The following is a 52,691-nucleotide window of genomic DNA, read 5'->3' as shown; positions in this document are numbered from 1 at the left end:
GACGAGGCGGCGGAGATCGTGCTGGAGAACGACGCGACCGGCGCGCAGACCGAGGCGCACCAGAAGCGGATGATGGGCGAGGTCGCCAAGCTGATCGGCAGCCCGGCGGAGGGCGTGGGCTATCTCGATCCGGCTGCCTATGAGCGTACCGTGAAGGTGCTGCTCTCGGGCGGCTCCGACCCGGTGATCAGCAAGGCGCCGAGCGGGGCCTGGACCCACGACGTCTTCGAGGCGTCGCAGAAGTAGCCTCCGCCTTCAGGACGGAGGTCGCCGGGCCGCTGTGTGGCGACGCGCAGCGGCCCCGTCTGCATGTTGCCCCCATAGATGGCCGCTGGATGACGGCAGGATTGCCGTTACGTACGGATACCATTCGTCACAAATGTCTACGTGCATCAAAGTTGCGGTGATGCCATAGATGGGAGTGTCGATGTTGCATCATTGCCGGCACCGGCTGGCACTGTCGCCCATGGTTTCCGGATCAACAATGTTACAAGCTTCAGTGCTTCCATGCAGATATCATTTGCGCCACGTGTCGAGATGAACAACAAGCCCTCCCTTCCGCGGCGACAGCCCCCCAAGCAGGCGATATCGCTGCGTGTCGACGTCGATGTGCTCGAATGGTTCAAGGCCGGCGGGCCCGGCTACCAGACCAGGATGCTGCAGGTCCTGCGCGAGCACATGCGCGCGGAGCGGGCCAAGGCAGCCCAGCACTCCGCCGCCTGAGAGGCATCCGCCCTCGCCTTTGTGGCAAAAAGCGACCAAATCCCTCTGGTGACGTGCCGGCTGCCACAGGCGCTGCCGGCCTGTGGCTGGAAGGAGGTCCGTCTTGGCCAAGGAGATCTTCTGCGCGTTCGGCGTGGATGTGGACGCGGTGGCCGGCTGGCTCGGCTCGTATGGGGGCGAGGACAGCCCGTGCGACATCAGCCGCGGCCTGTTCGCCGGCGAGGTGGGCGTGCCGCGCCTGGTGGAACTGTTCCGCCGGTTCGGGATCGACACGACCTGGTTCGTGCCCGGCCATTCGATCGAGACCTTTCCCCGCCAGATCGAGGCGGTCGCCAAGGCCGGCCACGAGATCGGCATGCACGGCTACAGCCACGAGAACCCAATCGCTTTGACACCTGCCCAGGAGGAGGAGGTGTTCGAGAAGTGCATCGAGGTGATCGAGAAGGTCGCGGGGCGCAAGCCGGTCGGCTACGTGGCGCCCTGGTGGGAGTTCGGGCCCAAGACCAACGAGCTCCTGCTCAAGAAGGGCATCAAGTACGACCACAGCCTGATGCACGACGACTTCACGCCGTATTATGTCCGGGTCGGCGACAGCTGGACCAAGATCGATTACGGGCGCAAGGCGGCAGACTGGATGAAGCCGCTGGTGCGCGGTCAGGTGACCGACCTGATCGAGATCCCGGCGTCGTGGTATCTCGACGACCTGCCGCCGATGATGTTCATCAAGGCCTCGCCCAACAGCCACGGCTTCGTCAATCCGCGCCATCTGGAAGAGATCTGGCGGGACCAGTTCGACTGGGTCTATCGCGAGATGGACTATGCGGTCTTCACCATCACCATTCACCCCGACGTTTCCGGCAAGCCGCAGGTGCTGCTGATGCTGGAGCGGATCTTCCAGCACATCTCGAAGCACCCGGGCGTGACCTGGACCACCTTCGAGAAGATCGCGGACGATTTCGCCAGGCGCTCGCCGCGCCACGAACTGAAGCCCGCCGACCCGGCGGCCGGGATCTAGCGCCATGTGCGGCCTGTGCGGCGTTCTGCAGGCGGAGCACTGGAGCGATGCCGCCGGGACCGCTGACGGCGCCGTGCCGCGCCAGGCGCGGCTGCGCCGGGCAGCGCTGGTCTCGGCGGTGCTGGCGCCCCGCCGCGCCCGGGCGGCGGACTGGGAGGGCGCCAAGCTGCGCCTGACCACCGCCACCGGGCGGGTGGAACTCGCGGACACGCTGGCCGATCTCTGGCACCGGGCCGACCGACTGGTCGGCCCCCTCGACCCGCTCGACCCGGAACTGCTGGACCGGCTGGACGACGCCGCTTGAGCGGCACTGTCCAGAAGGTGCCGGTGGACCTGCTGACCGGCTTCCTCGGCAGCGGCAAGACCACGCTGCTGCGCCGGCTCCTGACCGATCCGGCACTCGCGGATACGGCCGTCCTGATCAACGAGTTCGGCGCGGTCGGGCTCGATCATCTGCTGGTCGAGACGGTCGATCCCGACACCTATCTCCTGTCCTCGGGCTGCATCTGCTGCTCGATCCGTGACGACCTCGCCGCCGCATTGCGCGAGCTTTGGGACAAGCGCGAGCGCGGGCTCCTGCCCCCGTTTCGCCGGGTGGTGATCGAGACCACCGGCCTGGCCGACCCGACCCCGGTCCTGGCCATCCTGACCAGCGAGCCGATGCTGCGCTGGCATCTGCGGATCGGCCGGGTGGTCGCGACCATCGATGCGCTGGCCGGTGCCGCCACGCTGGCCGCCCATGACGAGAGCCGGCGGCAGGTGGCGGTGGCCGATCGGCTGGTGGTCACCAAGGCCGACCTGGTCGAATCGGCAGCGCTCGCCGCCCTGGAAGCGGAGCTGCGCGGGATCAACCCGAGCGCCGACATCCTGCATGCGCGCCATGGCGAGCTGGCCGATGCCCCTGCCCTGCTGACATCCCCGAACGACACGCGCGAGGTCCGCCGCTGGCTGGCCTACGAACCGGCCCCGGCACGCCACGGCGCCATCGGCAGCTTCCTGCTCGAGGCGGACCAGCCGATCGAGTGGGCGGCGTTCGGGGTGTGGCTCAGCCTGCTGCTTCATCGCCACGGCAGCCGGATCCTGCGGGTGAAGGGCCTCGTGCACATCCAGGGCCGCGATCTGCCGGTGGTGATCCAAGGCGTGCAGCATGTCGTACATCCGCCGGAGCATCTGCCGGCCTGGCCAGAGGGCGGCCAGGGCACCCGCCTGGTCTTCATCGGCGTCGAGCTCGACCCGCCAGCGATCCGGCGCTCGTTCTCGACCTTTCAGCTTCTGGGTGATCGGGTCCTGGGCGGCTGAGCCAGCCACATCATCGTTGAAGAACGAACGTTCGTTCGCTATTTTCTGATCATGCCACGACTGACCGACGAGCAGCAGAACGAGCGGCGCAGCCAGATCCTGCAGGCGGCTGGCCGCTGTTTCACCCGCGACGGCTTCCACCGCACCTCCATGCAGCGGATCTGCAAGGAGGCGGGCATGAGCCCGGGCGCGCTCTATCTCTATTTCGAGAGCAAGGAGGCGCTGATCGCGGCGATGATCGAGGTCGACCGCGCGGAGCTCGCCGCGGCGTTCTCGGCCGCGGCCGCCGCCGACGACGTGCTGGCGGCGATGACCGCGGTCGGCCGCCGCTATTTCGTCGAGGAGCCGCGCGAGCGCGCCATGCTCACCCTGCAGATCTGGGCAGAGAGCGCCAGAGATCCGGCAATCTGCGCCCTGTGCGACGGAATCGAGCGCGAGGTACGCGCCAACCTCCTGTTCCTGTGCAGGACCATGCAGGAGCAGGGCAAGGCGGCACCGGATGTCGACATCGAGGCCCTGGTCGACATCCTGATCCTGATCAGCGACGGGATCTTCAAGAACCGGGCCCTGGACGAGAACTTCGACGGCGAGCAGGCGATGGCTGGGCTGCTCGCCGTGCTGCGGGCCGGCCTGGCCGGCCAGCTTGCCCTGCCTGCGTCATCCCCGAGGCTGGAGCAGCCAGCATGACCCGCAGCGCCACGTACCTCGCCAGTGCTGCGCTCGCGGCCCTGCTGCTGGCGGGCCCTTCGGTGCTGTCCGCCCAGGAGCCGGCGGCCCCTGCGCCCATGGCAGCACCGATGGTGAGCGTGGTGCGCGCCGCCGAGCAGGAGCTGGTGGCGCAGCTCGTGGTCACCGGCTCGCTCGCCGCGCGCGACGAGGTGCTGGTCGGCCCGGAGATCGAGGGTTCGCGGATCGTCGAGCTGCTGGTCGAGGAAGGCGATCTGGTCGAGCGCGGCCAGGTGCTGGCACGGCTCTCCCGCGAGCTCTGGGATGCGCAGCTCGCCTCGATCGATGCCGCCCTGGAGCGGGCCAAGGTGAGCGTGCTGGTGGCTCAGAGCCAGATTGACGAGGCGGAGGCGGCGCGCACCCAGGCGCTGGCCGACTTCCATCGCGCCCAGGCGCTGATCCGGCGGGGCAATACCTCGGCCGCGACCCTGGACGAGCGCCAGGCTGCCGCCCGGGCCGCCGAGGCCAGGGTGGAGACGGCCGAGCAGAGCGTGCGCCTGGCCGAGGCGCAGGTCGCCGAGGCGGAGGCCAAGCGCCGGGAGATCATGGTCCAGATCGGCATGACCGAGATCAAGGCGCCGGCCGCCGGGCGGATCAGCGAGCGCAATGCGCGGCTGGGCGCGCTCGCAGCGATGAACGGCGAGCCCTTGTTCCGGATCGTCCAGGACGACGAGGTCGAGCTGCACGCCCAGGTCGCCGAGGTGATGCTGGCGAGCCTGGCGCCCGGCCAGGCGGTCCAGGTTACCCCGGCCGGCCGGGGGGAGCCGATCGTGGGCGAGATCCGCCTGGTCACGCCGAGGATCGACCCGCAGACCAGGCTGGGCAAGGTCAAGATCCGGCTGGAGGATGCAAGGGGCCTGACGCTCGGCACCTTCGCCCGTGCGCGCATCGAGATCGACCGCCAGCACGGCGTGACCGTGCCGGTCACGGCGATCCAGTTCGTCGACGGCCACCAGGAGATCCAGGTGGTGCGGGATGACACGGTCGAGACCCGCCGGATCGCCGTCGGCCTGCGCACCAGCGAGGCGGTGATCGTCACCGCGGGCCTGGAGCCCGGCGAGCAGGTGGTGGCGGTGTCCGGCACCTTCCTGCGCGACGGCGACCGGGTGCGGCCGGTGGACGGCGACAGTCTGGCGCCGGTGGCCGATTCCCCGCAGGCAAACGCGAAGAGCTAGCGGACGGCCCCCATGCGCCTGAACGTTTCCGCCTGGTCGATCCGCCACCCGATACCGGCCCTCGTGCTGTTCGCGGTCCTGACCCTGCTGGGCCTCTACACCTTCCAGAACCTGTCGATCACCCGCTTTCCCAACATCGACGTGCCGGTGATCTCGGTCACCGTCACCCAGGCGGGCGCTTCGCCGAGCGAACTGGAGCAGCAGGTCGCCAAGCGGGTCGAGGACGCGGTCGCCAACCTGACGGGCGTGAAGCACGTCGTCTCGACGATCACCGACGGCAGCTCGGTGACGGCCATCGAGTTCCGGCTGGAAATCGATACCGACCGGGCGCTGAACGACACCAAGGACGCGGTCGCCAAGATCCGCCAGGACCTGCCGCTCGGCATCGACGAGCCGATCACCCAGCGGATCGACGTGGTCGGCCAGTCGATCCTGACCTATGCCGCCGCCGCCCCGGCCATGACGCTGGAGCAGCTCTCCTGGTACACGGACGACGTCACCCGCAAGCGGCTGCAGGGCCTGCCGGGCGTGGGCAAGGTCGAGCGGCTGGGTGGCGTCGACCGCCAGTTCGTGGTGGCGCTCGATCCCGACCGGCTGAACGCGCTGGGTATCACACCCGCCGAGGTCAACCGCCAGCTCAAGGCCACGGTGGTCGACATGGGCAGTGGGCGGGCCGAGCTGGCCGGCCAGGAGCAGTCGATCCGCACCCTGGCCCAGGCCCGCTCGATGACGGAGCTGGCTGCCAGCACCATCGCCCTGCCGGGCGGGCGCACCGCGCGGCTGGACGAACTCGGCACCATCACGGACAGTTTCGAGGAGCCGCGCAGCTTCGCCCGGCTGAACGCCGACACGCCGGTGGTGGCGCTCTCCGTCTACCGCTCCAAGGGTGCTTCGGACCTGGACGTGCGCAACGTCGTCACGGCGGCGATCCAGGAGATGGAAGCTCAGGACCCGCGCGTCTCCTATGAGCTGATCGACGATTCGGTCCGCTACACGGTCGGCAATTACGAGAGCGCCATGTCGACCCTGATCGAGGGTGCGGCCCTCGCGGTGGTCGTGGTGTTCGTGTTCCTGCGCGACTGGCGGGCCACCCTGATCGCCGCGATCACCCTGCCGCTCTCGGTGATCCCGACCTTCTTCGCGATGGAGGCGATGGGCTTCTCGCTCAACCTCGTCTCGCTGCTCGCCATCACTCTGGTCACCGGCATCCTGGTCGACGATGCGATCGTCGAGATCGAGAACATCGCGCGGCACATCGCCATGGGCAAGCCGCCCTACCAGGCGGCGATGGAGGCGGCGGACGAGATCGGCCTCGCCGTGATCGCGATCACCTTCACGATCGTCGCGGTGTTCGCGCCGGTCAGCTTCATGGGCGGGGTCGCCGGCCAGTATTTCAAGCAGTTCGGCCTGACCGTCGCGGTGGCAGTCCTGTTCTCGCTCCTGGTGGCACGGCTGATCACGCCGATGCTGGCGGCCTACTTCATGAAGGGCCGTGGCCACGTGGAGCCGAAGGACGGCCGCCTGATGCGCGGCTACACCCGCCTCCTGGGCACCATGATCCGGCATCGCTGGCTGACGATGTTGACCGGCATCGCGCTGTTCGCGCTCTCCATCTGGAGCGCCGGGCTCCTGCCCACCGGCTTCATCCCGGACGAGGACAGCGGGCGCACCGTGGTGAGCCTGGAGCTGCCGCCCGGCGCCACGCTGGAGCAGACCCGCCTGCGCACCGACGAAGCGGTCCGGACGGTGCAGGCGATCCCGGAAGTGCGCCGGGCATTGGTGATCGGCGGCAGCTCGCCCACCGGGGCGCTGGAGGTCCGCAAGGCGGCGCTGTTCGTCGAGCTCACGCCCAAGGGCGAGCGGGAGCGGAGCCAGAAGGACATCGAGCTGGAGATCGGGCGGCGCCTTGGCGACATTCCGGACCTGCGCGCCTGGTACGTGAACGAGCGGGGCGAACGACAGCTCTCGATCAGCGTGCTGAGCGACGATCCGGCCGCACTGCGCCAGGGGGTCGGCGGGCTCGAGGCCGCCATGCGCCGGGTCCCGGAGTTCACCAACGTCGCGGCCAATGCCGGGGTGGAGCGGCCCGAGATCCGGGTGGTGCCCAGACTGGACGAGGCGGCGCGCTTCGGCGTGTCGACCGACGCCATCGCCCAGGCGGTGCGCGTCGCCACGATCGGCGACACCGAGGCCAACATGGCCAAGCTCGCGACTGACGACCGGCAGGTGCCGATCCGGGTGCAGCTGGACACGGCAGCGCGTGGCGACCTGGAGATCCTGCAGGTGACCACGGTCACCGGTACTGCCGGCGTCCCGGTCCCGCTGCTGGCGGTGGCGGACGTGGTGCCGGGCCAGGGCCCGTCCTCCATCGACCGCTACGACCGGGAACGACGGGTGGTGGTCGGAGCCGACCTCGTGCGCGGCGTGGCGCTGGGGCAGGCGACCGAGCTGGTGGCGGCATTGCCCTACCTGCAGGAGCTGCCGCCGGGCGTGCGCCAGCAGGCGACCGGCGATGCCGAGATCATGGCCGAGGTGTTCGGTGGGTTCGCCGCGGCGATGGGGGCCGGCCTCTTGATGATGCTGGGCGTGCTGATCCTCCTGTTCGGCAGCATCTTCCACCCGATCACCATCCTCCTTTCCCTGCCGCTCTCGATCGGCGGCGTGATCCTGGCCCTGGTGGCGACCGGCAACCCGATCAGCATGCCGGTGGTGATCGGCATCCTGATGCTGATGGGCATCGTCACCAAGAACGCGATCATGCTGGTCGACTTCGCGGTGGAGGAGCAGGCGCGCGGCACGCCCAAGAACCAGGCGATCATCGAGGCCGGGCGCAAGCGGGCGCGGCCTATCATCATGACCACGATCGCGATGGTGGCCGGCATGTTGCCGTCCGCCTACGGGGTCGGCGACGGCGGCGAGTTCCGCTCGCCCATGGCGATCGGCGTGATCGGCGGCCTGATCGTCTCCACCCTGCTCTCGCTTGTGTTCGTGCCGAGCTTCTACTCGGTGATGGGCACGATCGAGGCGTTCATCGGCCGGGTTCTCCGCCGGGTGCTGGTGCTCAACGAGCCGACGGAAACGACGCAGCGCCGCTCACATCTGCCGGCGGAGTAGGACCGCCGCATAGCCCTTCCGGCAGCTTACCTGTAGAGCCTGCCGACCGGACCTTGCGTGGAGGACGCCATTGCTGCGTCGGACCTATGACCGACTGATGCGCGAAGCGAACCGCCCCGGTGCGGAGCGGGCACTCGCGGCGGTGAGCTTTGCCGAAAGCTCGTTCTTTCCGATTCCCCCGGACGTGATGATCGTGCCGATGGTGCTGGCCAACCCGGACCGGGCCTGGCGGATCGCGACGATCGCCACGGTGGCGAGCGTGATCGGCGGCCTGTTCGGCTATGCGATCGGCTACTTCCTGTTCGAGACGCTCGGCAACCTCCTGTTCGACCTGTACGGGCTGCAGGACAAGGCCCAGGCCTTCCAGCACTCGTACCAGGAGTGGGGCCTGTGGATCATCCTGATCAAGGGCCTGACGCCGATCCCCTACAAGCTGGTCACCATCGCCTCGGGCGCCGCCCATTTCGCGCTGCCCGTGTTCATCGCCGCCTCGGTAGTCACCCGGGGTGCCCGCTTCTTCTTGCTGGCGGTTCTGCTGCGCCGGTTCGGGCCGCCGATCCGTGACTTCATCGAACGGCGGCTGACCCTGGTCACCTCGGCCTTCGCTGCAGCGATCGTACTCGGTTTTGTCGCCTTGCGCTGGATCTGATGCGTCGGCTGGTTCAGTCTGCCACGCATGTTCATCCAGGTCCCGGCACGCTCCACCCCCGTGCCGGTCCAGCCAATGGTCGGGGCACTGCCTGCAATGACGGATCACGCCCTCTCGACTAGGCCCTGGCTGCACCGGGCGCGGACCGCCTGCCTCTGGCTGGCGCTGCTGGCCGCCTGGAGCCTGGCCTTCGCCTACCTGCTCGAGTACGGCTTCGGCTACCATCCTTGCGCCCTGTGCACGCTGGAGCGCTACGGCTTCATGGCGCTGTTCCTGGTGGGCCTGGCCGGCTTCCTGTTCGACCATGGTCGGACCGGGCTGGTCGGCTGCCTGGCGATCCTGGCGGGCCTGTGCGGGCTGACCTTCTACCACGTAGGCGTGGAGCTGGGCTGGTTCCAGCTCTCGGCCGCCTGCACCGGCGCCGGCAGGGCCGCCGACATCGATCAGCTGCGCGCCATGCTCCAGGACGCCCCGCCGTCCTGTGACCGCCCGGCCTGGATCCTGCCGAACCTCGTCTCCTTGGCCCAGTTCACCTTCGGCTGGGTGCTGCTCCTGACCGTCCTGACTGCGGCGATGATCGCCGGCCCCGCGTTCAGGCGCTGAACAGCACCGGAAGCCGCGCATCGCGGACGATGGTGATGGTGGCACCGCCCATGATCAGCTCGCGGAAGCGGGAATGGCCATAGGCACCCATCACCAGCGCCGTGCATCCCTTGGTCTCGGCAACCGTGAGGATGAGTTCGCCCACCGAGCCTTCCGGCTCGGCCAGCTTCTCCAGCAGCACCTTCACGCCGTGTCCTGCGAGCCGTGCCGCCGCGGCCTCGGCCGAGGCATGGTATTCCTCGCCAGCGGCCAGCAGCACCACGCTCTCCGCCTGCTGGAGGAACGGCAGGGCGAAGGCCAGGGCACGTGCCGCCTCCTTGCCGCCGTCCCAGGCGACCAGCCAGCGGCGGGCGAAGTCGGCGGCCGGCGGCCGGCTGCGCGGCAGAACCAGCACCGGCCCGCCGGCACCCACCACGATCTGCTCGGCGTGCTCCATCGCGACCGCTTCGAGCCCTTCCCCATGGCTCTGCCCGACGATCGTGAGATCGGCGGTGCGGGCATGGGCGGACACGCTGTCCCCGGGAGCGCCCTCGTCCACGATGAAGTGACGTGAAACGCCTTCGGGAACCGGCAGGGCCTCGAACGCCGCCCGGATGCGGGCGGTGCGCGCGGCGTTGGCCTGTTCCTGGGCCTCCATGATCTCCGGGCCGGCATAAGCGGCACCTTCGCCCAGCGAGGTCGGCATGAACGGGAACGGATTGGCCAAAAGGCCGATCAGCCGCGCCTGCCAATGCCCCGCCAGGGCCAGCGCGAATGCGGCGCGCCCGGCCATTCCGTCCGAATCGTCGAGGCCCACCAGGATGGTGCGATACGCCATGTTCCGTTCTCCCGATCCGGTGGGTCCTCCTGCGGCCAAAAGCGTGCGCCAGGAAGCCCACCGGGCGCAAGATCGGGATCACCGGCTGCGACGTCCGGAACCGGCGTCAGCGCGGCTGGCGGCGCTGCATGTCGACCACGTGGTCGTCCTCCTGCGTCGGCGCGATTTCCTCGGCCGGCTGGACATGGCCGTCACGGCTTTGAAAGCGGCGCGCCGCAGCGATGCTGAACGGGATGGTCAGCACGTAGATCAGGCAGGCGCCGGCGATGGTAGCCCAGGGCATCGCGAAGAACAGGGCGGCGACGGCAGCGCCCGCCACCAGCGCCGGCAATTGCCAGCCAGGCGGCACCCGGAACTTCTTGATCGAGAAGGTCGGCACCCGGCTCACCATCATCAGCGCGGTGAAGACAGTGACCACGCCCACGAACGACCAGTGGCGGAACAGCGCCGCGTCCACCACGAAGCTCGCCATCATCGGACTCAGCGCCAGTGCCGCCCCGCCCGGTGCGGGGATGCCCTGGAAGAAGAACAGCGTCCAGCGCGGCCGCTCGGGATCGTCGAGCTGGGTGTTGAAGCGGGCGAGCCGCAGCGCACAGCAGACGGCCAGCAGCAGGGCGATGGCGAGGCCGAAGCCCTGCACGTTGTGCAGCGACCACCAATAGAGGATCATCGCCGGGGCGATGCCGAAGCTCAGCGAATCGGCCAGGCTGTCCAGCTCGGCGCCGAGCTTGGAGGTGACGTTGAGCATCCGCGCGGCCCGGCCGTCCAGCCCGTCCAGCACCACCGCCGCGGCGATCAGCGTGACCGCCAGCTCCCAGCGCTGGTCGGCCGCGTAGCGGATCGCGGTGAACCCGGCGCACAGGGACAGGATGGTGATCAGGTTCGGCACGAAGGTGTAAATCGGGCGGGCGCCCAGGGGGCGGCGCGCGCGCCGGATCCGGCGGTTCTTGAACATCAGCTCATCCTTCCGCTCCGGGCGGGATAAGACGCGGCGCCGTCGGCCAGCACCGTCTCGCCGGCGATGCAGCGCTGGCCCACCAGCACCCGCGGGATCAGGTCCGGCGGCAGGTAGACGTCGCAGCGGCTACCGAACCGGATCAGGCCGACCCGCTCGCCCGGCGCCACGTCGGCGCCGACCGGGACGAACGGCACGATCCGGCGGGCCACCAGTCCGGCGATCTGCACCAGGAACACCTCCTCCACATAGCCCTGCGGCCGGATCGCCCAGGACATCCGCTCGTTCTCGTCCGACGCCTTGTCAAAGCTCGCATTGAGGAACTTGCCGGCATGATACACCCGGCGGGTGACCGTGCCTGCGATCGGCGTGCGGTTCACATGGACGTCGAACACGTTCATGAAGATGCCGATGCAGCAGCGCGGTTCCAGATCGGCACCCAGCTCGGGCGGCGGCTTGCGCATCCCGACCTGGACGACGACGCCGTCGGCCGGGCTGGTGACCAGCCACTCGTCGACCGGCGTCACCCGCTCCGGGTCACGGAAGAAATAGGCGCACCACAGCGTCAGGACCATGCCGAGCCAGAACAGCGGCATCCAGAGAAAGCCGAGCATCACCGAGATCACGAAGAACCCGGCGATGAAGGGCCAGCCTTTCGGGTGGATCGAGGGGTATTTCAATGCTGTTCATCCGATTGGTCGGCCAATGCTCAGGCCCCTTGCCGCCTTGCCCGCTGCCGGGCTCTCCGTGCCGGGTTCAACCCGGCACCCGCTCCCGGAAGGCGACCATGTCGACCTGGAGCTGGCGGCCCAGCTTGCGCTCATAGTAGCCGGGGATGAGCAGGTGCAAGTCGAAGCCGAGATCCTCCAGCCGTTCCAGAGCGGAACGGAAGCCGTGCTCTCCCACATAGAGCGGGACCAGCGCGGTCTCCAGCTGGATGCCGACAATCCGGCCGAGCAGCCCCTTTGCCCCCTCCAGCACGTCGAACTCGCTGCCCTGCACGTCGATCTTGAGCAGCATGCGGGCAAAGCGGCCATCCTGGAGCTGGGACAGCCCATCCAGGCGCCTGAGCGGCACCTCGACCCGGTCGACGATGGCCGAGCTCGGCGACAGCTTCTGCAGGGTCGGGTTCTGCGGCAGGAGCGAGCTCATGTCGCTTTCCGCCGAGCGCTCGAGCGTGGCCATGCCGTCCTCCGCACCCAGCGCCATCGGCGGCGCCACGATCCAGGACCGGTCGGGCCGGGCCTGGCGGAGCAGCCGGGCGTGCACATCCGCCTGCGGCTCGAAGCTGATGATCGGCCCCTGCCAGCCATGCCGGCGCAGGCGGCGGCCGTACTGGCCGGAATTGGCCCCTACGTCCAGGACCGCATCGACCTCGTGGCGATGGAGGGCCGCCACGAGCTGGTCGTGGACGTCGCGCGACTTGCCGCGCCGGACCAGGTCATAGCCCAGGCCGCGGATCAGACGACGTAGGACCACGGGTTTCCTTCTTCCTCGGGCAGTCCGAACAGCTCGATCGGCAGCTCGCGGCCGCGCAGCTGATGCTGGCCCAGCGGGATCAGCTCCTCGCCCTTGGCCGCGGCGGCGAAGACGTCGGAGATCACCACATGGCGCCCCAGCGTGCGCGACAGCCGCTCCATGCGCGCCGCCTCGTTGACCGCCGGGCCGATCACGGTGAAGTCCAGCCGGTTCTCCGTGCCGATATTGCCGTAGATGACCTGCCCCAGATGCAGCCCCAGCCCATAGCCCAGCGGCTCGGAACCCCCGGCGCGCCGCATCGCGCCGATCTCCTCCAGGTTCCGGTAGGCTTCCCGCGCCGCCGCCAGTGCCCGCGGCACCGCGTCCGGCCGGTCCAGGCGGAACACGCTCATCACCGCGTCGCCCATGAACTTCAGGATCTCGCCACCATGGCGCTGGATCGGCTGGCCCATGGCGTCGAAGAAGGTGTCCAGCACCCCCAGCACCTCGTCGCGCGGCGCATGGTCGGCCAGCTCGGAGAAATGGGCGAGGTCGGCGACCCAGACGGCCGCGTCGATCACCTCGTGCGCCCCGCGGCGGATGTTGCCGGCCAGGATCTGCAGGCCGGCTTCCTTGCCGACATAGGTCTCCAAGATCGTCTTAGTGATCCGCCGGCCGATCCTGGCCTCCGCAGCCATGGCCAGGAGCGGGAGCAGGTCGTCGAAGATGATCAGGTCGTCGGTGGCGAAGCCGCCCGGGCGGCGGGTCGCGAAGGTCACCGCATGGCGACGACCGTCGCTGCCGACCAGCGGCATGGCGACATAGTCGGTAAATCCGTCTGCGCGCAGATCGGCATAGATACCGAACTCCTGGCCGACGGGCGGCAGGTCCAGCCGCTGTCGCACCCCGCCTGCTCCCTCGTAGAGGGCCTTGATCGGGCTGTTGTGGAACTGGGCGCTCTCGATGTCGGCGCGGGTGATCATCCGCATCTCGATCGGCCGGCCGCCGTCGCGCCAGACCATGGCAGCGCCGATGAACTGCGGGTGGAGGCCACGGGCGTGCAGGGTGGCACGCGCGATCGGCAGGCCGTCCTCCGCGAGCCGGTGGCAGAGATCGGCGAACAGGTCGTCCAGATAGGGATAGTCGAAGCTCGACCGGACGAACCAGTCCAGGGCGGGACTGCGCCGCAGCGGCCAGAGCAGGGTCGAGGCGTTGCTCAAGCCGGTCCGCTTCCCTGCTCGAGCTGGCGCAGGCGGGCGGATGCCTCGGTCAGGTGCATGGTCGTCTGGTGCAGGCGGTGGGCCAGCTCGGACATGATGCCCAGCCCCACCTGCGGGAACTGCGTCACCAGGTTGAAGAAGGCGTCCTTGCCGACCCGCAGCGTCGCCAGCCCGCTGCCGGCGACCACCGTCGCGGTGCGGGGGACATCGCACAGGATGGCGATCTCGCCGACCACGTCGTTGCGGGCCAGATGGGCCACGGTCACCGGGCCGGTCGGGGAGTCCACCACGATGTCGGCGGTGCCACGCAGGATGATGTAGGCCGCGTCGCCCGGCTCGCCCTGCCGGAACAGGACCTCGTCCTGCTCGAACTCCAGATGCTCGCTGGTGAACGCCAGCAGCTTCAGCTTGGCCGGCTCGATCTTGCTGAACAGGGGGATGGCGCGCAGCACTTCCACGTCGTCTTGCAGGCTCAACGTCTCCTCCTACCGCTGGCTCGCCTCGTCATGCGTCGGCCTCCTGGGGAGCGGCTTCGGCGGCCTGCCCGCCCCCGTCGACGATCCTGCCCTTGTCCATCATGATGGCCTGCTGGAACTTGTCGGCAAGGTCCGCGCGGGCCAGCGACCAGATCACGGTGCGACCGGCCATGGCCTCCAGCACCCGATCGGCCATGGCCGGCTGCTCGGCTGCGTCGATCGCGGTGAGCGCCTCGTGGAGGATCAGGACGGCCGGGCGGCGGATCAGGGCACGTGCCATCGCCAGCTTCTGCCGCTGCGCCATGCTCAGGCGCGCCCCGCCCGGGCCGCAGCGGAAGGACAGGCCCACCTCGATGATCCGCTCGCGCAGGCCGGCTTCCTCCAGGAGCTGGCGGATCAGGGTCGCCACGCGCACCGGGGCCTGGGCAACGCCGTAGGCGATCTTGCCGAACAGGACGTTGTCCTGCACCGACGCGGCGTCGTTGAATACGTCGGGCTCGAAGAAGGCGACGCTCGCGGCATATTCCGGCGGCAGGTTCTCCCGGAACACCTTGCGCGCCTCCAGCAGCTTCTCCTCCAGCTCCCGGGTGATCAGGCCCAGCCGGTGGCGGCTGTTGATCAGCCGGAACGGCAGTGCCAGCAGGCGCTGGCGGTCCTCCTGGTCCAGCCGGTCTAGCGCCTCGGGGTCGGCGCGGGCGACCAGCGACTGGTAGTCCGGCAGGTCCTCCGCCCGGATGAAGCTGAACTGCTGATAGTATTCGTGGTCAGGCGGCAGGTCGGCGAACAGCTCGACCATGGTGCGCGCCAGGGCCAGCCCGACCCGGCGCAGCTCGTCGGTGATGCCGACCTGATCCAGCACCCGGCGGACATAGGGGTGCTCGGCCAGGCGGTCGATCTGGAACTGGTCGTCGCGTGGCGCCCCGAACAGGAGGTTCTCGGCCAGGGTCGCGTTGGAGTTGTAGCGCTCGGGATCGAACCGCTCGACCAGGCGCGCCAGCGATTCGTCGGTTTCCAGCCGCTCGTGCATGGCGGCACGCACCTCGAGCAGCCGCTCGCGCAGGTCGTCGAACCGGTCCTGGCGGATCGTGCCGCGCAGGCCCAGCATGTAGACGTCGGCGTCGAGCTGGATGAGCTCGAGGATGCCCACGATCACGGGCAGCCGCTCCCGCTCCTCCGTCACCCCGGCCAGGGTCCAGTCTACCCAGTCGGCCCGGAAGTCGAAGGGACTGTTGCCGGCCCGCTCCGTGTCGCGCAGCTGCCGCCGGTAGAGCTTCTCCTCCTCCGGCGGCGGCTGGTAGGCCCGCACCGGGCGATGGCGCAGCCCCATCAGCAGGTTGTCCTCGATCGTGTCGGAGCCGATGAAAGGCGGGAAGCCGACGAAGGCCATCTTGCGCCCCAGCACCGAGTCGGGAAGCTGGGTCAGGTCATGGCCGCCGATCGTGACCCGGCCGGAATCGGGCGGAATCAGCCCGGCCAGCACCATGGTCAGTTCCTCCCGGCCACCGCCGCCGGGACCGAGAATGGCCAGGGTCGAGGGGATGGGCACGGCCAGCGTGACATTGTCCAGGAGCGCGTCGCCATCGTCGTCGCGCACCACCACCCCGCGCGCCTCGATGCTGCCCTCGAAGCTCAGCTCGGCGGTGGGCTCGTCGAGCTGTCGGCGCTCGTCGATCTGGCCACGCGGCTGGAACTGCGAGACGACCTGGTCGTACTTGATCCGGACATCCTGCATCAGCTGGTAATAGTCGAGCAGCTCCCGCCAGGGGCTGGACAGGTCCTTGTGCGCCGACAGCACAGCGACGATAGCGCCCAGCGAGATATTGCCGGTCAGGACCAGATATCCGCCAATGGAGAAGAAGAAGAACGGCGCGATCTGCGCAAAGAAATTATTGATGAATTTGATCATAAACTTGAGAATGTATATCCGATAGCGGATATAATAGACGACGCTCAGCTCGGTGCTCATCCGGGCGCGTTCATACTGGGTCGCGTCGTTGGCGCGCAGGTCGCGCACTCCGCTGACCGTCTCGGAGATCCGGTCGGCGAGGCGGCGGACCTGGCGGATCCGCTGCTTGCCGAGCTGGTTCACCCGGCGCTGCAGCTTGGGGATGAGGTAAGCCTGGATCGGGTAGAGTGCTATTGCCGCAAGCCCCAGCACCGGATCCTGGACGAAGATGAAGACCAGGATGACCAGCAGGGTGCCGCCCTGGTAGGCGGGGATCTGCAGTGCCGTGCCGATATAGCCGCCGAGCGCCTCGGTCTCCGCGTTGATCATCTGCACGACCTCGCCCGAGCTGACCCGCTTCATGTGGGGGAGCGGGAAGCGCAGGATCTGCGAGTAGAGGTCGTAGCGCAGCCGGCGCAGCATCCGCTCCGCGACCAGGCCGGCATAGACGTTGATGATGTATTTGAAGATGCCGTTGATCAGCACCAGCACCAGGAACAGGCCGCACAGCGCGAACAGGTAGCCGAACTTGTCGACCTCGAAGCCATAGAAATCGTGTACTTGATCAGCGCGGCCCAGCGCGTCGTTGACGATGGTCTTGGGCAGGTCGAGCGACCAGTACAGGAACGGGAACGAAGCCAGGGTCAGCCCCAGCACGATCATCTGCTCTTTCCAGCTATGCCGCCGGATATAGCCGAAGATCGTTGGTTCCATCGCGCTCTGTTCCGTTTCGCCCCGCTCGGAACGTAGCGGTCTCGCCGGGAGGACGCCAGCGGCAGGAACGGCCTGCATGCAGTCCGGCGGCCTCAGGCGACGGAACGGAACGCACGACGGACGACCGCCGCAGCCTCGAGGGTCACGGCGGTCGAACCGAAAGCATTGCGATGGGTGTCGGGGGCACCTTTCCCGACCGGACAGGCCGGGCTTGGCTCACCCCGCTAGCGCTTAGTAGTTTCCGCCATCATCGTGATTGTTGTCGTGATTATCGTGGTTGTTATTGTCGTGGTTGTTGTCGTGATTATTGTTGTTGTCGCGCATCCTGGGGATCTCGAACAGACATTCCAGGTGGACCTTGGCTACCACGTGCTTCGGCCGGCTCTTGTATTCACCCTTTCGACCCCACTTCCGATCGAAATCGACAACAACCTTACTCTGGTTGGTAGTCAGGTCATAGCCATTCTTAAAATTGCACTTGAAGCCGGTCTTCTTTATCTCGTTGTAATAATAGAAATCCACTTTGTCCTTAAAATTACAGCTCACATAAAGATATTTCCTATAGTTGTGCCGGTTAACAAATATCCTGGTATTAATGTCGACGTCGCGCTCATCAGCGAAGAGAACGATTTTTTCACCCTTAATCTTGATTGGCACCTTGCAAAAGTCGTCCTTCCGGCCCTTTCCGTCGTAGATGACAGCCGGCTTCCGGACGTCATACTCGGCCCTCGCATTCTCGTCCGCAGAGACGGCCGTCGCGCCGAGGCCAACCGCTGCCGACACCAGCAACCCCACCATGATCTTGCTCGACATCTTACTCTCCAGTTGGATCGATATTTTCGGGTGATCACGAGAGATCCACCGTTCTGCTGCGAGCAACAGCCTCTGCATGCTCTGCCGCAGCGAAGGTCAGTTACGAAGAGTAGCGGTCAGTTGGACATCACGTCTGCATTGTCTGCAGCCCGATTCGAGGTCCAGCCAGAAGAAGCTCGGCAGTTACAAATGAATGCGGTGCACAAGAGGCCACAGCCAGTTCGGCTGTTTTCCGTCGCATACGTTCAAAGTCGACAACGGCTTCATGATGCCAACCCGGCCATGACTCCACGTCTGCACCGTACATCACAGTTCAAAGCATGCAAACGCAACTTCCAGCCTTAGCTTCTACACCCGAAGGACAACCTTTGATTAGCACATAGTACATCTAGACACAAGACCCGTTCTATGGCATGCAAAGTAGAACAAATATTGATATAATACTTATAAACATCTGCAAATTTATGAATATTATTTATCAGATATTTTCCATGATCTGCATGGACGCCATACCCTCCATCACGTGCACAGCCTCATTTGCGGTCCTACCATTCCGCCATTGCAGGGCGGACCCATAGTCGCTGCCATGCCTGCCACCCCGTTGCCGCCATTCATGGCACCGGAGGACTGTGCCGTTCCTCTTGCCCGCCCACGAGATCGTGAGTCCGAGCGACGGATTGTTCACGGGTTCCGGAAGGCTCGCGAGCATTTCCAGAAAATACCGCCGCCAATACCGCGAGTGCCGCACCTCCACCGGCATGCCTTGGCAATCAAGACCGGCACCGGCTATCAATCCTCAGGAGCTATGGTGGGGAAATTCGGTCATGCGTGACGGCAGCGGCGGTAAGCGCCTTGCCCTGGTTTGCTTGCTCGGCTCCCTCCTGCTCACTGCTTGCGATGACGGCCAGTCGACAGAGGAGACCGCCGCAGCTCCGCCACCACCGGGTGTGGTGGTGGCCCCGGTGGGCAAGGCACCGCTGACCGAGCAGGCGAGCTTCACCGGCCGCATCCAGGCGACTTCGAAGGTCGAGATCATCCCGCGGATCGAGGGCTTCCTGGAGCGCCGCGCCTTCACCGAGGGCGCTGTGGTGGCCGAGGGCGACGTCCTGTTCGAGATCGAGCGGGACAGCTACGAGGCGGCAGTCAAGTCCGCCCAGGGCAGCCTGCAGCGCGCGGAGGCGGCGGCCAAGCTAGCCGACCTCGAGGTGCAGCGTCAGACCACGCTGGTGCGCAGCCAGAGTGCTGCCCAGGCCCGGCTGGATGAGGCCACCGCGAAGAAGGGCGACGCGGACGGTTCGGTCCTGCAGGCGCAGGCGGCGCTGACACAGGCCCAGCTCAATCTCGGCTACACCACCATCACCGCCCCGATCGCCGGCCGGATCAGTCAGGCTGCGCTGGACCCCGGCGCGCTGGTGACGCCGGCCAGCGGCGCGCTCGCGACCATCGTCGCAGTCGATCCGGTCTATGCGGTCTTCCCGGTCTCCAACCGCCAGCTGCTGCAGATCCGCAAGGAGATGGAGGCGCACAAGATCGATGCGTCCGGCCTCGTGGCCGGGCTGATCCTGGCGGATGGGAGCGATTATCCGCATCCCGGCAAGATCGACTTCGTCAACGTGACGGCGGAACAGGGGACCGACACCGTGACGGTGCGCGCGGTGTTCCCCAATCCCGAGCATTTCCTGGTGGACGGCCAGATCGCCAAGGTGACCGTGCGATCCGGTACACCGGAACAGGTGCTGGTGGTGGCCCAGGGGGCGGTGCTGGCCGACCAGCAGGGTCCCTATGTGCTGACCGTGGCTGCGGACGATACGGCCGAGATGCGCCGGGTCCAGCTCGGCGCCTCGGTCGGCGCCTCGGTCGCAGTCACCTCCGGCCTCGCCGAGGGCGACCAGGTGATCGTCGACGGCGTGCAGAAGGTCCGCCCCGGCCAGAAGGTGGCGCCCACCCAGGCCGCCGCCACCGCGCAGCCCTGATCCCGGAAGGGCCGGACGATGATCTCGGACGTCTTCATCAAGCGGCCCCGGCTGGCCATGATCGTCTCGATCGTGATCACCCTGGCGGGTGCCCTCTCGATCATGGCCATCCCGCAGGCCCAGTTCCCGGACATCGTGCCGCCGATGGTGTCGGTGACCGCGACCTATCCCGGTGCCTCGGCCGACGTGGTCGAGCAGACCGTGGCGCAGCCGATCGAGCAGCAGGTCACCGGCGTCGACAACATGCTCTACATGAAGTCGACCTCGGGTGCCGATGGCAGCTACACGCTGAACGTCACCTTCGCGCTCGGCACCGACCCCGACATCAACACGGTCAACGTGCAGAACCGGGCGAACCTGGCGCTCTCGCAGCTGCCGGAGGAAGTCAGCCGCACCGGCCTCAGCATCAAGAAGAAGTCGTCCGCCCTCCTGCAGGTCGTGAACTTCTCCTCGCCGGACGGGCGCTACGACGCCCTGTTCCTGTCGAACTACGTCACCATCAACGTGCTGGACGCGGTCAAGCGCGTGCCGGGCGTGGGCGACGCGATGCTGTTCGGCCCGCTCAACTACGCGATGCGCGTCTGGCTCGACCCGCAGCGCCTGGCCAATTACGGCCTGACCCCCTCCGACGTCGCCCAGGCGATCTCCTCGCAGAACGTCCAGGCGGCGGTCGGGCGGATCGGTGCCCAGCCGGTGGCCACCGACCAGCAGCTCCAGCTCAACATCGTGACGCTCGGCCGGCTCAGCACGGTCGAGGAATTCGAGCGGCTGATCCTGCGGGCATTGCCCGACGGCTCGGTGGTGCGGGTGCAGGACGTCGCCAGGGTCGAGCTCGGCGCGCAGTCCGCCGACCGGCACTCGACCTACCAGGGTCAGCCGGCCGCCTCGATCGCCGTCTACCAGGCGCCCGGCAGCAATGCGGTCGCCACCGGCGATGCCGTACGCGCGACCCTGGAACAGCTCGCCAGCCGCTTCCCCGAAGGCATGAGCCATTCGGTCGACTACGACACGACCCTGTTCGTGCGCGCCTCGATCGACGACGTGGTCAAGACCCTCATGGAGGCCTTCGTCCTGGTCGCCGTGGTGGTGTTCCTGTTCCTCGGCAACTGGCGCACCACCCTCATCCCGATCATCGCGGTGCCGGTGGCGCTGGTCGGCACCTTCGCCGTCCTCCTGGCGATCGGCTACTCGGCCAACACCATCTCGCTCCTGGCCCTGGTGCTGGCCATCGGCATCGTGGTCGACGACGCGATCGTGGTGGTCGAGAATGTCGAGCGGGTGATGCACGAGGAGCCGCATCTGTCGGTGGCCGAGGCCACCAGCAAGGCGATGCGCGAGATCACCGGCCCGGTGATCGGCATCACCCTGGTGCTCCTGTCCGTGTTCGTGCCGACCGCCTTCATCCCGGGCCTGGTGGGCGAGCTCTACCGGCAGTTCGCGGTGACGGTCTCGGTCGCCATGCTGCTCTCGGCGATCAACGCGCTGACCCTCTCCCCGGCCCTGTGCGCTGTCCTGCTGCGCCAGGGGCATCGCCCGCCCCAGCGCGGCCCGCTCGCCTGGGTGCTGCGCGGCATCGACCGGGTACGCGACGCCTATGGCGCGCTGGTCGCCCGGCTGGTGCGCCTGGCGGTGCTGGCGGTGCCGCTGCTGGCGGTCATCGGCTTCGGCATCTGGAGCAGCTTCGTCGCCACCCCGAAGGGCTTCCTGCCTGCTGAGGACCAGGGCGCCTTCTTCGTGATCGTCACCCTGCCCGAAGGGGCCGCGGTCGGCCGGACCGAGGCGGTGGCCCGCAGGGCCGAGCAGATCATCCAGGAGAAGCCCGGCGTGCAGGCGGTCACCGGGATCATCGGCTTCGACTTCCTGAACAGCCTGGCCAAGCCGAACAGCGCCTTCCTGATCGGCACGATGAAGCCGTTCGAGGAACGCACCGCGCCCGAGGAGAGCGTGTTCAGTGTCCTCACGGCGCTGCGCGGCGAGCTGGCGGCGATCCCCGAGGCGCAGGTGGTGCCCTTGAACGTGCCGCCGATCACCGGCCTGGGCTCGACCGGCGGCTTCGAGTTCCAACTCCAGGACCTGCAGGGCGGCAGCATGGCGACGCTTGCCCAGGTGATCCGCTCGGCGGTCGTGGAGGCCAACCAGCAGCCGGAGCTGGCCGGCGTCTTCACCACCTTCAACGCCGACACGCCGCAGATCTATCTCGACCTGGACCGCGACAAGACCCAGACCCTGGGCGTGGCAGTCTCGGACGTGTTCTCCGCCCTGCAGGCGACGCTCGGCGGCTATTACGTCAACGACTTCAACGTGTTCGGCCGGACCTGGCAGGTGCAGATCCAGGCCGAGGCCGACTACCGGCGCCGGGTCGACGACATCTTCCGGATCAATGTCCGCAACTCCCAGGGCGAGATGGTGCCGATGAACGCCATCGCCTCGGTCCGGCTGGAGCTCGGCCCCTCGGTGATCAGCCGCTACAACGGCTTTCGCAGCGTCACCCTGAACGGTGGCCCGGCACCGGGCGCCAGCTCCGGCGACGCGATCGCGGCGATGGAACGGGTGGGCGCGCGCCTGCCGGCCGGCTACGGCTATGAGTGGACCGGCACGGCGCTCCAGGAGAAGGAGGCCGCCGGCAAGACCTCGATCGTGCTCGTGATGGCCGTGCTGTTCGCCTACCTGTTCCTGGTCGGGCTCTACGAGAGCTGGAACATCCCGATCCCGGTGCTGCTCTCGGTCTCGGTGGGCATATTGGGTGCCATCGGTGGCCTGTATTTGGCCGGGCTGCCGTTCGACGTGTACGCGCAGATCGGGCTGGTGGTGCTGATCGGGCTGGCCGCCAAGAACGCCATCCTGATCAACGAGTTCAGCCTGGAGATGCGCGCCAAGGGGATGGGCCTGCGCGAGAGCGCGGTGGAAGGTGCCAAGCTGCGCTTCCGTCCGGTGATGATGACCAGCTTCGCCTTCATCCTGGGGCTGGTGCCGCTGATCCTGGCGACCGGGCCGGGCTCGGCCAGCCGGATCGCGGTTGGCTCGCCGGTCTTCTACGGCATGCTGGCGGCGGCTTCCGTTGGGATCCTGCTGATTCCGATGCTCTACGTGGTGTTCCAGCATCTGCGCGAGCGGACCGGTTGGCGGCCGGCCCCGCCGCACCCGGGTGACCAGACCCACGCGATTCCGCCACCCGCGGAGTGAACCGAGCTGGCAGGGACGCTCGTACCGACATAGTTTGTTACGCAACGGCCGCTGCACCTGTCGCCACGGGGGCCTAAGCTTGCGTCGTCGGTCGGCAACCGGGCTTTACTCATGAATCTACCCACGCAGCCGCGGTCGCATGAAGGTGCGGCCTCTTCGGAGGATCCGGCAGATGGCCTGCAGGCGCCGCGTCGCCGCGGCCGGCAGGGCCGCTGGCTGCTAATGGGCGTAGCAGTTCTGGCGCTTGGCCTCGCCTGGTTGCGGTTCGGCGATCCGGTGCCCTGGCTGGACGGGGCGCCCGCCTGGGTCCGGGAGACGGCCCTCTTGGTCCGCGGCGAAACCGCGGCCGAGCCGGAGGCGGCACGGGCACCGGCCCCGGTGCCGGTCCAGGTGGCACAGGTGGCGATCCGCAGCGTGCCCGTCGAGTTCCGCTCGGTCGGCACGGTGGAGGCGGTCGAGACCGTGGCCATCCGCTCGCGGGTGGACGGCGTGGTGGAGAAGATCCTGGTCGCCGACGGCGCGCTGGTGAAGGCCGGCGACCTCCTGGTCGAGCTGGACGCCCGGCCGATCGATGCGCAGATCGACGAGCAGGAAGCCAATATCCGGCGCGACCGTGCCCAGATGGAGAACGCCAAAGTCATCCTGGGTCGGGCCCAGGACCTGGCGCAGCGTGGTGCGACCGCTCGGCAGTCGCTGGACGATGCCAGCACCCAGGTGGCCTCCCTGACCGCGGGCCTGGCTGCCAGCGAGGCACAGCTGCGCGCCTTGCAGCTGGAGCGCTCCTTCCACCGGGTCACTGCGCCATTCGACGGCCGGATCGGCCGGCTGGCGGTGAGCCCGGGTGCCATCGTACGCGGCTCGGACACAGGCGGGACCATCGCCACCCTGAACCAGGTCGACCCGATCTACGTGGCGATCGGCATCCCGCAGAACCTGCTGGGCGAACTGTCCCAGGCACTGCTCGCCGGCACCGCGCGGATCGAGGTGCCCCTTCCGGGCAGCACGGAGACCCGTACCGGCCCGGTCACCATGGTCGAGAACCAGGTCGAGCGCGGCACCGGGCTGGTCACCGTCCGCGCGCGCATCAAGAACGACGACCAGCGCCTGTGGCCGGGCACCGTGCTGGATGCGCGCCTGATCCTCCGCGACGATCCGGACGCCCTGGTGGTGCCGAGCGATGCGGTCCAGATCAGCCAGACCGGCTCGTTCCTGTTCGTGATCGACCAGGACCAGAAGGCCAGGGTCCATCCGGTGCAGGTCGATCGTACCGCTGGCGCCTATGCCGTGCTGGCCTCCGGCCCGCCCGCCGGCACCACCGTGGTCACCGAGGGTCAGATCCGCCTGACCGACGGGGCGGCCGTGCATGTCGAGGACAGCCAGCAGGGCCTGGAGGCGCGGCTGTGAAGCTGGCGGAGCTGTGCATCCGCCGCCCGGTCATGGCCACGCTCGTGACGGTGGCGATCCTCCTGGGCGGCATCGCCGGCTGGCGCACCCTGCCATCCGCGGCCCTGCCGCGGGTCGACTTCCCGACCATCCAGGTCTCAGCCAGCCTGCCCGGCGCCAGCCCGGAGACCATGGCCTCCTCGGTGGCGGCGCCGCTGGAGCGGCAGTTCGCGACGATCGCCGGCATCGACACGATGACCTCGAAGTCGACGCAGGGAAGCACCAACATCACCATCCAGTTCGAGCTGGATCGCGACATCGACGGAGCGGCGCTCGACGTGCAGTCGGCGCTGTCCACCGCCCAGCGGCGGCTGCCGCCGGAAATGACGACCCCACCCTCGTTCCGCAAGGTCAATCCGGCCGACCAGCCAATCCTGTTCCTGAGCCTGTCCTCAGCGACCCTGCCGCTCTCCAAGGTCAACGATTATGCCGAGAGCCTGCTCGCCAACCAGATCTCGCAGATCGAGGGCGTGGCCCAGGTGCTGGTCTGGGGCGGGCAGAAATATGCGGTGCGGGTCGAGGTCGACGCGGTCCAGGCGGCAGCCCGCGGCCTCACCACCTCGGACGTACGCAACGCCATCGCATCGGCCGCGTCGACCACTCCGGTCGGCACTCTGGCCGGATCCGCGCGCACGCTGACCATCGACCCGCAGGACCCGCCGTCCAACGCCGACGAGTACCGGCCGCTGGTGGTCGCCTGGCGCAATGGCCAGCCGGTGCGGCTGGGCCAGATCGCCAACCTGCGCGACGGGGTCGAGAACGAGCGGGGTGCTGGCTGGTTCAACGGTGAGCGCGCCATCGTGCTGGCGATCCAGCGCCAGCCGGATGCCAATACGGTGGCGGTCGTCGACCGGATCCGTGAGGTGATCCCGGTCCTTCAGGCGCAGATCCCGCCATCCATCTCGATCCAGGTCACCAACGACCGCTCGGTCTCGATCCGCGAGGCGATCGACGACGTCACCAGCCACCTGATGATCGCCGCCACCCTGGTGGTAGGGGTGATCTTCGTATTCCTGAAGGACCCGCGCGCCACCATCATCCCGGCACTCAGCCTGCCGGTCTCGGTGATCGGCACGTTCGGCGTGATGGCGCTGCTCGGCTACTCGATCAACAACATGACCCTGCTCGCCCTCACCTTGTGCGTGGGCTTCGTGGTCGACGACGCGATCGTGGTGCTGGAGAACATCGTCCGCCATGTCGAGGAAGGGATGGGCGTCTTCCAGGCAGCACTGAAGGGCTCGGGCGAGATCGGCTTCACCATCGTCTCGATGACCATTTCCCTGGTAGCGGTGTTCATCCCGGTGCTGTTCATGGGCGGTGTGGTCGGACGGGTGTTCCGCGAGTTCGCGGTGACCATTTCGGTGGCGATCCTGATCTCCGGCTTCGTCTCGCTCACCCTCATCCCGATGCTCTGCTCGCGCTTCCTCAAGCCGCACGACCCGCGCGCCGGGCGGGGCAACCTGTTCGCCCGGGCGGCCGACTGGCTGGTCGACGGCATGACCGGCATCTACCGGCGGACCCTGGACGTGGTGCTGCGCCACCAATTCCTCACCCTCCTGGCGACCTTCGGCACCCTCGCCTACGCCATCCATCTCTATGTCGCGGTGCCCAAGGGCTTCTTTCCGACCGAGGACACCGGCTTTCTGTCGGTGGTGACCGAGGCCAGGCCCGACATCGGCTTCGACGCGATGGTCGAGCAGCAGCGCCGGGTCGCCGAGATCGTGGCCGCCGACCCGGCGGTGGCCTACTTCAACTCGCGGGTGGGCGGCGACCAGCTCAATTCCGGCCGGATATTCATTGCCCTGAAGAGCCGCGACGAGGGGCGCACCGAGTCGATCCAGGACGTCGCAGCGCGGCTGCGCCGGGCGGCCAGCACGGTGCCGGGGATGAAGACCTTCTTCAACCCGGTCCAGAACATCAACATCGGCGGGCGCTCGTCCAACAGCCAGTACCAGTACACGCTCCAGACCGCCGAGCTCTCGACGCTGATCGAGACCGTGCCGCAGCTGATCGAGGCGATGTCCAGGCTGCCCGAGATCCAGGACGTGTCGAGCGACCTCGAGGTGACCAACCCGCAGCTGCGGATCGAGGTCGACGAGGACCGGGCGGCGGCGATCGGAGTGCGCTCCGACCAGATCCGCTCGGCACTCTACGACGCGTTCGGCACGCGCGAGGTCGGCACGATCTACACCAGCACCGACAGCTACTCGATCATCCTGGAATCCGGCCGGGAACAGCAGGACGACCCCTCCATCCTGGGCCGGGTGTTCGTGAGGGTCAGCGACGGCGACAGTGTTCCGCTGTCGGCGGTGACCAGGACCACGCGGGAGGCGGGGCCGCTTGCGGTCAATCGCCAGTCGCAGCAGCCGGCCGCCACAGTCTCCTTCAACCTCGCCCCTGGCTATGCCCTGAGCGACGCGGTGAGCGCCATCGAGCGGGCCCGCGTCGAGGGCAATATCGCTCCGCAGGTGGTCGGCGGCTTCTCCGGCACCGCCCAGGCCTTCCAGGACGGGCTCGCCAACCAGCCGATCCTGCTGCTGGCCGCGATCCTCACGATCTACATCGTGCTGGGCATCCTCTACGAGAGCTTCGTCCATCCGATCACCATCCTGGCCGGCCTGCCGTCTGCCGGGATCGGCGCCATCTGGGCGCTGCTCTGGCTGGACATGGATCTTTCCGTGATCGCGGTGATCGGCATCGTGATGCTGATCGGCATCGTGAAGAAGAACGCGATCATGATCGTCGACGTGGCGCTGGACGAGCGGCGCGCCGGTGCGGAGCCGGTTGCCGCAGTGCGCGCGGCCTGCCTGCGGCGCTTCCGGCCGATCATGATGACCACGTTCGCTGCGATCTTCGGCGCCCTGCCGATCGCGCTCGGCCTGGGTGCCGGTGCCGAGCTCCGCCAGCCGCTGGGGATCGCGGTGGTGGGCGGCCTCGCCGTCTCGCAGCTGGTCACCCTCTACATCACGCCGGTGGTCTGGCTCTATCTGGAGCGGCTCGCCACGCGCCGTGGTCAGGGCCGCTCGTCCCTGGCGGCACCGGCCTGAACCATCGGCAGCGCCGGCCTCAGCCGCCCACTGGCCGCGCAGCGGAGCCGATGGATGGCTCAAGCATGTTCTCGTCATCCGGATCGGTTCGGTCTAAATGGAACATGGCTGGAGGCACGGGTATGGCGGAACGCCAGCAGGTCGATGATCTCGGCACCTTCCGCACCGAGGAAATCCCCCAATATGTCAGGCAGGGGGGACGCCGCGGCCGGGGCCAGCAGTGCTGCCACCGGCAAATCCGCGCCATGTGTCGGCAGGGCCACGGCAAGGCCCTCCGTCCTTTGATAGGATCGCCACCAGCGGGGCTTCAGGACATCCAGCATTCCCATTCCTCGACCAACCTGTCCGTCTCGACGCGCAGCATGAGGCCGGCTGGTTAATGTTCGATGAAGGCCGGCCGGATGACCGCCTTGGCTGGAAGAGCTGACGCATGGACCTGTCGATCGTGCCTGGCGCCCTGGTGCGGCATCCCCGCGAGCCCGACTGGGGCGTGGGCATGGTGCAGAGCGTGATCGGCCACCGTGTCACGGTGAACTTCGAACATCGCGGCAAGGTCACGATCGATCTGCGCCATGTGACACTCGCGCCGGTCCGTCCCGATCCCGGCAGCCGATGAGCCGACGCGCGCCGGCCGGGCCCGCCCCGGCCGCCCGGACCACCCGCAGCCGCCGGGTGGTCCGGCCACCCACGCCTCCGCCGCCCGCGCCGGTCCGCCGCAGGCCCGGACGCCCCGACCACGTGCCCCCTGCCCGCCCACGCTGGCGCCGCCGCCTATCCCTGTTCCTGCTGCTCCTGCCGCTGCTCGCCGTGGCAGTGCTGGTGGCGGATGCGGCCCTGCTCGCCGCAGGCGTCACGCGGCCCGCCCGGACGGCGGCGGTGACCCTCCTGGACCGGCAGGGCGTCCCGCTGACCACGCTCGGCGACGGGTTCGCTCGGCCACTGACGCTGGACCAGGTGGCGCGACCCATGGTCGACGCGATCGTCGCGATCGAGGACCGGCGCTTCTTCGAGCACGACGGCATCGATCCGATGGGCGTGATGCGGGCGGCATTGCGCAACCTCGCCGCCGGGCGGATCAGCGAGGGCGGCAGCACCATCACCCAGCAGCTCGCCAAGCTGGCCTTCCTCACGCCGGAGCGCAGCCTTCTGCGCAAGCTGCGCGAGGCGGCCCTGGCACTGTGGCTGGAAGCGACGCTCAGCAAGCAGGAGATCCTGGCGGCCTATCTGGACCGGATCTATCTCGGTTCCGGCGTGACCGGCATCCGGGCGGCTGCACGACGCTATTTCGGGGCGGAGGCCGCAGCGCTCGACCTGCCGCAGGCAGCGCTGCTGGCCGGCTTGGTCAAGGCGCCCTCGCGGCTGGACCCTGGCCGCAATCCCGATGCCGCGCAGGCCCGCGCCGGTGTGGTGCTCCAGGCCATGGTCGCCACCGGTGCCATCAGCCAGGGGGATGCGGATGCCGCGCGCGCCAGACCTGCCCGGATCCTCGCCTCTGGCTATGCCGATCCGACGCTGCGCACGCTGGCCGAGCGCGCCCGACGGCAGATGCCGGGGGCGCTGGTCGCCAGCACGACGCTGGATGCCGGTCTCAGCCGGCGGGCCAGGCAGGCACTCCTGGCAGGGCTGGCGGAAGGGCGGCGGGGTGCCACGGCCGGGGCGATGCTGGTGCTCTCGGCTCAGGGCGAGGTACTGGCTGCAGCCTCGGTGCCAGGATCGGTGGGCGGACTGGACCGGGCGGGCCAGGTGCGTCGCCAGCCGGGCTCGGCATTCAAGCCGATCCTGTTCGCCACCGCACTGGAAGCCGGCTACCGGCCGGACCAGCCGATCCCGACCGAGGCGCCGGTGATCGACGGCTGGCGGCCGCGCAACATCGTGGCACCGCCGGGGCCGGAAGTGACGCTCGCCGAAGCGCTGGCCCTGTCGGTGAACACGGCAGCGGTCCAGCTCGGCATGATGATCGGCCTGGACGAGGTGATCGCCACGGCGCGGCGGCTGGGCATCGCCTCGGACCTGCCGGCCGTGCCCTCGCTGCTCCTGGGCAGCGCCGAGCTGGGCATGCCGGAACTCGCCGCGGCTTATGCGGCCATGACCGGCGACGGCCGCCTGCGCATGCCGGTCTGGCTCCGCGGCATCCGCGACGAGGCGGGGCGCCAGGAGACGCCCGCCGCACCGGCACCGGTCCGGGCGCTGCAGCCGCAAACGGCGGCGACCATGCGCGCTTTGCTTGCCCAGGCGATGCAGCACGGCACCGGCAAGGCGGCGGCGGTGCCCGGCGGGTTCGGCAAAACCGGCACCAGCTCCGACTTCCGCGATGCCTGGTTCGTCGGCGGTACCGGGAACGGCACGATCGTGGCGATCTGGGTCGGCAACGACGACCGCTCCCCGATGGACGGGGAAACCGGCGGCGGCCTCCCGGCCCGGATCTTCCGTGCGTTCGTGATCGGGGCGTCCTGATCAAGCCGGCTCGTGCAGGATCCAGCGGATCGTTTCACGGACGATGCGCACCATGCGCTCGCGGTCCAGCGCGGGATTGCGGATTGCGCGCACCGGGATGCCCTGGAACAGCGTGAACAGGCTCTCGACCCGGTCCTCGATGGCCGGCACGTCGGCCGGATCGGCATGGCCCATCGCCCTGGCCAGCACCTCGCGCATCCGCCTGCGCAGTACCGCGTCGGAGGCCTGCACCACCTCCGCGACCTTGGGATTGCGCGCCGCCTCGGCCAGCACCTCGAGCATCAGCGCGGTGCTGGCCACGTCCATGCAGCCGTCCACGCCACGGGCCGCCTCGTGCAGCAGCGCGTCAGCCAAAGGAACGGAGCTGCGCTCGACCTGATCGAGCAGCGCCAGCACCTCCTCCTGCTGCCCCTCGACGATCGCGATGATGATCGCTTCCTTGCTCTCGAAATAATGGTAGATATGGCCGACGCTCATGCCGGCGCTCTTGGCGATCTCGGCCATGCTGGCGTTGTGGAAGCCGTGGCGGCAGAAGCACTGCGTCGCCCCCTGCAGGACCTGCTGCCGGCGTGACTCGTTGCGGGTCCGCTCAGGCCAGCTCCGCTCGGCAATCCCATCTCGTTCCAACTCGGGCACCGACCCTTTCTCTCCAGCGCTGCTGCAACTTGACGCTGCTTTGCAGCATTCATAGAATGAACGCTCATTCTAGACAAGCGACGGTCGTATCGTCGATGCCTCCTCCCTGAGGCTCCGGTGCGGCTGCGTGGTCGACCTCGTCGGAGTTTGCGCATGCGGAATATTCTCGGCCGGATCCCGGCCGGCCTCTTGCTCGCCGGCGTCCTGGTGCTGGCCGGTTGCGAGCAGGAAGAGGCAGGTGGCGCGCAGACCGACGCGGGGCCGCCGCCGCCCACGCCCGTGACGGTGGTGACGCTGACGACGCAGCCCGTGGACATCACCACCGTGCTGCCCGGGCGCGCTTCTCCCTACCAGATCGCCGAGGTCCGCCCGCAGGTCACCGGGATCCTGCAGGAGCGGCTGTTCCGCGAGGGTGCCGACGTCGAGAAGGGCGAGCCGCTCTACCGGATCGACCCGGCCGTTTACCAGGCGGCCTACGAGACCGCGAAGGCGGAACTGGCCCAGGCGGAAGCAGCGAGGGTGTCCGCGCAGAACCGGGCGCGGCGCAACGAGGAGCTGGTGCGCACCAATGCGGTCAGCCGGGCCGCCTATGACGATGCGACCGCGGCCCTGGGCGAGGCCAACGCCGCGGTCGAGGCACGTAGGGCGGATCTGGCGGCAGCCGAGATCAACCTCAACTACACGACCGTCCGGGCGCCCATCAGCGGCCGGACCGGCCGGTCCGCGTTCACCGCGGGCGCGCTGGTCACGGCTAACCAGCCCGAACTACTGACCACCATCCACCAGCTCGACCCGATCTACGTCGACGTGACCCAGGCCAGCGCCGAGCTGCTGAAGCTGCGGCGCGCGGTCGAGGACGGGCGCTACCAGCGGGTCGAGCCGGGCAAGGCGGAGGTCGAGCTCACCCTCGAGGACGGCACGACCTACGGCCATCCCGGCACGCTCGAGTTCGCCGACGTGACGGTCAGCGAGAGCACCGGTGCGGTGACCCTGCGCGCCCTGTTTCCCAACCCGGACAACGTCATCCTGCCCGGCATGTTCGTGCGCGCGGCGATCAAGGCGGGCGTCGATCCTGAGGGGATCCTCGTGCCACAGCGGGCGGTCACCCGGGACCCCAAGGGCCGGGCGACCACGCTCGTGGTCCTGCCGGACAACAAGGTCGAGCAGCGCGTCATCGTGGTGGACCGCTCCGTCGGCGACAGCTGGCTGGTTTCCGAGGGCGTGAAGGCCGGGGAGCGGGTCATCGTCGAGGGCGTGCAGAAGGTGCGGCCGGGGGCCGAGGTGGCTCCGGCCGAACAGCAGGCGAACTCAGTGGCCGATGCGTCCGGCGACGACCAGGCGATCCGGAGGTAAGGCAAGGTGGCCCGCTTTTTCATCGACAGGCCGATCTTCGCCTGGGTGCTCGCCATCGTCGTGATGATGGCAGGCATACTCGCCATCTGGACGCTGCCGGTCGCCCAGTACCCGGCGATCGCACCGCCGTCCGTGTCGATCACCGCGAACTATCCCGGCGCCTCGGCCAAGGTGGTCGAGGATTCGGTCACCCAGGTGATCGAGCAGCGCATGAAGGGCATCGACGGCCTGCGCTACATGTCGGCGAACAGCAGCGCGTCCGGGCAGGTCGAGATCACCCTGACCTTCGAGCCGGGCACCAATCCCGACATCGCGCAGGTCCAGGTCCAGAACAAGCTGGCGCTGGCCACCCCGCTGCTCCCGGAGGAGGTGCAGCGCCAGGGCGTGCAGGTGGCCAAGGCGTCGAGCAGCTTCCTGATGGTGGTCGGCCTGGTGGCGGCCGAAGGCACCGATTACGACCAGACCGACATCGCGGACTACATCGCCTCCAACATCCAGGATCCGATCTCCCGGGTCAGCGGTGTCGGCGAGGTGCAGCTGTTCGGCGCGCAGTATTCAATGCGGGTCTGGCTCGATCCGCGCAAACTGGTGAATTTTGGCCTTACCCCCCAGGACGTCATCCGGGCGATCCGCGCGCAGAACGCCCAGGTGGCTGCGGGCCAGCTGGGCGGCCTGCCGGCTACGGAGGGCCAGGAGCTCAACGCCACCATCACTGCGCAGTCCCTCCTCCAGACCCCGGAGCAGTTCCAGCAGATCTTCCTGCGCACGCTGGAGGACGGCTCGACCATCCGGCTGGGCGACGTCGCCCGGGTCGAGATCGGGGCGGAAAACTACTCGACGGCGGCCAAGTACAATGGCCGTCCGTCGACCGGGCTCGCCATCCAGCTGGCCGCGGGCGCCAACGCGCTGGAGACGGCCGAGGCGGTACGCGCCAGGGTGGCCGAGCTGGAAGCCTTCCTGCCGCCGGGCCTGGAGGTCATCATCCCCTACGACACGACGCCGTTCGTGAAGGTCTCGATCGAGAGCGTGGTGCACACGCTGTTCGAGGCGGTCGTGCTCGTCTTCCTCGTGATGTACCTGTTCCTGCAGAACATCCGCGCGACGCTGATCCCGACCATCGCGGTGCCGGTGGTGCTGCTCGGCACGTTCGCGATCCTGCAGGCCGCGGGCTTCTCCATCAACGTGCTCACCATGTTCGCCATGGTGCTGGCGATCGGCCTGCTGGTCGACGACGCCATCGTCGTGGTCGAGAACGTCGAGCGCGTGATGCACGACGAGAAGCTGCCGCCCAAGGAGGCGACGCGGCGCTCGATGGACCAGATCACCGGAGCCCTGATCGGCATCGGCCTGGTGTTGTCGGCGGTGTTCATCCCGATGGCCTTCTTCGGCGGCTCGACCGGCGTCATCTATCGGCAGTTCTCCATCACCATCGTCTCGGCGATGGGCCTGTCGGTGCTGACCGCGCTGATCCTGACCCCGGCCCTGTGCGCCACCATCCTGAAGCCGTCCCATCCGCCGAAGCGCGGCCCGTTCGCCTGGTTCAACCGCGGCTTCGAGAAGACCACGCACGGCTATGTCGGCCTGGTCGGCTACATCGCCAGGCGGGCGGCGCGCTTCCTGGTCGTCTACCTGATCCTCGCGGTCGGCGTCGGCTACCTGTTCGTGCGCCTGCCGACCGCGTTCCTGCCGGACGAGGACCAGGGCATCATGTTCGTGCAGGCGCAGCTCCCGGTGGGCGCCACGCAGGAGCGCACCTGGGAGGTGCTGGACCAGGTCGAGCGTCACTTCCTGGAGGACGAGGCCGATTCGGTCGCCTCCATCTTCACGGTGGCGGGCTTCAGCTTCTCCGGTTCGGGGCAGAACGCGGGCATCGGCTTCGTGCTGCTCAAGGACTGGAGCGAGCGCAAGGACCCGGCGCAGCACGTGGCGGCGATCGCGGGGCGGGCAATGGGCGCCTTCTCCCAGATCAAGGACGCCATGGTGTTCGCGTTCGCGCCCCCGGCCGTGCTGGAGCTGGGCAACGCCACCGGCTTCGACGTGCAGCTCCAGGATCGCGCGGGCCTCGGCCACGACGCGCTGATGGAGGCGCGCAACCAGTTCCTGGGCCTGGCGGCGCAGAACCCGAACCTGGTCGCGGTGCGGCCGAACGGCATGGAGGACCAGCCCGAGTACCGGATCGAGATCGACCACCACAAGGTGGGCGCACTCAGCCTGTCGATCGAGGATGTGAACGACGCGCTGACCACCGCCTGGGGCGGCACCTACGTCAACGACTTCCTGGACCGTGGCCGGATCAAGCGGGTCTACGTTCAGGCCGACGCGCCGGCACGCATGATGCCCAGCGACCTGGACCTCTGGTACGTGCGCAACAGCAATGGCGAGATGGTGCCGTTCTCGGCGTTCGCCACCGCCTACTGGGCGTACGGCTCGCCCAGGCTGGAGCGCTACAACGGCCAGCCCTCGGTCGAGATCCTGGGCCAGCCGGCTCCGGGCTTCAGCTCGGGCGCTGCCATGGAAGAGGTCGAGAAGATCATGGCACAGCTCCCTCCGGGCTTCGGCTATGAGTGGACCGGCATCTCCGATCAGGAGCGCGCGGCCGGCTCGCAGGCGCCAATGCTCTACGCGATCTCGATCATGGTGGTCTTCCTGTGCCTGGCCGCCCTCTACGAGAGCTGGTCGATCCCGTTCTCGGTGATGCTGGTGGTGCCGCTGGGCGTGCTGGGCGCGCTCTCGGCAGCGATGCTGATGGGCCTGTCCAACGACGTGTTCTTCCAGGTGGGCCTGCTCACCACGATCGGGCTGTCGGCGAAGAACGCCATCCTGATCGTGGAGTTCGCCAAGGACCTGAACGAGGCGGGCAAGAGCCTGATGGACGCGACGCTGGAAGCGGCCAGGATGCGGCTGCGCCCGATCCTGATGACCTCGCTGGCGTTCGGCCTGGGCGTCACCCCGCTGGCGATCTCGTCCGGGGCGGGCTCGGGCGGCCAGAACGCGATCGGCATCGGCGTGCTGGGTGGCGTGATCGCGGCGACCTTCCTGGGCATCCTGTTCGTGCCGATGTTCTTCGTGGCGGTGCGCAGGATGTTCGGCAAGAAGGAGCAGCTGGAGGCGCACAAGCCGGAAGGCGTGCCGGCGGAATAGCCGGGCCGCAGGTCTCGGTCGTCGTCATGGGCGGCGCCTCCGGCGGGAGGCGCCGCCCTTTTTCGTTGCTTGAGGCCAGCGCACGGCGCCCTGCCCTCTCTCCTTGTGCGGCTGACGGTCCGGACCGCGGGTTTTGCCTGGACCCTCCGCCCATGCCGAGCCAGTTGTGCCGCCACGGCATCCAGAGGGAGAGGAGCAGATGGCGCAGCCTGCCGGCCGCCATGTCGCGGTGATCGGCTTCGGGACGGTCGGGGTCGGCTGGACCGCCCTGTTCCTGGCAAACGGCCACGACGTGACCGTCCACGACCCGGCGGTGGCGGACCTGGCCGAGCTGGAGTCGAAGCTCGCCCCCTGCCTGGAGAGCCTGCGCCGGCTGGGTCGCGACGGTACGGGTAGGCTGGCCCTGGCGGGCTCGGCCGAGGCCGCGGCGGCGGAAGCCGGCTTCATCCAGGAGAACGCACCGGAGCGGATCGAGCTGAAGGTCGACCTGCTGCGCCGGCTGGACCTGGCGGCACCGGAAGGCGCCATCGTCGCCAGCAGCACCTCCTCCCTGCTCTGGAGCGAGCTCACCGCCGGCTGCGCGAAGGCAGGGCGGGTGATCGTCGCCCATCCGTTCAACCCGCCGCACCTGGTCCCGCTGGTCGAGCTGTACGGCAGCGATGCCGGCTGCCTGGATGCCGCCCAGGCCTTCTATGCCGGGCTCGGCATGCGGCCGGTCCGACTGCAGAAGGAGATGCGCGGGCACATCGCCAACCGGCTGTCCTCCGCGCTCTACCGCGAGGCCGTGCATCTGGTGGAAGAAGGCGTGGCCTCAGTCGAGGAGATCGACCAAGCCCTGCGCGACGGGCCGGGTCTGCGCTGGGCGGTGGTGGGCGCTCATCTTGCCTATCACCTGGGCGGCGGCCAGGGTGGCATCCGGCACTATCTGGACCATCTGGGCCCGAGCCAGGAGCGGCGCTGGCAGGATCTGGGCCAGCCTCGGCTGACACCCGAGCTCAAGGCGAAGCTGGTCGACGGCGTGCTGGCCGAGGCGGGCGGCCGGTCGATCGCGGAACTGGAGGCGGAGCGGGACGCGGCCCTGGTGGCACTGCGCCTGGCCCGCGCGGAGGCCGGCCGATGACCGCCCGTCCGCCGGTCGCCATCGCAGTGGCGCCGAACGGTGCCCGGCTGCGCAAGGCCGACCATCCGGCCCTGCCGATCACCCCTGAGGAACTGGCGCACACCGCCACCGCCTGCCTTGCGGCCGGTGCCGCGATGATCCACCTGCACGCCCGCGACGAGCAGGAGGGCCACTCGCTGGACCCGGGCCTGGTCCGCGCCTGCATCGCTGCGGTCGAGGCTGCCGTGGGCGACCGCCTGGTGATCCAGGTCACCACCGAGGCGGTCGGGCTCTACCAGCCGGAGGCGCAGATGGCGCTGGTCCGGACGGTGCGGCCGGAGGCGGCGTCGGTGGCGCTGCGCGAGCTGGTGCCCAACCCTGCCGCCGAGCCGGAAGCGGCGAAGTTCTACGCCTGGTGCCAGGAGGCCGGCATCTGGCTGCAGCACATCCTCTACGACCGCGCCGACGTGCTGCGGCTGAAGGGGCTGGTGGCCCGCGGTGTGGTGCCGGACGAGCGGCCCTCGGTGCTCTACGTGCTGGGCCGCTACAGCGAGGGCCAGCGCTCCGCACCGCCGGACCTGCTGCCCTTCCTCCAGGCGGCGGACCCGGACTGGCCCTGGATGGTCTGCGCCTTCGGTGCCCAGGAGCTGGATTGCCTGGTGGCCGCGGCACTGCTGGGCGGGGACCTGCGGATCGGCTTCGAGAACAACCGGCTGGCACCCGACGGCACACCGGCCCGGTCCAACGAGGCGCAGGTGGCGGGTGCGGTTGCGGCGCTGGCCGGCCTGGGCCGGCGCACGATCACGGCGGCCGAGCTGCGTCGAAAGTTCTCAAGTCGTTGATTTGACATGGGTCCTCGGGTTCGTTTCGCAAAACATCCATTTGCGTCGGCCCCGAGGACCCATCGATCGAGGCGACCGTCCATCATCGCATGACGGCGGCTTGCCGGGAAGCCTTCGGCATGGCCCGCCAGCGGGCGATCGCCAGCCAGAGCTGGTCCAGCACCAGCATGACCAGGATGGTCAGCCCGGTCAGCGGGAACACGGCACCCAGGGCCAGCACCAGCACGGTGACGCCCACCGCGATCCGGCGGTCCGCAGGCCAGGGGGGCACGCCCAGGCCGCCGGCCGGGCGGCGCTTCCACCACATCACCGCCGCCGACACCGCCATCAGCACGATCGCGACGCAGACCAGCGCCATGACGATCTTGTTGGCCAGACCGAACTCCTGGCCCATGTGGACATTGATGCCCCACTCGATCGCCTTGCCGCCCAGGCCGTAGTCGTTGAAGCCGACATCGATGATGGCCTCGCCGCTGTACTGGTCGAGATGGATCACCCGCTCCTGGTCGAGATCGTCCGGATAGACCGAGCCGGTATAGACGCCATCCACCTGCCCCGGCAGGGCTACGGCAAAGCCTGGGGCGAGGCCCATGGCCTCGAAGGTGCTGACCGCCCGGTTCAGCCCGATCGGGGAAGGCAGCAGCTTTGGGTCCACGGAGGGAGCCGGAGCCGCCGCGCCATGATGGTGGTCGCTCATGCTGGGCGAGGTCGGGACGGGTGCATGCTGCATCGTCCAGCCGACCTCGTCGACCACCGCGTGCATGGGCAGGCTGGAGACCGGCGTGTCGCCCCAGGCCCCTGCCGGAAAGCCCTGGCCGAAGCTGGTCAGCATCGCCAGCGACCGGTCGCCCCAATAGGTCGACCAGGGCATGCCGGTGAGCGCCAGGAAGCCGATGAACAGGCCGGCCACCATCCCGGTCACGGCATGGAGGTCGCGCCAGAACAGGCGGTGCCTGCTGGTGCCGCGCAGGCTGACGATGCCGCCGTTCTGCCGCCTGCGCGGCCACCAGAGATAGAAGCCGGTCACCACCAGGATGATCACGGCACCACCTACGACCTCGATCGCATAGCTGGGCCAGGTGCCGAACAGGGCTAGGCTGTGCAGCTGGCGCACCGTCCACATCACCGAGGACTTGTCGTCCATGGTGCCCAGGACGCGGCCGTCATAGGGATCGAGATAGACCGAGAACTTCGCCCCGTCCGTACCCTTGAAGCCGACCTCGGCCGAGGAGGTCGGCCCGACGGGCGGCACGAACTGGTAGACCGTGCCGGCATGAGCCGCCTCTGCGTTGGCGACCAGAGTCTCCGGTGCCAGCATCGGGGCGTTGCGCGCCTCGACGCTCAGCACGTCGCGGTGGAACCAGCCGTCCAGCGCATCGTGGAACAGATACAGGCCGCCGGTGACGGCCAGGAGGATCATGAACGGCAGGGCCAGCAGCCCGGCATAGAAGTGCCAGCGCCACACGGCGCGGTGGATGGCATCGCGGGCCGGCAGCCTGACGGCCGCCGGCAGCGGAGCAGCAGTGTCGTGCATCGTCGTCTCGCAAGCGAACTCGAGGACCAGGACGGCGCCGGGCAGGGCAATGGGTCCGGGGGCCGTCAGCTCAGGCTTGCGAGGGGGGCGGTCCGCGTGGCGGTGGCGGCGCTGCGGTCGAGCGGGCGGCGCGCACGGCGAGGAACGGCAGCGGTGCGGGCTCGACCTGCCGCCCGGTGACCTCGACCAGCCGGGGCGGCCGGGGTGGCAGCAGGGCATGGGCCAGATGCGGGCAGCACTTGGCGCAGTCGAGGGCAGCCTGCCCCGGATCCTCGTGCTCCTCGTCTGGGAGAGCAGGAGGATCGATCCAGGTGAGATGGCCGTCCGCGCAGATCGGCACGAGCAGAGGCCCGGCTGCCGCCGGAGCGGCGAGCCAGGCCGAGCCGACCGCCGCCAGCAGCAATTGCAGGGCGAACAGGCTGGCAGCGGCCAGTGCCGTCAGGCGCTGACCGGCCGATCGTCCTGTGGCTGTCGGGACCGCACGCATCCTTGGATGGTGCCGAAGTCTCGAGCTGCTGCCTAGTTGAACCTTGGATATATACCGGGTTTACCGGCCGAAGCGGAGAAAAACACATTCCCCGGCGGCTCCGGCATCCGACATGCCGAAGGGTCCAGCGGGCGCCATCCGTCCCGCACCGTCACTCTAGCCGCTTGTGGCGGCGGGCGGTCATCGCCTCGTCCGGATGCGGCGGGCGCAGCGCCGGGGGTGCCCCGCGCGTCGCCGGTGCCGGAACGCGCCGGCAGAGATATACCTCGTCCTCGGGGTGCTGGAGGATCTCGAAGCCGGCACTGCGCAGCATCGCTTCCGCGCAGGCGCGATTGGGGATCCACCAGTTGCTCGGGTCACCGGCGTAGCGCTGCTCGATGAAGTACATCGCGGGGAAGCCGGCATAGTGGAAGATGCTGTCGTTCCAGAAGCCGTAATCCTCCTCCAGCTCCCACACGACGTCGCTGCCGCGCTGCATCGTCTGGAACAGGACCAGGTCACCCGCCACGTGCTCGTGGATCAGGTCGAGGGCGAGCAGCGGGTGGCGCAGGTGGTAGAGCACCCCCATGAACAGCACGAGATCGAACTTTTGGGCGAGCCGGGCGACGTCGTAGACGGAGAGCCGGTGGAACTCGACTTCCAGCCCGGTCACCTCGGCCGCGAGCCGGGCCTGGCTCAGATAGCGTTCGTCCTCGTCGATCCCCACCACCAGCTCCGCGCCGCGGCGCTTCATCTCCAGCGCGTAGAACCCGGCATTGCAGCCGATGTCGAGCACGGTGCGGCCGGACAGGTCCTCAGGCACGGCGTGGGCGAAGCGCCGCCACTTCCAGGTCGGGTAGTCGTTCAGCGGATGGTCGGGCGCGGTCGGGATGCCGTTCAGGTCGATATTGTGAAACCAGGGTGCCAGCTCCTCGATCCGGCGCCGGATCGTCGCCTGCCGGGCCGCGAGGTCGCTGCCGTTCATTCCACGCCGCTCGCCCATGCCGCTCGTCTCCACGCCAAAGCCGTCCGCAGCGGCAGCCATGGCTGCCGCCATCGAAGGTTAACGCAGGGATGGTGGGCCGCGTTCCGGCATACGGCTGGCACCAGGGAGCCGCCTCGTCCGGCACCGGAGCGGCGGACGAGGCAGTGGGCAGCCTAGGGTGCCCGGGTCAGTCGGGCAGGGAGAACGAGGGAACGGCGTCGGTCAGTTGGCCAACGCCGCCTCCACCGCGGCGATGGCCGCTGCCGCCTGAGAGGCGTCCGGGCCGCCACCCTGGGCGAAGTCGCGCCGGCCGCCGCCGCCCTGACCGCCCAGTGCGGTCACGGCCCGGCGGACCAGCGCCACCGAATCCAGCCGGTCGGTCAGGTCATCGGTGACACTCACCACCACCGCGGCCTTGCCGTCGGTGACCGAGACCAGGGCGACCACGCCCGAGCCCATCTGCTTCTTCAGCTCGTCGGCGGTGCCGCGCAGCTCCTTGGCCGGCACGCCTTCCAGGGCGCGGGCAGCAAAGGCGATGCCATTGATCTGGCGGGCGGCATTCTCGCTGCCGAGGCCGCCGGTCGCGATCTTGCGGCGCAAATCGGCCAACTCGCGCTCCAGCTTGCGGCGCTCCTCGACCAGGGCGTCGATCCGGGCCGGCAGGTCGCGGGCCGGCACCTTCAGGGCGGCGGCGGCCCGGCCGAGCACGGCCTCCTCCTCCTCGACATGGAGCAGGGCGGCCTCGCCGGTGATCGCCTCGATCCGGCGGATGCCGGCCGCGACCGGGCCTTCGGCGAGGATCTTGAACAGGGCGACGTCGCCGGTGCGGGCGACATGGGTCCCGCCGCACAGCTCGACGGAGTAGGTCTTGCCGTCCTCGCCCTCGCCCATCGAGACGACCCGGACCTCGTCGCCGTATTTCTCGCCGAACAGGGCCATGGCACCGGTCTGAACCGCGTCCTCCTTGGCCATGATCCGGATGGCGGTGGGCGCGTTCTGACGCAGATAGTGGTTCACCTCGCGCTCGACCATGCCGATCTCCTCCGGCGTCATCGCCTTCGGGTGGCTGAAGTCGAAGCGCAGCCGATCGGGCTCGACCTTGGAGCCCTTCTGCGCGACATGGGCGCCCAGATGGCGCTGCAGCGCCTTGTGCATCAGGTGGGTGGCGGAATGCGCCCGGCGGATGCGGGCGCGGCGGTCCGCGTCGATCGCGAGCCTGATGTCGTCGCCCTGCCGGATCGTGCCGCGCTCGACCTTGCCGACATGGACGAACAGGTCGCCCAGATATTTCTGGGTGTCGGTGACCGTCACCACGGCGTCGCCCGCGGAGATCGTACCGGTGTCGCCGACCTGGCCGCCGGATTCGCCGTAGAACGGGGTCTGGTTGGCGACCAGCAGCACCTCGGTGCCGGCGGAAGCCTCATTCACCAGTGCGTCGCCGACCACCAGGCCCACCACCTTCGCCTCGGCGGTGGGGGTCTCGTAGCCCAGGAATTCGGTAGCACCAGCCTGGTCGCGCAGCTCGAACCAGATGGGGGCGATCGCCGAGGAGCCGGAGCCCTTCCAGTGCTTGCGCGCCTCGGCGCGCTGGCGCTCCATCGCCGCCTCAAAGCCCTCCAGGTCGACCGCACGGTTCTGCGCGCGCAGGGCGTCCTGGGTCAGATCCAGCGGGAAGCCGTAGGTGTCGTAGAGCTTGAACGCGACCTCGCCCGAGAGCGGCTGGCCCTCGCCGAGCGTGGTCACCTCCTCGTCCAGCAGGCGCAGGCCGCGCTCCAGCGTGCGGCGGAAATTGGTTTCCTCGAGCTTCAGCACCTCGGTGATCAGCGCCTCGGCGCGGACCAGCTCCGGATAGGCCTTGCCCATCTCCTCGACCAGGGTCGGGACCATCCGGTACATGAGCGGCTCGCGCGCACCCAGGAGCTGGGCGTGGCGCATGCCGCGGCGCATGATCCGGCGCAGCACGTAGCCGCGCCCCTCGTTGGACGGCATCACCCCGTCGGCCACCAGGAAGGCGGAGGCGCGCAGATGGTCGGCGATCACCTTGTGCGAGGGGCGCTGCGGGCCCTCAGCCGGCGTGCCGGTCAGCTCCTCGCTCCTGGCGATCAGCTTCGCGAACAGGTCGATCTCGAAATTGTCGTGCTTGCCCTGGAGGACCGCGGCGATGCGCTCCAGGCCCATGCCGGTGTCGATGGAGGGTCTGGGCAGGTTCACGCGGGTCGCCTTGTCGACCTGCTCGAACTGCATGAACACGAGGTTCCAGATCTCGATGAACCGGTCGCCATCGGCGTCGGCCGAGCCGGGCGGGCCGCCCGCGACCTTGTCGCCATGGTCGAAGAAGATCTCCGAGCACGGGCCGCAGGGACCGGTGTCGCCCATCGCCCAGAAATTGTCCGAGGTCGGGATGCGGATGATCCGGCTCTCGGGGAGACCGGCGATCTTCTTCCAGAGATCGAACGCCTCGTCGTCCTCGGCATAGACGGTGGCGGTCAGGCGCTCCGCGGGCAGGCCGTATTCCCGGGTGATCAGGTTCCAGGCCAGCTCGATCGCGCGCTCCTTGAAGTAGTCGCCGAACGAGAAATTGCCCAGCATCTCGAAGAAGGTGTGATGCCGGGCGGTATAGCCGACATTGTCCAGGTCGTTGTGCTTGCCACCGGCGCGGACGCATTTCTGCGCGGTGGTCGCACGCTGGTAGCTGCGCTGCTCCAGCCCGGTGAAGACGTTCTTGAACTGGACCATGCCTGCGTTGGTGAACAGCAGGGTCGGGTCGTTATGGGGCACCAGCGGACCCGAGGCGACGATCTCGTGATCGTGCCGGCCGAAATAATCGAGGAACTTCGAGCGGATCTCGCTGACGCTGGCCATGGGTCGTCCGAAAGGAGAAGGATACGGCGATCGAGGACCGGTCAGTCCTCGATCGTGCGGTCTTCGTCAAGCAAGGCGGCGGCACCGGAGATGCCGGCACTCTGCCGGATGATGCCTTCCAGCTCGGCCGCGACCTCCGGATTCTGCACCATGTAGTTCTTGGCGTTCTCCCGGCCCTGGCCGATGCGCGTGTCCTTGTAGGAGAACCAGGAGCCGGACTTCTCGACGACACCGGCACGGATGCCGAGGTCGATCAGCTCGCCGGTCTTGGACACGCCCTGGCCGTACATGACGTCGAACTCGACCACCTTGAACGGCGGGGCGACCTTGTTCTTAACGACCTTGACGCGGGTCTGGTTGCCGACGACCTCGTCCTTGTCCTTGATCTGGCCGATGCGACGGACGTCGAGCCGGACCGAGGCGTAGAACTTCAGCGCGTTGCCGCCGCTGGTGGTCTCGGGGCTGCCGAACATCACGCCGATCTTGCTGCGGATCTGGTTGGTGAAGATCACCATGCAGCGCGAGCGGCTGATGCTGGAGGTCAGCTTGCGCAGGGCCTGGCTCATCAGCCTGGCCTGGAGGCCCGGCATCTGGTCGCCCATCTCGCCCTCGAGCTCGGCCTTGGGCACCAGGGCCGCCACTGAATCGACCACCACCACGTCGATCGCACCGGAGCGGACCAGCGTGTCGGTGATCTCCAGCGCCTGCTCGCCGGTGTCCGGCTGCGAGATCAGCAGGTCGTCGATGTCGACGCCGAGCTTCTTGGCATAGGTCGGGTCGAGCGCATGCTCGGCGTCGACGAACGCGCAGGTCCCGCCGCCCTTCTGCGCTTCCGCGATGACGTGGAGGCAGAGCGTGGTCTTGCCCGACGCCTCGGGCCCGTAGATCTCGACCACCCGGCCGCGGGGCAGCCCGCCGATGCCGAGGGCGATGTCGAGGCCCAGCGAGCCCGTGGAAATGGTCTCGATGTCGGCGCCGGCCTGGGACTGGCCCAGGCGCATGACCGAGCCCTTGCCGAACGCGCGCTCGATCTGGCTGAGCGCCGCGTCCAGCGCACGCTGCCGGTCGCCGCCCTCGCGCCGCTGAACCGAAGCTTCCGCCATGGATGCAACTCCTATCGGTGACGCCCGGCCCTGCCGCGGGTCACCTTCGCTGCCCGTCGTGCTCGGGCGGATACACGAATTTGTCGTTGCGCGCGACGATTTGCCCTGCCTCGCCGTTCCTGCCCGGCACGGATCAGCCGGCCCGGCTCAGAAGTCGAAGCAGCGCCCGTCCTTCTCCCAGTCGCCGAACCTGGTCGGCTCCGGCCCCTTCGGGCCGTTCTGCTCGCCTGCCGGCTGCACCGGACCGACCAGTCCGGGATCGGCCGGGGGACGCTCCTGCCCAGCCTCGGGCTGCAGGACCGGCCGCTCATCTGGCTGGACCGGCATCTTCTCGGAAGCGGGCCGGCTCATTCCGCCTTGACCGAAGCGCGCGCGCTCGCCTCGAACTGCTCGAGATATTTCTCGATCATGTGATCGGAGATCGACTTGCCGGCCGCGGCCACGTCGGTGCGGACCTTCTGCACCACGTCGTCGTCACCCGGACGCTCGAAGTCGGCCATCACCACGTCCTTGGCATAGGAAGCGGCCTCGTCGCCGTGCAGGCCGAGATAATCGTTGGCGATCTTCAGACCGAGCAGCTTGTTCCGCCGATTGCGGACCTTGAAATAGATCTCCTGATCGTGCCGGAACCGTGCCTCCTCGTTACGCTCCCGATCATCGAAGGTCGTCATCGTGGCTCCTGCTGTCTTCGTCGTCCGACGACACCAGATATAGGGAGCCACCCTGCCCAACGCCAGCGCGGCGGGCGGCAAAACGGCGCCTTCCGCCAGGAGAAGCAACGGCCTTGTGCACCCTCGTGATCTGCCGCCGGCCGGACCATGCCTGGCCGCTTCTGGTGGCCGCCAACCGCGACGAGATGATCGGCCGGCCCTCGGCAGCACCCGGCCGGCACTGGCCGGACCAGCCGGAGATCCTGGGCGGGCTCGACCAGCTGGCCGGCGGAAGCTGGCTGGCGCTGTCCGACACGGGCGTGCTGGCGGCGATGCTGAACCGCAAGGGCACGCTGGGTCCCCTGCCCGGCAAGCGCAGCCGCGGCGAGCTGGTGCTGGACGCGGTCCAGCACCTCTCGGCGAAGGACAGCGCCTCGGCCCTGGCCGAGCTGGACGAGCGGGCCTTCCGCCCGTTCAACCTGATCGTCGCCGACACCAGGGAAGCGTTCTGGATCCGCCATGCCGGCAACGGGCCGATCCGGGTGGCGCCGGTGCCGGACGGCGTATCCATGATCGATTCCGGCGAGCTGAACGACCCGGCCTCGCCCAGGATCGCCCGGTTCCGCGGGCCGTTCAGCGCCGACCTGCCCGACCCGGCGAGCGGTGACTGGTCGGGCTGGCGGCTGCTCCTGGCCACGCCCGCGCCGGCCGGCCGCGACCCGGGCGAAGGCCTGCTGATCCGCCGGCCGGACGGCTACGGCACGGTGTCCTCCAGCCTGGTCGCGATCCCGGCCGATCCGGCCGTGCCTCCGCTGTGGCTGCACGCCGACGGGCCGCCCGACCGGGTGGACTTCCAGCCGGTCGCGACGGGCACGCCCCGACAGGCCCGCGGCTGAACTGTACCGACGCACCGTCCCGGCTTCATGCCGGGCCGGCGTGCCGTGTCGCCGGCGGAACCTTGCGCCTTGGTGACGGGTTGCTGCGCCTGCCGGAAAGGAAACCGCCGGGCATCGGCCCGGCGGGCCGGAACGATGCAATGGCCGGGCCGGCAAGGATTCTGCAATCAATTATTCATCGGGCGATCTTATGATAGGTTAATTCGGGCGAAGTGACAGCCACGGTAAGCAGGCTCATCCGGTCAGACCCGCAAAGTCATCTGCCCGCCTTTTACGCAACTGGACAGATCACCCCAAGACGATGCTTCAGAAGATTGCTACCGGATGCCATGCCGATTGCATGGCGATGCACGACAACTGGATCATCGCCGGTGACTTCTGACATTTCACATCAACTTGGCCTGTGCGAGAATTGATCCCGCACGCGGGCCGGCACAGGAGGCAAAGCCGGATGAGCATACGCCTCCGGCCAGAACTTCCGCCTCCGTTCCATCATCACAGCCTTGACTACAGTGAAGGTGCAGACTTCCCATGCAGACGCCAATCGGGATTCCGTGGTATCGTCGAGAGGTTTACCCGGAGTTGCGGAAGCTGTTCGTGGATGGCGACCGCCTGCCGGGCGACTATGATCAATGGCTGGATTTGGCCACGCAGGGCTTCGCGCAGATCCAGGCGCAGGGGGGACTGCCGCTCAAGGTATATCTCGATCCCCGCCACTTTCGCTTCTGGTGCCAGGAGCATCGGCTCAAGCCGGACTTCCGGGCCCGCCAGCAGTTCGTCATGGCGATCGCTCAGGGCCATGCGATGAGCGCGCCGACCATGGCCATGCTATAGGCCGGGCCGGCGGACGGGTCGGCCGGGCTGGTGGGACCGAGCGGCTAGAACCGGCGATCCCGCGCGCGCATCGCGTCGATGCTCCAGGGGCCGGGGCCGGCGAACACCAGGTAGAGGAAGACGAAGCAGTACAGGATGGCGGCGTCGCCGCCGTTCAGCACCGGGAAGAAGCTCCGCGGCGCGTGCGCGATCCAGTAGGCGAAGGCCATCTCACCCGAGAGGATGAAGGCCACCGGCCGGGTGAACAGGCCCAGGATCAGGAAGGCGCCGCCGACCAGTTCCAGCAATCCCGCGATCCAGGACATCGACATGACGGCAGGGGGGCTCTCGTGCGGCGGGAAGCCCAGCAGCTTCTGGGTGCCGTGCTCGAAGAAGAGCAGGGCTGCCACGATGCGCAGGATGCTGAGGGCGCGGGGCGCCCACACGGTCAGGAGTTCGTCCTTGTCCATGGCTGCTTCTCCCCTGTGCTGCCGGAACGGATCGGGCGGTCCCCCGGCGTCCCGGCTTCCTGCCTGCCACCTGGCGGGCAGCCCATGGAGGCAGGTCAGGCGGCGCGCGTCCAGTGGATCTCGGGCTTCTCCCGGAACGCGAATCGTTCGAGATGGCGCCCGACCACGTCCTCGAGCCTGGCCAGTCCCTTCTCGTCCCTGGCGGTGACCCGCAGGTGCAGGATGCCGGCTTCCGCCAGGGCAGCCAGCTCGCACTGTCCGGCCGGAAACGCGACACGACCATGCCGCGGGTCGAACTCGGCCGGCAGCTTGTGCTGGAAATGCTTGCAGAGCTGCTGGAGGTAGCGGCTCGGCACAGCGGTCGGCACGCGCGCCTCCGACGAGAGCATGGCGTCGCCCGTGTTCATCCGATGCGCTCCACGCTGGTGGCCGCGGCATCGAGCGCCGCGGCGATGGCATCCGCCTGTTCGGTGGTGAGCGGGCCGCGGGCAAGGCGCAGGCGGACGGCCAGCTTCACGTTCTCCATGGCTCGCACGACCTGCGGCGGCGGCCCTTCATCGCCGGCGCGGCCAGCCTCCTCCATCCGCTCCAGCAGGGCATCCAGCCCTGGGCGGTTCGCCGCGAGGAAGGCGCGGCCCTGGTCGGTGATCGCGTGCAGCTTGCGACCACCCTCGGCGGTGACCGTGACCTGGCCGAGCTCCTCCAGCAGGGTCAGGGTCGGATAGATCACGCCCGGGCTCGGGCTGTAGGCGCCTCCGACCCGCTGCTCGATGTCCTTGATGATCTCGTAGCCGTGCCGGGGCTTCTCCGCGATCAGGTGGAGAATCGCCAGGCGCAGGTCGCCATGGGCGAAGAACCGCCCGAGGGCACCAAGCCGCCCGCGACCGCGGCCGCCCTCGCGCGGCCCATGGAGTCCGTCGCGGCCAAACCGCCGCCTGTGACCTTCGGGCCCGCACCGGCCATGGCCAGGTCCATGTCGCATCGTCGCTCCAGGCACATCCGATATAGCTAAATTTTCGATATATCTAATCCTGACGATATGCAAGCCGGTGCCGTGCACCCGGGGGCCACGACCTGCCACCTCTACCCTGGCGGCCGCGCCGGGACCCGGCACCAGTTCACTGGCGGGCGTAGAGATGGCATGTGCCGGCAAGTCATCGTGCAAATAGTAGAATACAGATGCTTGTCGATTTCCGCGCCCGCAGGCTCCGTTATGGTCAGAGACTTCATACACATTACATCCAAAGAGCCAGGACTTGCGGCCTGCAGGTCCGGCAATGCTCCAGACATGACAGGCCGGGAGGCAGCGACGTGCGCTCTAGACGGTTTGGGCATCGGTGCCGAGGCTGCGTCGTGGCGGCTGCCGTGGCGGCGGCAGGCAGCCTGGCAGCGCCCCATGCCGCCTGGGCGGCCGGCGCGCCGCCGATCGAGCCGCGCACCGCGCGGGACGAGTGCTTCACCGGCGGGCAGGGCGGCGTGCCCGGCTGCGTGACCCTCGCCTCGAAGAAGGAGGCCGTCCTGTCCGGCGAGCAGCGCGACATCCGGATGTACTGCCCGCACACGGCGCCATACTTCTGGAACTGGTCGGCGATCGTCAGCCCGGGCATGCACCTCACCCTCCTGCGGACGATCGACACCAAGAGCGGGCTGCCGCGGGGCGCCTGGGTGCGCCTGCACGAGCAGACCGGCCTGGCACCCGGCCAGACCCGTGTCTTCTTCGGCTGCTCGACGCAGATCCCGACCATGCGGGGGCGCCTGGTCCATTACGGCAACCATCCCGTCGAGGGCCGCTGAGCCCGGCCGAGTGAGGAAGATCGATGATCCTGCCCAATCTTCGTCCGCGCCACGCCGCCCAGCGGACCGCCGGCCTGGCGATGCTCGGCCTGGCCCTGGCCGCGGGTGCCGCCCAGGCCGACCCCTGCACGGTCGACGGCAACGCCGTGCCGAGCTGCCAGACCGTCGACGTCCAGCTCACCCTGAAGAAGGACCAGACCAAGGGCTGGGCGCTCTACTGCCCGGCCCAGGCCTACTACTACTGGGGTGGCCACAGCGACCACTGGACCAGCAGCTGGCACATCTTCACCGAGAACATTCTGGCCGAGGATACGCCGAACAAGGCGGACTTCACCCTGACCAACACCAAGGTGGGCAACAATACCGTGACGGTGACGATCGGCTGCTCGCCGGTGGCACCCTGGGGCGGCGGCTGCACCGGCCCGACCAGGGAAGTCAGCGATCCGAACTGCCCGGAGAACAACCGGCAGACCGTGTGCGAGCCGGCGGACAATTGCTGGGTGGAGTGGAATGAGACCTGCGTGAACGGCAGCACCGTCACCAACTATTTCTGCACCCAGGTCCTGTTCGAGACCATGTGCTACACCTGCCAGGGCTGAACCGGCCCGGCCGGCGGCTGGCTCAGACCAGCTCGCCGCCGGTGGCGAGGTGCCAGCGCCTGGTGGCCTCGTCGTCGGCTTCCTTGGCCTCGACCCAGAGGCCGCCGCCCTCGCCTTCCTCGAACTTCCAGAAGGTGGCGCGGGTCTTGAGCCAGTCGATCAGGAAGGCGCAGGATTCCAGGGCGGCGTGGCGGTGGGCGGAGGCAGTGGCGACCAGCACGATCGGCTCGCCCGGCAGCATCTTCCCGTAGCGGTGGACGATCAGGCTGGCGTCCAGCGGCCAACGGGCCAGCGCTTCGGCCTCGACCCGCGCCAGCTCCAGCTCGGTCATGCCGGGATAGTGCTCGAGGGTCATCGAGGTCAGGCGGCGCCCGCCGGCGAACTCGCGCACCAGACCCGTGAAGCTCGCGACCCCGCCGATCCCGGTATTGCCGGTGGTGAGCCGGGCCAGCTCCCGCCCGACATCGAACGGCTCCGCCTGGACGCGCACCGCCACCGCGTCAGCCCCCGGTGACCGGCGGGAAGAAGGCGACCTCGTCGCCGTTCGCCACCGGATGGTCGCGGTCGACATGGCGCTGGTTGACCGCACAGCGCACGATCCCCTTGGCCGCCACCGCCTCGGCGAACGCAGGGTGGCGCTGGCCGATATGCTCCATCAGCTCTGCCACGGTATGGACGTCCGCGGGCAGCTCGATCGTCTCGGCGGAGGTGCCGGTGCGCTGCCGGAGCCAGGCGAAATACAGGATCTTCAAGGCTGACGGGCTCCCAGCGGCGTGGTGGGATGGGGCGGCGGGGGCGGCGGGTGGTCGGCCGCCATGTGGCGCAGCCCGGCGTTCAGGTAATCCCAGCCGGTGAGCAGGGTGAGGGCCGCGGCCAGCCAGATGCCCCAGAAGCCGACCATCTCGGTGAGCAGGAAGTCCGGGCCGGCCGGGCCCAGGATCAGAAAGCAGATCGCCACCATCTGCACCGCCGTCTTCCACTTGGCGAGCGGCGTCACCGGCATGCCGACCCGCACCTCGGCCATGTATTCGCGCAGGCCGGAGACGGCGATCTCGCGCAGGAGGATGACCACGGCCGGGATCAGGGGTGCCCGGTGGAAGCCCACCAGCATCACCACGGTGGCCCCCACCAGCAGCTTGTCGGCAACCGGGTCCAGCCAGCGGCCGAAGGCGGACTGGAGGCGCCAGTTGCGCGCGATCCAGCCGTCCAGCAGGTCGGTGGTGGCGGCGAGCAGGAAGATCGCGCAGGCGACCCAGCGCGCCCAGTTCCCCTCGACATAGAACATCGCCATGACCACCGGGATCAGTACGATCCGGAACAGGGTCAGGATGTTCGGCAGGGTCATCTGCAACGGGACGGGCTCCTTCAGCCGCCGCGGAAATGGTCGTAGATGGTCCGCGCCATGGCGGCGCTGACGCCGTCCACCTGCTCCAGGTCCAAGACGCCCGCCTCCGCCACGCCCCGTGCCGAACCGAAGCGGGCGAGCAGGGCCTTCTTGCGGCGCGGGCCGATGCCGGGAACCGAATCCAGCGCCGACCGCTCGGTCCGCCGGCCGCGCCGGCCGCGATGAGTGGTGATCGCGAACCGATGCGCCTCGTCCCTGAGCCGCTGAATGAAATAAAGCAAGGGATCGCGTTGCTCCAGCGCGATCGGCTCGTCCCGGCCCTCCAGGTGGAGCTTCTCCCGCCCGGCATCGCGGTCGGGTCCCTTGGAGACGCCGACCAGGCACTGCTCCTCGATGCCGAGCTCGTCCAGCACGGCGCGGGCGGCATGGAGCTGGCCGGCCCCGCCATCGATCAGCACCACGTCCGGCCAGGCGAGGGTGGCCCGCTCCGGGTCCTCCTTCTGCAGCCGGGCGAAGCGCCGGCCGAACACCTCGCGCATCATGGCGAAGTCGTCGCCCGGCCGGGTCTCCGGGTTCTTGATGTTGAAGGTGCGGTAGCCGGACTTGTCGAAGCCCTGCGCGGTGGCCCGCACGCAGACGCCCACCGCGTCCGATCCCTGGATGTGGCTGTTGTCGTAGATCTCCACGCTCCTGGGAGGCTCGTCCGTGCCGAGCAGGTTGCCCAGCGCTTCCAGGAGGCGGGACTGCGCCCCTTCCTCGGCGAGCCGGCGGGCCAGCGCCTGGCGCGCATTGGTGCGGGCCAGCTCCACCAGCTTCAGCTTCTCGCCGCGCTTGGGCGTGGCCAGCTCGACCTTGCGCCTGGCATGGAAGGCGAAGGCCTCGGCCAGCAGCTCGCGGCTCGGCACCTCCTCGGACAGGAGCAGGAGCGGCGGGGCCACCCGGTCGGCATAGAACTGCGCCAGGAAGGCCTCCAGGATCTCGGCCGGCTCCGCGTCCTTGGTGTGCGCCGGGTAGTAGGGCCGGTTGCCGTTGTTGCGCCCGCCCCGGTAGAAGAACACCTGGACGCAGGCGGCACCGCCTTCCACCGCCAGCGCCACCACGTCGGCATCGTCGACCGATTCGGTGTTGATGCCCTGGTGCGCGGTGACATGGGCCAACGCCTTGATCCGGTCGCGGATCGCGGCTGCCCGCTCGAACGCCATCTCCTCGGCGGCCTGCATCATCTCGGCCTCCAGGCGTGCCTGGACCTCGCGCGAGCGGCCGGCCAGGAACAGCTTCACCTCGCCCACCAAGCCGGCATAGTCCTCCTTGCTGATCCGGCCGACGCAGGGCGCGCTGCAGCGCTTGATCTGGTGCTCCAGGCACGGCCGCGAGCGGTTCTGGAAGATGCTGTCCTTGCACGAGCGCAGCGGAAAGGCGCGCCGCACCGCCTTGAGCGTCTGGTCGACCGCGCCCGAGGAGGCGAACGGGCCGAAATAGTCCACGCCCTTGAGCCGGGTGCCGCGGTGCTTGCGGATCTGCGGGAAGTCCTGCCGGGTGTCGATCGCGATGAACGGGAAGGACTTGTCGTCGCGCAGCAGGATGTTGAAGTGCGGGCGGAGCTGCTTGATCATGTTGGCTTCGAGCAGCAGCGCCTCCACCTCGGTATGGGTGGTGACGAACTCCATGGCCCGGGTGAGCACGATCATCCGCCGGATGCGGGCGCTGCACTGCTCCGGCCGGGTATAGGCGACCACGCGCTTCTTCAGGCTCTTGGCCTTGCCGACGTAGAGGGCGGCCCCCTTCTCGTCGAGCATCCGGTAGACGCCGGGCGCGTTCGGCAGGCGGGCGAGCTCCCGGCGGATCAGCTCCGCACCCCGGAGCGTCACGGCTTCGGCTTCCACGAGGACGGCTGGCGGGGTGGTGGCGACGGGCGGCTGGGAGTCGGCGGCAGGCATGGTCGTCATCTGACGACGCGTGAGGCTTTGGTCAAGGCAGCCGGGCACCACTGGCGGCGCCGGCACCGGTCCCGGGCGGATGATCGGATTGCTTGCGCGCGGGAAGGCCATCGCCGCGAGGCCGTCCATGGCGCGCCATGCTATAGTACCGCCTGCCCGGGCGGACGATGCGCCGGTCGGGAGGGTGCCTGTGGCGACCACCCGGACTTGGCGGCGGCTCGCCGCCATCCTGGCTGCCGACATCGTCGGCTACAGCCGGCTCATGGAACAGGACGAGGACCGCACCCTCGCCCGGCTCAAGGCGCATCGCCGGGAATTCGTCGAACCCCTGATCGCCGAGTATCAGGGCCGCATCGTCAAGCGG

At 68.6% G+C, this 52,691-nt stretch carries 47 protein-coding genes and 1 pseudogene; 24 read left to right on the top strand and 24 right to left on the bottom strand.

From position 1 onward, the window contains the following. From VNS22_RS22400 to VNS22_RS22355, 10 genes and pseudogenes are all read left to right on the top strand, one after another. A pseudogene (locus VNS22_RS22400) lies at window positions 1-246 on the top strand (ABC transporter substrate-binding protein); the annotation flags it as partial. Between the two features lie 291 nt (window positions 247-537). Next, window positions 538-723: a BrnA antitoxin family protein gene (locus VNS22_RS22395; protein ID WP_325736438.1), complete on the top strand. Its 186-nt coding sequence runs from the start codon at window positions 538-540 to the stop codon at window positions 721-723. Between the two features lie 103 nt (window positions 724-826). After that, window positions 827-1,738: a polysaccharide deacetylase gene (locus tag VNS22_RS22390; RefSeq protein WP_325736436.1), complete on the top strand. Its 912-nt coding sequence runs from the start codon at window positions 827-829 to the stop codon at window positions 1,736-1,738. 4 nt (window positions 1,739-1,742) lie between these two features. Next, a complete protein-coding gene (locus VNS22_RS22385; RefSeq protein ID WP_325736434.1) occupies window positions 1,743-2,042 on the top strand; it encodes a hypothetical protein in 300 nt (99 codons plus the stop codon). After that, the gene (locus tag VNS22_RS22380; protein WP_325736432.1) at window positions 2,039-3,037 is read left to right on the top strand and encodes a GTP-binding protein; all 999 of its coding nucleotides are present in this window, start codon (window positions 2,039-2,041) and stop codon (window positions 3,035-3,037) included. The genes VNS22_RS22385 and VNS22_RS22380 overlap by 4 nt, the downstream gene beginning before the upstream one ends. Window positions 3,038-3,088: 51 nt before the next feature. Continuing rightward, entirely contained in the window at window positions 3,089-3,724 is a 636-nt protein-coding gene (locus VNS22_RS22375; RefSeq protein ID WP_325736430.1) for a TetR/AcrR family transcriptional regulator, read from the top strand. Beyond that, the gene (locus tag VNS22_RS22370) at window positions 3,721-4,938 is read left to right on the top strand and encodes an efflux RND transporter periplasmic adaptor subunit (RefSeq protein ID WP_325736428.1); all 1,218 of its coding nucleotides are present in this window, start codon (window positions 3,721-3,723) and stop codon (window positions 4,936-4,938) included. The genes VNS22_RS22375 and VNS22_RS22370 overlap by 4 nt, the downstream gene beginning before the upstream one ends. A 12-nt stretch (window positions 4,939-4,950) precedes the next feature. Further along, a complete protein-coding gene (locus VNS22_RS22365; protein ID WP_325736427.1) occupies window positions 4,951-8,052 on the top strand; it encodes an efflux RND transporter permease subunit in 3,102 nt (1,033 codons plus the stop codon). Between the two features lie 70 nt (window positions 8,053-8,122). Next, entirely contained in the window at window positions 8,123-8,701 is a 579-nt protein-coding gene (locus VNS22_RS22360) for a YqaA family protein (RefSeq protein WP_325736425.1), read from the top strand. A 96-nt stretch (window positions 8,702-8,797) separates the two neighbouring features. Further along, window positions 8,798-9,304 carry a disulfide bond formation protein B gene (locus VNS22_RS22355; protein ID WP_325736423.1) on the top strand — a complete coding sequence of 169 codons (507 nt, stop codon included), beginning with the start codon at window positions 8,798-8,800 and terminating at the stop codon, window positions 9,302-9,304. Here the strand turns inward: VNS22_RS22355 and VNS22_RS22350 are convergent. The 8 genes from VNS22_RS22350 to VNS22_RS22315 all read right to left on the bottom strand — a co-directional run bounded on the left by VNS22_RS22350 (window position 9,294) and on the right by VNS22_RS22315 (window position 17,702). Continuing rightward, on the bottom strand, window positions 9,294-10,121 hold the full coding sequence (locus VNS22_RS22350) for a universal stress protein (RefSeq protein ID WP_325736421.1): 828 nt from the start codon (window positions 10,119-10,121) through the stop codon (window positions 9,294-9,296). The genes VNS22_RS22355 and VNS22_RS22350 overlap by 11 nt on opposite strands. Window positions 10,122-10,227: 106 nt before the next feature. Then, on the bottom strand, window positions 10,228-11,076 hold the full coding sequence (gene pssA / locus VNS22_RS22345; protein ID WP_325736420.1) for a CDP-diacylglycerol--serine O-phosphatidyltransferase: 849 nt from the start codon (window positions 11,074-11,076) through the stop codon (window positions 10,228-10,230). Beyond that, the gene (locus tag VNS22_RS22340; RefSeq protein WP_325736418.1) at window positions 11,076-11,756 is read right to left on the bottom strand and encodes a phosphatidylserine decarboxylase; all 681 of its coding nucleotides are present in this window, start codon (window positions 11,754-11,756) and stop codon (window positions 11,076-11,078) included. The genes pssA and VNS22_RS22340 overlap by 1 nt, the downstream gene beginning before the upstream one ends. Window positions 11,757-11,832: 76 nt before the next feature. Beyond that, window positions 11,833-12,555, bottom strand: a complete 723-nt coding sequence (locus VNS22_RS22335; protein ID WP_325736416.1) for an FkbM family methyltransferase — start codon at window positions 12,553-12,555, stop codon at window positions 11,833-11,835. Then, window positions 12,537-13,754, bottom strand: coding sequence for an adenylate/guanylate cyclase domain-containing protein (locus VNS22_RS22330; protein WP_325736414.1), 1,218 nt, complete (start codon window positions 13,752-13,754; stop codon window positions 12,537-12,539). The genes VNS22_RS22335 and VNS22_RS22330 overlap by 19 nt, the downstream gene beginning before the upstream one ends. Next, complete coding sequence (locus tag VNS22_RS22325; RefSeq protein WP_325736412.1) at window positions 13,751-14,230, bottom strand: Crp/Fnr family transcriptional regulator; 480 nt, start codon at window positions 14,228-14,230, stop codon at window positions 13,751-13,753. Before VNS22_RS22325 ends, VNS22_RS22330 begins: the two co-directional genes overlap by 4 nt. A gap of 28 nt (window positions 14,231-14,258) precedes the next feature. After that, complete coding sequence (locus VNS22_RS22320; RefSeq protein WP_325736411.1) at window positions 14,259-16,889, bottom strand: ABC transporter transmembrane domain-containing protein; 2,631 nt, start codon at window positions 16,887-16,889, stop codon at window positions 14,259-14,261. Window positions 16,890-17,120: 231 nt separating this feature from the next. After that, window positions 17,121-17,702 carry a hypothetical protein gene (locus VNS22_RS22315; RefSeq protein ID WP_325736410.1) on the bottom strand — a complete coding sequence of 194 codons (582 nt, stop codon included), beginning with the start codon at window positions 17,700-17,702 and terminating at the stop codon, window positions 17,121-17,123. An 824-nt stretch (window positions 17,703-18,526) separates the two neighbouring features. Between VNS22_RS22315 and VNS22_RS22310 the strand changes: the two genes are divergently transcribed. From VNS22_RS22310 to VNS22_RS22295, 4 genes are all read left to right on the top strand, one after another. Continuing rightward, the gene (locus VNS22_RS22310) at window positions 18,527-19,675 is read left to right on the top strand and encodes an efflux RND transporter periplasmic adaptor subunit (RefSeq protein ID WP_325736408.1); all 1,149 of its coding nucleotides are present in this window, start codon (window positions 18,527-18,529) and stop codon (window positions 19,673-19,675) included. Window positions 19,676-19,693: 18 nt separating this feature from the next. Next, window positions 19,694-22,858 (top strand): multidrug efflux RND transporter permease subunit, encoded by a 3,165-nt coding sequence (locus VNS22_RS22305; protein WP_325736406.1) that lies wholly within the window; start codon window positions 19,694-19,696, stop codon window positions 22,856-22,858. Window positions 22,859-23,080: 222 nt separating this feature from the next. Beyond that, window positions 23,081-24,262: an efflux RND transporter periplasmic adaptor subunit gene (locus tag VNS22_RS22300; RefSeq protein WP_325736403.1), complete on the top strand. Its 1,182-nt coding sequence runs from the start codon at window positions 23,081-23,083 to the stop codon at window positions 24,260-24,262. Next, window positions 24,259-27,348, top strand: coding sequence for an efflux RND transporter permease subunit (locus tag VNS22_RS22295; protein ID WP_325736401.1), 3,090 nt, complete (start codon window positions 24,259-24,261; stop codon window positions 27,346-27,348). Before VNS22_RS22300 ends, VNS22_RS22295 begins: the two co-directional genes overlap by 4 nt. Window positions 27,349-27,422: 74 nt before the next feature. Here the strand turns inward: VNS22_RS22295 and VNS22_RS22290 are convergent, their stop codons facing one another. Continuing rightward, window positions 27,423-27,671, bottom strand: coding sequence for a hypothetical protein (locus tag VNS22_RS22290; protein ID WP_325736399.1), 249 nt, complete (start codon window positions 27,669-27,671; stop codon window positions 27,423-27,425). Window positions 27,672-27,778: 107 nt separating this feature from the next. Here VNS22_RS22290 and VNS22_RS22285 point away from each other — a divergent pair, with 107 nt between their 5' ends. Together VNS22_RS22285 and VNS22_RS22280 are read left to right on the top strand one after the other, a co-directional pair. Next, window positions 27,779-27,964 (top strand): DUF3553 domain-containing protein, encoded by a 186-nt coding sequence (locus VNS22_RS22285; RefSeq protein WP_325736398.1) that lies wholly within the window; start codon window positions 27,779-27,781, stop codon window positions 27,962-27,964. Next, window positions 27,961-29,802 (top strand): transglycosylase domain-containing protein, encoded by a 1,842-nt coding sequence (locus tag VNS22_RS22280; protein WP_325736396.1) that lies wholly within the window; start codon window positions 27,961-27,963, stop codon window positions 29,800-29,802. Before VNS22_RS22285 ends, VNS22_RS22280 begins: the two co-directional genes overlap by 4 nt. On the opposite strand, the gene VNS22_RS22275 is transcribed toward VNS22_RS22280, so the two are convergent. Then, complete coding sequence (locus VNS22_RS22275) at window positions 29,803-30,438, bottom strand: TetR/AcrR family transcriptional regulator (RefSeq protein WP_325736394.1); 636 nt, start codon at window positions 30,436-30,438, stop codon at window positions 29,803-29,805. A gap of 153 nt (window positions 30,439-30,591) precedes the next feature. Between VNS22_RS22275 and VNS22_RS22270 the strand changes: the two genes are divergently transcribed. From VNS22_RS22270 to VNS22_RS22255, 4 genes are all read left to right on the top strand, one after another. Beyond that, complete coding sequence (locus VNS22_RS22270; RefSeq protein WP_325736392.1) at window positions 30,592-31,791, top strand: efflux RND transporter periplasmic adaptor subunit; 1,200 nt, start codon at window positions 30,592-30,594, stop codon at window positions 31,789-31,791. 6 nt (window positions 31,792-31,797) lie between these two features. Then, window positions 31,798-34,932: an efflux RND transporter permease subunit gene (locus tag VNS22_RS22265; protein ID WP_325736390.1), complete on the top strand. Its 3,135-nt coding sequence runs from the start codon at window positions 31,798-31,800 to the stop codon at window positions 34,930-34,932. 199 nt (window positions 34,933-35,131) lie between these two features. Next, the gene (locus tag VNS22_RS22260) at window positions 35,132-36,052 is read left to right on the top strand and encodes a 3-hydroxyacyl-CoA dehydrogenase NAD-binding domain-containing protein (protein ID WP_325736388.1); all 921 of its coding nucleotides are present in this window, start codon (window positions 35,132-35,134) and stop codon (window positions 36,050-36,052) included. After that, entirely contained in the window at window positions 36,049-36,873 is an 825-nt protein-coding gene (locus VNS22_RS22255) for a 3-keto-5-aminohexanoate cleavage protein (RefSeq protein WP_325736386.1), read from the top strand. The genes VNS22_RS22260 and VNS22_RS22255 overlap by 4 nt, the downstream gene beginning before the upstream one ends. An 82-nt stretch (window positions 36,874-36,955) precedes the next feature. Here VNS22_RS22255 and VNS22_RS22250 read toward each other — a convergent pair whose 3' ends face one another. From VNS22_RS22250 to VNS22_RS22220, 7 genes are all read right to left on the bottom strand, one after another. Then, window positions 36,956-38,407: a PepSY domain-containing protein gene (locus VNS22_RS22250; protein ID WP_325736384.1), complete on the bottom strand. Its 1,452-nt coding sequence runs from the start codon at window positions 38,405-38,407 to the stop codon at window positions 36,956-36,958. Between the two features lie 70 nt (window positions 38,408-38,477). After that, on the bottom strand, window positions 38,478-38,894 hold the full coding sequence (locus tag VNS22_RS22245; protein WP_325736382.1) for a DUF2946 family protein: 417 nt from the start codon (window positions 38,892-38,894) through the stop codon (window positions 38,478-38,480). Between the two features lie 151 nt (window positions 38,895-39,045). Beyond that, entirely contained in the window at window positions 39,046-39,858 is an 813-nt protein-coding gene (locus tag VNS22_RS22240; RefSeq protein WP_349261867.1) for a TIGR04290 family methyltransferase, read from the bottom strand. A 222-nt stretch (window positions 39,859-40,080) separates the two neighbouring features. Then, window positions 40,081-42,720, bottom strand: a complete 2,640-nt coding sequence (alaS, locus tag VNS22_RS22235) for an alanine--tRNA ligase (protein ID WP_325736378.1) — start codon at window positions 42,718-42,720, stop codon at window positions 40,081-40,083. A 41-nt stretch (window positions 42,721-42,761) separates the two neighbouring features. Further along, complete coding sequence (recA, locus tag VNS22_RS22230; protein ID WP_325736376.1) at window positions 42,762-43,823, bottom strand: recombinase RecA; 1,062 nt, start codon at window positions 43,821-43,823, stop codon at window positions 42,762-42,764. A gap of 147 nt (window positions 43,824-43,970) precedes the next feature. Next, window positions 43,971-44,174, bottom strand: a complete 204-nt coding sequence (locus VNS22_RS22225; RefSeq protein ID WP_325736374.1) for a succinate dehydrogenase assembly factor 4 — start codon at window positions 44,172-44,174, stop codon at window positions 43,971-43,973. Beyond that, window positions 44,171-44,494 (bottom strand): DUF1476 domain-containing protein, encoded by a 324-nt coding sequence (locus tag VNS22_RS22220; RefSeq protein WP_325736372.1) that lies wholly within the window; start codon window positions 44,492-44,494, stop codon window positions 44,171-44,173. Before VNS22_RS22220 ends, VNS22_RS22225 begins: the two co-directional genes overlap by 4 nt. 113 nt (window positions 44,495-44,607) lie before the next feature. On the opposite strand from VNS22_RS22220, the gene VNS22_RS22215 reads away from it, so the two are divergent. Both VNS22_RS22215 and VNS22_RS22210 read left to right on the top strand, forming a co-directional pair. Next, complete coding sequence (locus VNS22_RS22215) at window positions 44,608-45,369, top strand: NRDE family protein (RefSeq protein ID WP_325736370.1); 762 nt, start codon at window positions 44,608-44,610, stop codon at window positions 45,367-45,369. 531 nt (window positions 45,370-45,900) lie between these two features. After that, on the top strand, window positions 45,901-46,203 hold the full coding sequence (locus tag VNS22_RS22210; RefSeq protein WP_325736368.1) for a hypothetical protein: 303 nt from the start codon (window positions 45,901-45,903) through the stop codon (window positions 46,201-46,203). Window positions 46,204-46,247: 44 nt separating this feature from the next. Here VNS22_RS22210 and VNS22_RS22205 read toward each other — a convergent pair whose 3' ends face one another. The 3 genes from VNS22_RS22205 to VNS22_RS22195 all read right to left on the bottom strand — a co-directional run bounded on the left by VNS22_RS22205 (window position 46,248) and on the right by VNS22_RS22195 (window position 47,634). Next, complete coding sequence (locus VNS22_RS22205) at window positions 46,248-46,652, bottom strand: DoxX family protein (protein ID WP_325736366.1); 405 nt, start codon at window positions 46,650-46,652, stop codon at window positions 46,248-46,250. A 95-nt stretch (window positions 46,653-46,747) separates the two neighbouring features. Next, the gene (locus tag VNS22_RS22200) at window positions 46,748-47,059 is read right to left on the bottom strand and encodes a DUF2218 domain-containing protein (protein ID WP_325736365.1); all 312 of its coding nucleotides are present in this window, start codon (window positions 47,057-47,059) and stop codon (window positions 46,748-46,750) included. Further along, complete coding sequence (locus VNS22_RS22195; RefSeq protein ID WP_325736363.1) at window positions 47,056-47,634, bottom strand: PadR family transcriptional regulator; 579 nt, start codon at window positions 47,632-47,634, stop codon at window positions 47,056-47,058. Before VNS22_RS22195 ends, VNS22_RS22200 begins: the two co-directional genes overlap by 4 nt. A gap of 371 nt (window positions 47,635-48,005) precedes the next feature. Between VNS22_RS22195 and VNS22_RS22190 the strand changes: the two genes are divergently transcribed. Both VNS22_RS22190 and VNS22_RS22185 read left to right on the top strand, forming a co-directional pair. Next, entirely contained in the window at window positions 48,006-48,446 is a 441-nt protein-coding gene (locus VNS22_RS22190; protein WP_325736362.1) for a hypothetical protein, read from the top strand. A gap of 23 nt (window positions 48,447-48,469) precedes the next feature. After that, entirely contained in the window at window positions 48,470-49,045 is a 576-nt protein-coding gene (locus VNS22_RS22185) for a hypothetical protein (RefSeq protein WP_325736361.1), read from the top strand. 22 nt (window positions 49,046-49,067) lie between these two features. Here the strand turns inward: VNS22_RS22185 and VNS22_RS22180 are convergent, their stop codons facing one another. From VNS22_RS22180 to uvrC, 4 genes are read right to left on the bottom strand one after another with little or no spacing between them, the layout of a single operon-like run. Further along, window positions 49,068-49,541: a molybdenum cofactor biosynthesis protein MoaE gene (locus VNS22_RS22180; RefSeq protein WP_325736360.1), complete on the bottom strand. Its 474-nt coding sequence runs from the start codon at window positions 49,539-49,541 to the stop codon at window positions 49,068-49,070. Between the two features lie 4 nt (window positions 49,542-49,545). Beyond that, window positions 49,546-49,797 carry a molybdopterin converting factor subunit 1 gene (gene moaD, locus VNS22_RS22175; protein ID WP_325736358.1) on the bottom strand — a complete coding sequence of 84 codons (252 nt, stop codon included), beginning with the start codon at window positions 49,795-49,797 and terminating at the stop codon, window positions 49,546-49,548. Beyond that, window positions 49,794-50,396 carry a CDP-diacylglycerol--glycerol-3-phosphate 3-phosphatidyltransferase gene (gene pgsA / locus VNS22_RS22170; protein WP_349261866.1) on the bottom strand — a complete coding sequence of 201 codons (603 nt, stop codon included), beginning with the start codon at window positions 50,394-50,396 and terminating at the stop codon, window positions 49,794-49,796. The genes moaD and pgsA overlap by 4 nt, the downstream gene beginning before the upstream one ends. 14 nt (window positions 50,397-50,410) lie before the next feature. Then, window positions 50,411-52,327, bottom strand: a complete 1,917-nt coding sequence (gene uvrC / locus VNS22_RS22165) for an excinuclease ABC subunit UvrC (RefSeq protein WP_414653413.1) — start codon at window positions 52,325-52,327, stop codon at window positions 50,411-50,413. Window positions 52,328-52,691: the final 364 nt, after the last annotated feature.

This window comes from Geminicoccus sp. (assembly GCF_035556675.1).
Classification (GTDB): domain Bacteria; phylum Pseudomonadota; class Alphaproteobacteria; order Geminicoccales; family Geminicoccaceae; genus Geminicoccus.
Note: the sequence above shows the minus strand (reverse complement) of the source record. Positions and strands in the feature narration are given on the sequence as shown.

Coding starts and splice junctions, on each gene's coding strand:
- VNS22_RS22195 (WP_325736363.1), bottom strand. CDS start 47,634: ATGCGACATGGACCTGGCCATGGCCGGTGCGGGCCCGAAGGTCACAGG.
- VNS22_RS22370 (WP_325736428.1), top strand. CDS start 3,721: ATGACCCGCAGCGCCACGTACCTCGCCAGTGCTGCGCTCGCGGCCCTG.
- VNS22_RS22310 (WP_325736408.1), top strand. CDS start 18,527: ATGCGTGACGGCAGCGGCGGTAAGCGCCTTGCCCTGGTTTGCTTGCTC.
- pssA (WP_325736420.1), bottom strand. CDS start 11,076: ATGTTCAAGAACCGCCGGATCCGGCGCGCGCGCCGCCCCCTGGGCGCC.
- VNS22_RS22350 (WP_325736421.1), bottom strand. CDS start 10,121: ATGGCGTATCGCACCATCCTGGTGGGCCTCGACGATTCGGACGGAATG.
- uvrC (WP_414653413.1), bottom strand. CDS start 52,327: ATGCCTGCCGCCGACTCCCAGCCGCCCGTCGCCACCACCCCGCCAGCC.
- recA (WP_325736376.1), bottom strand. CDS start 43,823: ATGGCGGAAGCTTCGGTTCAGCGGCGCGAGGGCGGCGACCGGCAGCGT.
- VNS22_RS22385 (WP_325736434.1), top strand. CDS start 1,743: ATGTGCGGCCTGTGCGGCGTTCTGCAGGCGGAGCACTGGAGCGATGCC.
- VNS22_RS22185 (WP_325736361.1), top strand. CDS start 48,470: ATGATCCTGCCCAATCTTCGTCCGCGCCACGCCGCCCAGCGGACCGCC.
- VNS22_RS22305 (WP_325736406.1), top strand. CDS start 19,694: ATGATCTCGGACGTCTTCATCAAGCGGCCCCGGCTGGCCATGATCGTC.
- VNS22_RS22240 (WP_349261867.1), bottom strand. CDS start 39,858: ATGAACGGCAGCGACCTCGCGGCCCGGCAGGCGACGATCCGGCGCCGG.
- VNS22_RS22200 (WP_325736365.1), bottom strand. CDS start 47,059: ATGAACACGGGCGACGCCATGCTCTCGTCGGAGGCGCGCGTGCCGACC.
- VNS22_RS22245 (WP_325736382.1), bottom strand. CDS start 38,894: ATGCGTGCGGTCCCGACAGCCACAGGACGATCGGCCGGTCAGCGCCTG.
- VNS22_RS22355 (WP_325736423.1), top strand. CDS start 8,798: ATGACGGATCACGCCCTCTCGACTAGGCCCTGGCTGCACCGGGCGCGG.
- VNS22_RS22225 (WP_325736374.1), bottom strand. CDS start 44,174: ATGAGCCGGCCCGCTTCCGAGAAGATGCCGGTCCAGCCAGATGAGCGG.
- VNS22_RS22365 (WP_325736427.1), top strand. CDS start 4,951: ATGCGCCTGAACGTTTCCGCCTGGTCGATCCGCCACCCGATACCGGCC.
- VNS22_RS22290 (WP_325736399.1), bottom strand. CDS start 27,671: ATGCTGGATGTCCTGAAGCCCCGCTGGTGGCGATCCTATCAAAGGACG.
- VNS22_RS22260 (WP_325736388.1), top strand. CDS start 35,132: ATGGCGCAGCCTGCCGGCCGCCATGTCGCGGTGATCGGCTTCGGGACG.
- VNS22_RS22320 (WP_325736411.1), bottom strand. CDS start 16,889: ATGGAACCAACGATCTTCGGCTATATCCGGCGGCATAGCTGGAAAGAG.
- VNS22_RS22375 (WP_325736430.1), top strand. CDS start 3,089: ATGCCACGACTGACCGACGAGCAGCAGAACGAGCGGCGCAGCCAGATC.
- VNS22_RS22395 (WP_325736438.1), top strand. CDS start 538: ATGAACAACAAGCCCTCCCTTCCGCGGCGACAGCCCCCCAAGCAGGCG.
- VNS22_RS22220 (WP_325736372.1), bottom strand. CDS start 44,494: ATGACGACCTTCGATGATCGGGAGCGTAACGAGGAGGCACGGTTCCGG.
- VNS22_RS22205 (WP_325736366.1), bottom strand. CDS start 46,652: ATGGACAAGGACGAACTCCTGACCGTGTGGGCGCCCCGCGCCCTCAGC.
- VNS22_RS22300 (WP_325736403.1), top strand. CDS start 23,081: ATGGGCGTAGCAGTTCTGGCGCTTGGCCTCGCCTGGTTGCGGTTCGGC.
- VNS22_RS22280 (WP_325736396.1), top strand. CDS start 27,961: ATGAGCCGACGCGCGCCGGCCGGGCCCGCCCCGGCCGCCCGGACCACC.
- VNS22_RS22210 (WP_325736368.1), top strand. CDS start 45,901: ATGCAGACGCCAATCGGGATTCCGTGGTATCGTCGAGAGGTTTACCCG.
- VNS22_RS22255 (WP_325736386.1), top strand. CDS start 36,049: ATGACCGCCCGTCCGCCGGTCGCCATCGCAGTGGCGCCGAACGGTGCC.
- VNS22_RS22285 (WP_325736398.1), top strand. CDS start 27,779: ATGGACCTGTCGATCGTGCCTGGCGCCCTGGTGCGGCATCCCCGCGAG.
- VNS22_RS22250 (WP_325736384.1), bottom strand. CDS start 38,407: ATGCACGACACTGCTGCTCCGCTGCCGGCGGCCGTCAGGCTGCCGGCC.
- VNS22_RS22270 (WP_325736392.1), top strand. CDS start 30,592: ATGCGGAATATTCTCGGCCGGATCCCGGCCGGCCTCTTGCTCGCCGGC.
- alaS (WP_325736378.1), bottom strand. CDS start 42,720: ATGGCCAGCGTCAGCGAGATCCGCTCGAAGTTCCTCGATTATTTCGGC.
- VNS22_RS22315 (WP_325736410.1), bottom strand. CDS start 17,702: ATGTCGAGCAAGATCATGGTGGGGTTGCTGGTGTCGGCAGCGGTTGGC.